This window comes from Williamsia sp. D3 (genome assembly GCF_000506245.1).
GTDB classification, from domain to species: domain Bacteria; phylum Actinomycetota; class Actinomycetes; order Mycobacteriales; family Mycobacteriaceae; genus Williamsia; species Williamsia muralis.
In genome coordinates this window covers 1-57,671 of the sequence record NZ_AYTE01000013.1, presented here as the reverse complement: position 1 = coordinate 57,671, position 57,671 = coordinate 1, and the positions used below count along the sequence as shown (strand labels likewise).

The 57,671-nt window shown below is 65.7% G+C and carries 47 protein-coding genes, 2 pseudogenes and 2 riboswitches (1 of these 51 running past the window's edge); of the genes and pseudogenes, 27 read left to right on the top strand and 22 right to left on the bottom strand.

From position 1 onward, the window contains the following. Positions 1-1,269, bottom strand: the 5' portion of a protein-coding gene (locus tag W823_RS38320) for an ABC transporter substrate-binding protein (protein ID WP_023956355.1). It extends 300 nt beyond the left edge of the window; the window shows 1,269 of its 1,569 coding nt (coding positions 1-1,269); its start codon is at positions 1,267-1,269; the stop codon falls past the left edge of the window. Between the two features lie 122 nt (positions 1,270-1,391). Here W823_RS38320 and W823_RS38315 point away from each other — a divergent pair, with 122 nt between their 5' ends. After that, the gene (locus W823_RS38315) at positions 1,392-1,688 is read left to right on the top strand and encodes a helix-turn-helix transcriptional regulator (protein WP_023956353.1); all 297 of its coding nucleotides are present in this window, start codon (positions 1,392-1,394) and stop codon (positions 1,686-1,688) included. Here W823_RS38315 and W823_RS38310 read toward each other — a convergent pair. Together W823_RS38310 and W823_RS38305 are read right to left on the bottom strand one after the other, a co-directional pair. Beyond that, complete coding sequence (locus W823_RS38310; protein ID WP_023956351.1) at positions 1,685-2,050, bottom strand: DUF2304 domain-containing protein; 366 nt, start codon at positions 2,048-2,050, stop codon at positions 1,685-1,687. The two genes, W823_RS38315 and W823_RS38310, sit on opposite strands and share 4 nt — an antisense overlap. A gap of 2 nt (positions 2,051-2,052) precedes the next feature. Continuing rightward, on the bottom strand, positions 2,053-2,742 hold the full coding sequence (locus W823_RS38305) for a glycosyltransferase family 2 protein (RefSeq protein WP_023956349.1): 690 nt from the start codon (positions 2,740-2,742) through the stop codon (positions 2,053-2,055). A 100-nt stretch (positions 2,743-2,842) separates the two neighbouring features. Between W823_RS38305 and W823_RS38300 the strand changes: the two genes are divergently transcribed. Further along, positions 2,843-3,718, top strand: a complete 876-nt coding sequence (locus W823_RS38300) for a glycosyltransferase (RefSeq protein WP_051406432.1) — start codon at positions 2,843-2,845, stop codon at positions 3,716-3,718. On the opposite strand, the gene W823_RS38295 is transcribed toward W823_RS38300, so the two are convergent. Continuing rightward, positions 3,662-4,948, bottom strand: a complete 1,287-nt coding sequence (locus W823_RS38295; protein ID WP_023956345.1) for a polysaccharide biosynthesis protein — start codon at positions 4,946-4,948, stop codon at positions 3,662-3,664. The genes W823_RS38300 and W823_RS38295 overlap by 57 nt on opposite strands. Then, positions 4,948-6,312, bottom strand: a complete 1,365-nt coding sequence (locus W823_RS38290) for a M1 family metallopeptidase (protein ID WP_023956343.1) — start codon at positions 6,310-6,312, stop codon at positions 4,948-4,950. The genes W823_RS38295 and W823_RS38290 overlap by 1 nt, the downstream gene beginning before the upstream one ends. 134 nt (positions 6,313-6,446) lie before the next feature. Here W823_RS38290 and W823_RS38285 point away from each other — a divergent pair, with 134 nt between their 5' ends. Further along, complete coding sequence (locus tag W823_RS38285) at positions 6,447-6,893, top strand: DoxX family protein (protein ID WP_031331780.1); 447 nt, start codon at positions 6,447-6,449, stop codon at positions 6,891-6,893. 38 nt (positions 6,894-6,931) lie between these two features. Here the strand turns inward: W823_RS38285 and W823_RS38280 are convergent, their stop codons facing one another. Beyond that, the gene (locus W823_RS38280) at positions 6,932-10,810 is read right to left on the bottom strand and encodes a Pls/PosA family non-ribosomal peptide synthetase (protein WP_023956339.1); all 3,879 of its coding nucleotides are present in this window, start codon (positions 10,808-10,810) and stop codon (positions 6,932-6,934) included. Between the two features lie 225 nt (positions 10,811-11,035). On the opposite strand from W823_RS38280, the gene W823_RS38275 reads away from it, so the two are divergent. The 5 genes from W823_RS38275 to W823_RS58375 all read left to right on the top strand — a co-directional run bounded on the left by W823_RS38275 (position 11,036) and on the right by W823_RS58375 (position 15,662). Then, positions 11,036-12,013 carry an alpha/beta hydrolase fold domain-containing protein gene (locus W823_RS38275; protein ID WP_023956337.1) on the top strand — a complete coding sequence of 326 codons (978 nt, stop codon included), beginning with the start codon at positions 11,036-11,038 and terminating at the stop codon, positions 12,011-12,013. Positions 12,014-12,017: 4 nt separating this feature from the next. Then, entirely contained in the window at positions 12,018-13,205 is a 1,188-nt protein-coding gene (locus tag W823_RS38270; RefSeq protein ID WP_023956335.1) for an acyl-CoA dehydrogenase family protein, read from the top strand. Between the two features lie 136 nt (positions 13,206-13,341). Continuing rightward, positions 13,342-14,271 carry a TauD/TfdA family dioxygenase gene (locus W823_RS38265; RefSeq protein WP_023956333.1) on the top strand — a complete coding sequence of 310 codons (930 nt, stop codon included), beginning with the start codon at positions 13,342-13,344 and terminating at the stop codon, positions 14,269-14,271. A gap of 95 nt (positions 14,272-14,366) precedes the next feature. Continuing rightward, positions 14,367-15,278 (top strand): oxygenase MpaB family protein, encoded by a 912-nt coding sequence (locus tag W823_RS38260; protein WP_023956331.1) that lies wholly within the window; start codon positions 14,367-14,369, stop codon positions 15,276-15,278. 24 nt (positions 15,279-15,302) lie between these two features. Further along, entirely contained in the window at positions 15,303-15,662 is a 360-nt protein-coding gene (locus W823_RS58375; protein WP_023956329.1) for a hypothetical protein, read from the top strand. Here W823_RS58375 and W823_RS38250 read toward each other — a convergent pair. Next, positions 15,617-17,560, bottom strand: a complete 1,944-nt coding sequence (locus tag W823_RS38250; RefSeq protein ID WP_051406421.1) for an ABC transporter ATP-binding protein — start codon at positions 17,558-17,560, stop codon at positions 15,617-15,619. The two genes, W823_RS58375 and W823_RS38250, sit on opposite strands and share 46 nt — an antisense overlap. A gap of 142 nt (positions 17,561-17,702) precedes the next feature. On the opposite strand from W823_RS38250, the gene fgd reads away from it, so the two are divergent. Then, positions 17,703-18,710: a glucose-6-phosphate dehydrogenase (coenzyme-F420) gene (gene fgd / locus W823_RS38245; protein WP_369792595.1), complete on the top strand. Its 1,008-nt coding sequence runs from the start codon at positions 17,703-17,705 to the stop codon at positions 18,708-18,710. An 81-nt stretch (positions 18,711-18,791) separates the two neighbouring features. Here the strand turns inward: fgd and W823_RS38240 are convergent, their stop codons facing one another. Together W823_RS38240 and W823_RS38230 are read right to left on the bottom strand one after the other, a co-directional pair. Continuing rightward, positions 18,792-19,625: a DUF1206 domain-containing protein gene (locus W823_RS38240; protein ID WP_023956323.1), complete on the bottom strand. Its 834-nt coding sequence runs from the start codon at positions 19,623-19,625 to the stop codon at positions 18,792-18,794. Between the two features lie 357 nt (positions 19,626-19,982). Then, positions 19,983-20,879, bottom strand: coding sequence for a LysR family transcriptional regulator (locus tag W823_RS38230; protein WP_031331775.1), 897 nt, complete (start codon positions 20,877-20,879; stop codon positions 19,983-19,985). Positions 20,880-20,952: 73 nt separating this feature from the next. Here W823_RS38230 and W823_RS38225 point away from each other — a divergent pair, with 73 nt between their 5' ends. From W823_RS38225 to W823_RS38210, 4 genes are all read left to right on the top strand, one after another. Continuing rightward, on the top strand, positions 20,953-21,870 hold the full coding sequence (locus tag W823_RS38225) for a DMT family transporter (protein ID WP_023956315.1): 918 nt from the start codon (positions 20,953-20,955) through the stop codon (positions 21,868-21,870). Positions 21,871-21,879: 9 nt separating this feature from the next. Beyond that, on the top strand, positions 21,880-22,440 hold the full coding sequence (locus tag W823_RS38220) for a TetR/AcrR family transcriptional regulator (protein WP_023956313.1): 561 nt from the start codon (positions 21,880-21,882) through the stop codon (positions 22,438-22,440). A gap of 172 nt (positions 22,441-22,612) precedes the next feature. Further along, positions 22,613-24,709: a phosphate acetyltransferase gene (pta, locus tag W823_RS38215; protein WP_031331773.1), complete on the top strand. Its 2,097-nt coding sequence runs from the start codon at positions 22,613-22,615 to the stop codon at positions 24,707-24,709. A 1-nt stretch (position 24,710) separates the two neighbouring features. Then, a complete protein-coding gene (locus tag W823_RS38210) occupies positions 24,711-25,922 on the top strand; it encodes an acetate kinase (RefSeq protein WP_023956309.1) in 1,212 nt (403 codons plus the stop codon). A 4-nt stretch (positions 25,923-25,926) separates the two neighbouring features. On the opposite strand, the gene W823_RS58710 is transcribed toward W823_RS38210, so the two are convergent. The 6 genes and pseudogenes from W823_RS58710 to W823_RS57690 form a co-directional block, all read right to left on the bottom strand. Further along, entirely contained in the window at positions 25,927-27,069 is a 1,143-nt protein-coding gene (locus W823_RS58710; RefSeq protein ID WP_023956307.1) for a DUF222 domain-containing protein, read from the bottom strand. After that, positions 27,069-27,596, bottom strand: a pseudogene (locus W823_RS58705) (DUF222 domain-containing protein); the annotation flags it as partial. The pseudogene W823_RS58705 and the gene W823_RS58710, both read right to left, overlap by 1 nt. Before the next feature lie 240 nt (positions 27,597-27,836). After that, a complete protein-coding gene (locus W823_RS38195) occupies positions 27,837-30,107 on the bottom strand; it encodes a serine/threonine-protein kinase (protein ID WP_051406429.1) in 2,271 nt (756 codons plus the stop codon). 66 nt (positions 30,108-30,173) lie between these two features. Beyond that, a complete protein-coding gene (locus W823_RS38190; protein ID WP_023956301.1) occupies positions 30,174-31,166 on the bottom strand; it encodes a glutamate ABC transporter substrate-binding protein in 993 nt (330 codons plus the stop codon). Then, complete coding sequence (locus tag W823_RS38185; protein ID WP_152538013.1) at positions 31,163-32,104, bottom strand: hypothetical protein; 942 nt, start codon at positions 32,102-32,104, stop codon at positions 31,163-31,165. Before W823_RS38185 ends, W823_RS38190 begins: the two co-directional genes overlap by 4 nt. Further along, positions 32,035-32,583 carry a hypothetical protein gene (locus W823_RS57690; protein ID WP_152538012.1) on the bottom strand — a complete coding sequence of 183 codons (549 nt, stop codon included), beginning with the start codon at positions 32,581-32,583 and terminating at the stop codon, positions 32,035-32,037. The genes W823_RS38185 and W823_RS57690 overlap by 70 nt, the downstream gene beginning before the upstream one ends. Before the next feature lie 178 nt (positions 32,584-32,761). Between W823_RS57690 and W823_RS38180 the strand changes: the two genes are divergently transcribed. Then, positions 32,762-33,247 carry an NUDIX hydrolase gene (locus W823_RS38180; protein WP_023956299.1) on the top strand — a complete coding sequence of 162 codons (486 nt, stop codon included), beginning with the start codon at positions 32,762-32,764 and terminating at the stop codon, positions 33,245-33,247. Between the two features lie 27 nt (positions 33,248-33,274). Here the strand turns inward: W823_RS38180 and W823_RS38175 are convergent, their stop codons facing one another. Next, a complete protein-coding gene (locus W823_RS38175; RefSeq protein WP_023956297.1) occupies positions 33,275-34,276 on the bottom strand; it encodes a YafY family protein in 1,002 nt (333 codons plus the stop codon). A gap of 103 nt (positions 34,277-34,379) precedes the next feature. Between W823_RS38175 and W823_RS38170 the strand changes: the two genes are divergently transcribed. Next, positions 34,380-34,844, top strand: a complete 465-nt coding sequence (locus tag W823_RS38170) for a VOC family protein (RefSeq protein WP_023956295.1) — start codon at positions 34,380-34,382, stop codon at positions 34,842-34,844. Between the two features lie 39 nt (positions 34,845-34,883). Here the strand turns inward: W823_RS38170 and W823_RS0128480 are convergent, their stop codons facing one another. Together W823_RS0128480 and thiE are read right to left on the bottom strand one after the other, a co-directional pair. Then, positions 34,884-35,372, bottom strand: a complete 489-nt coding sequence (locus W823_RS0128480; RefSeq protein ID WP_023956293.1) for a 2-isopropylmalate synthase — start codon at positions 35,370-35,372, stop codon at positions 34,884-34,886. Between the two features lie 129 nt (positions 35,373-35,501). Continuing rightward, entirely contained in the window at positions 35,502-36,182 is a 681-nt protein-coding gene (gene thiE / locus W823_RS38165) for a thiamine phosphate synthase (RefSeq protein ID WP_031331770.1), read from the bottom strand. 94 nt (positions 36,183-36,276) lie between these two features. Further along, positions 36,277-36,396, top strand: a riboswitch (TPP riboswitch). Here thiE and thiO point away from each other — a divergent pair. The 5 genes from thiO to W823_RS38140 all read left to right on the top strand — a co-directional run bounded on the left by thiO (position 36,387) and on the right by W823_RS38140 (position 40,388). Then, complete coding sequence (gene thiO, locus W823_RS38160) at positions 36,387-37,469, top strand: glycine oxidase ThiO (protein ID WP_051406428.1); 1,083 nt, start codon at positions 36,387-36,389, stop codon at positions 37,467-37,469. (Overlaps the previous riboswitch by 10 nt.) Next, entirely contained in the window at positions 37,454-37,657 is a 204-nt protein-coding gene (gene thiS / locus W823_RS38155; protein WP_023956287.1) for a sulfur carrier protein ThiS, read from the top strand. Before thiO ends, thiS begins: the two co-directional genes overlap by 16 nt. Further along, the gene (locus W823_RS38150) at positions 37,650-38,462 is read left to right on the top strand and encodes a thiazole synthase (RefSeq protein WP_023956285.1); all 813 of its coding nucleotides are present in this window, start codon (positions 37,650-37,652) and stop codon (positions 38,460-38,462) included. The genes thiS and W823_RS38150 overlap by 8 nt, the downstream gene beginning before the upstream one ends. Positions 38,463-38,529: 67 nt before the next feature. Then, on the top strand, positions 38,530-39,639 hold the full coding sequence (locus W823_RS38145; RefSeq protein WP_023956283.1) for an ABC transporter ATP-binding protein: 1,110 nt from the start codon (positions 38,530-38,532) through the stop codon (positions 39,637-39,639). After that, positions 39,639-40,388 (top strand): ABC transporter permease, encoded by a 750-nt coding sequence (locus W823_RS38140; RefSeq protein WP_023956282.1) that lies wholly within the window; start codon positions 39,639-39,641, stop codon positions 40,386-40,388. The genes W823_RS38145 and W823_RS38140 overlap by 1 nt, the downstream gene beginning before the upstream one ends. A 21-nt stretch (positions 40,389-40,409) precedes the next feature. Here W823_RS38140 and thiD read toward each other — a convergent pair whose 3' ends face one another. The 3 genes from thiD to W823_RS38125 form a co-directional block, all read right to left on the bottom strand. Next, positions 40,410-41,264: a bifunctional hydroxymethylpyrimidine kinase/phosphomethylpyrimidine kinase gene (gene thiD / locus W823_RS38135; protein WP_023956280.1), complete on the bottom strand. Its 855-nt coding sequence runs from the start codon at positions 41,262-41,264 to the stop codon at positions 40,410-40,412. After that, positions 41,261-42,949, bottom strand: a complete 1,689-nt coding sequence (gene thiC, locus W823_RS38130) for a phosphomethylpyrimidine synthase ThiC (RefSeq protein WP_051406420.1) — start codon at positions 42,947-42,949, stop codon at positions 41,261-41,263. The genes thiD and thiC overlap by 4 nt, the downstream gene beginning before the upstream one ends. Then, positions 42,942-43,046, bottom strand: a riboswitch (TPP riboswitch). (Overlaps the previous gene by 8 nt.) A gap of 30 nt (positions 43,047-43,076) precedes the next feature. Then, on the bottom strand, positions 43,077-44,690 hold the full coding sequence (locus W823_RS38125) for a (2,3-dihydroxybenzoyl)adenylate synthase (protein ID WP_023956276.1): 1,614 nt from the start codon (positions 44,688-44,690) through the stop codon (positions 43,077-43,079). A 324-nt stretch (positions 44,691-45,014) separates the two neighbouring features. Between W823_RS38125 and W823_RS38120 the strand changes: the two genes are divergently transcribed. Genes W823_RS38120 through W823_RS38110 form a run of 3 tightly spaced genes read left to right on the top strand, consistent with a single transcriptional unit; the run spans position 45,015 to position 51,153 of the window. Beyond that, positions 45,015-46,289: a salicylate synthase gene (locus W823_RS38120; protein ID WP_235189466.1), complete on the top strand. Its 1,275-nt coding sequence runs from the start codon at positions 45,015-45,017 to the stop codon at positions 46,287-46,289. 8 nt (positions 46,290-46,297) lie between these two features. Next, positions 46,298-49,834, top strand: a complete 3,537-nt coding sequence (locus W823_RS38115; protein ID WP_023956271.1) for a non-ribosomal peptide synthetase — start codon at positions 46,298-46,300, stop codon at positions 49,832-49,834. After that, positions 49,831-51,153, top strand: coding sequence for a SidA/IucD/PvdA family monooxygenase (locus tag W823_RS38110; RefSeq protein WP_023956269.1), 1,323 nt, complete (start codon positions 49,831-49,833; stop codon positions 51,151-51,153). The genes W823_RS38115 and W823_RS38110 overlap by 4 nt, the downstream gene beginning before the upstream one ends. A 27-nt stretch (positions 51,154-51,180) precedes the next feature. Here the strand turns inward: W823_RS38110 and W823_RS38105 are convergent, their stop codons facing one another. Beyond that, on the bottom strand, positions 51,181-51,807 hold the full coding sequence (locus W823_RS38105) for a GNAT family N-acetyltransferase (RefSeq protein WP_023956267.1): 627 nt from the start codon (positions 51,805-51,807) through the stop codon (positions 51,181-51,183). Positions 51,808-51,975: 168 nt separating this feature from the next. Between W823_RS38105 and W823_RS38100 the strand changes: the two genes are divergently transcribed. The 4 genes and pseudogenes from W823_RS38100 to W823_RS0128475 form a co-directional block, all read left to right on the top strand. Continuing rightward, the gene (locus W823_RS38100; protein WP_023956265.1) at positions 51,976-52,746 is read left to right on the top strand and encodes a thioesterase II family protein; all 771 of its coding nucleotides are present in this window, start codon (positions 51,976-51,978) and stop codon (positions 52,744-52,746) included. 12 nt (positions 52,747-52,758) lie between these two features. Continuing rightward, positions 52,759-54,093 carry a polyketide synthase gene (locus tag W823_RS38095; RefSeq protein WP_023956263.1) on the top strand — a complete coding sequence of 445 codons (1,335 nt, stop codon included), beginning with the start codon at positions 52,759-52,761 and terminating at the stop codon, positions 54,091-54,093. Then, positions 54,086-57,283, top strand: a complete 3,198-nt coding sequence (gene nbtC, locus W823_RS38090; protein ID WP_023956261.1) for a nocobactin polyketide synthase NbtC — start codon at positions 54,086-54,088, stop codon at positions 57,281-57,283. Before W823_RS38095 ends, nbtC begins: the two co-directional genes overlap by 8 nt. A gap of 113 nt (positions 57,284-57,396) precedes the next feature. Continuing rightward, positions 57,397-57,671 (top strand): annotated as a pseudogene (locus W823_RS0128475) (hypothetical protein); the annotation flags it as partial.

Here is a 57,671-nt window from a genome sequence, read left to right as displayed (position 1 = left end):
CGTGTCGTACACCTGAGAGTCGATGCTGTAGGGGGTCTCGCCTCCGCCCAGGAGTACCGCCGCGGTGTCCAATCTGGTGTCGATCTCGTCCCAGCTCGTGCCTCGTGTCCGCACCTCGACGCCGAGCGGTGCCATTGCCGCGGCGAAAGCTGTCGAGAGATCACGGCGCAGGCTGTCCTGTGCGTTGTAGAGGAGATCGAAACGGGCTGTGCTGCCGTCTTTCTGCCGCACGCCGTCGGTGCCCATCCGCCAGCCCGCGCGGTCGAGCATGGCTGCGGCGCTGTCGACATCGTGGGGGAACTGAGCTCTGGGATCGTAGGCGTCGCCGTACACTTCGGCGACAGGTGTGCTCGCAGGCCGACCGTGGCCTGCCAGTACGTCGTCGATCATGGTTTGCCGGTCGACGCCGACATTCATCGCCGTCCGCGCAACCGGGTCGGCGGTGAAAGAGTTGTTGCGCGGCAGCGACACTCCGCGCCAGTCCGCCGATGCGACCCCGATGGTCGTGATTCCTTCGCGACCGGCGACCGCGCCGAGCAGCCCGGGCGGCAGGCTTGCGCCGTCGACCTCGCCGGCGACGATGCGCTGGGCGCGGGTGTTGTCGTCGGGAGTATGGGTGAACACCAGCGAACGCACGTGTGGCCGAGGGCCCCAGTAGTCGTCGCGGGCGGTGAACACGGCTTGGTCCGGACGCAGGCTCGTCAGTTCGTAGGGGCCGGTACCGACGGGTTCGGTGTTCAGCGCCCAGTCGGCAACGGGTGCTTGCTCGATCCGTTCCGACGGCGCGATCCCCAGGAGCAGGTGAGGTGACGGGTCGGCGTCGTTGGCCATCGTGACGACCACGGCGTCGGCACCGTCGGCGCGGATGTCGGTGATCGGGCGGAAGTGGGTCGCGACCTCGGAGGCGACCAGTGGGTTGACCACCGCTTTGTACGTCGCGACGACATCGGAGGAGTCCAGCGACGATCCGTCGGAGAACGTGACGCCTGTCCGCAGCTGCACTCGCCATTGCTGCTCGCCGAGGGGTACCGGCTCCGCGACCGCCAGTGCCGGAAGCAGATCGGGCAGCGTGGTGTCGGTGTCGGACGCTGGGCGCAGCAGGCCGTCGTACAGCGGGGACACACCGAGTTCGCCGTAGCCTGCAACCGGGTTGTATCCACCGAGCTCCTGGCTCTCGGCCAGCACGATGCGGTCTGAGCGATCTTCGCTCGGCGACGCACATCCGGCCGCAACCGATGCCACGCAGACGAGAGCCAGGAACAGAGGCATTCGACGAATGCGTGGCACCGATCGACTCCCTCGCCCACGACATGTGTCTGCACAGACACATTTACGTGCCGTAGCCTAACACCGACGAGACGGGGCAGCAGCACGAGAGCGTGGGGGCGGACATGGGCGACCACGAGCACACCGATATCGACGATTGGGCTAAACGCTTTGCGCTGCTGTCCGATTCCACGCGACTACGACTGATCACGCACATGCATGAACATCCGGACGCAACGGTCAGTGAACTCGCCGCAGCCGCCCGGATCACCGAGAACGCGGCCTCGCAGTCATTGCGCGCCCTACGTGCACAGGGCTGGGTGACCACCACCAAGGCAGGTCGGACGGTGCATTACCGTGTGGTCGCCGACGCCATCGTCCACCGGATCCTGCACGACGTGATGGGCGCACACCATCACTAGAACGGATCGTCGCCGGGTTCGGCTTTCCGGTTCTCCAGGGCGGCATTCTGCAGAGCGATGGCCCGGGCGAGGCGCGCGTACTTCACTTCCAGTTCGCGAAACCGCAGATAGGTTCCGATGGTGGTGAACGCGAAAGCCACCACCAGGCAATAGAGCACCAGGTCGGTGCCACGGCCGACACCCACCCATCCGGCGATGACGGTGAGGTCGTCGGGCCGCAGCAAGGCGTACACACCGAAGGCCAGGAAGCCGACAAACGCGATCTTCACCCAGGCCGAGGCCTTGGCGTTGCCGCGCTGGGTGATGAAGTATCCGACCAACGCGATGACAAACAGGATCAGGATGATCTGAATGGCCAGCATGATTACCGCCTCATCCGGCCGTGAAGCAGGCCATCGGTCAAGATGTTCACACCGTTGAGCAGCGACTGACCTTTGGCCATGGAGTATTCGGTGTACAGGATGGTGACCGGTTGTTCGGCAACCCGCCACTGATGATGGTCGATGAGTGCGACGAACTCCGACGCGTGGCTCATCCCGTTCATGATCAGGTCGAGTTGTGCGGCCACCGTGGCGTTGAAGACCCGAAGACCGTTGTGAGCATCGGTCAGACCCAACCTTCGGGTACGCGGGCTGAGAAACACTATGGTGCGCAGCGCCATCCGTTTGACCACCGGGACGCTCTTGCTCCGGTCGTCGGCGAATCGGGTGCCTATGACCATGTCCAGGGGCTCGGATCGCAGGCGGTCCAGCATGGCCACCACGTCGTCCACCTGGTGTTGGCCATCGGCATCGAAGGTCACAAAATACTTGGCGCCCGGCTGGGCACGCGCGTACTCCACGCCGGTCTGAATGGCCGCGCCCTGACCGAGATTGACCGGATGTCGCACCAGATGTACTCCGGCAGCGAGTATTTCGTCGGCAGAGCCGTCTTTGCTGCCGTCATCGACACAGACGATGTTCGGGAAGGTCCGTTTTGCCGCGCCGGCCACCGATCGGATGACCGGAGCTTCATTGAAGACGGGAACGATCAGCCACACATCTGAATTGCCCACGGCAGTACCTGGCTCAGTGATCGTTCCACCTCCACGCCCACCTCGACTGCAAACCGGCCGCCTGGGAGTCTATCGGTTCGCCGCAGCGTATTCTTCCACCGTGCTGGTCGATGTCATGTTGCCGTTCTACGGGGACGTCGCCCTCTTCAAGACCGCCGTGCGCAGCGTCCTCGCCCAGACCCACGGCGACTTCCGCCTGGTGATGGTCGACGACCAATACCCTGACCCCGAACCCGCACGCTGGCTGCAGGAATTGACGGACCCCCGGGTGCATTACCTGCGCAACAAGGAGAATCTCGGGGTCAACGGCAACTTCCGTCGGTGTGTGGACCTGGTGCAGGCGCCCGCGTTCACCATCATGGGATGCGATGACGTGATGGCCCCCGACCACCTGGCGCGAGCGGTTGAGGCACTGGGGAGTCACCACGAGGCAGCGGTGGTGCAGCCAGGGGTCGACGTCATCGATTCCGCAGGTGAGGTCGTCCGCCCTCTGGGCGATCGGGTCAAGGCATCGATGGCCCCCACGTCGCCCACCACTCTGAGCGGCGAGTCGATGGCGCGGAGCCTCTACCGCGGGAACTGGACGTATTTCCCGTCACTGGTCTGGCGCACCGAGATCGCGGCGCCCATCGGTTTCCGGTCCGGTCTCGAGGTGGCCCTCGACCTGGGGCTGCTCACCGACATCGCCCGTGCGGGTGGATCGATGGTGTTCGACCCCCACGTCACCTTTCACTACCGGCGCCATCAGCAGTCCGTCAGCTCGGTGCGCGCGGTCGACGGCCGCAGGTTCGAGGAGGAACGCGCCTTCTTCGAGACCGAGGCCGCGCGCTGCCGGGAGCGGGGATGGTCCAGAGCCGAACGGGCCGCCCGACGGCACGTCACCTCGAGGCTCAACGCGGCGACGCTCTTGCCAAGCGCATTAGTCGGCCGACAATGGAGCGTCGCCCGGGCCCTGGGCCGGCACGTCGTGCGCTGACCCGCCGCGCGCTGCCAGCAGATGTACGGCGATGCCCACCAGCGGTCCGACCATCAGGGCGATCGGGACGCGCAACGTCAGGTCGGCGGGGATGAACAGCAGTCCCACGCTCACCGCCGTCGCCAGCCACCATCCGGCGGCATAGAGCTGATGTCGGCCGGCGGCCAGCGCCATCGCCCCGGTCAGGGTCAGCATCGCCATCGCCACGGCCCCGGCGGTCAGTGCGGCGACGGCGACGCCCGACAGCTGGTAGTCCGCGCCGAAGACGGTCTCGAGGAGCCACGGTCCGGTCAGCCACGCAGCCAGGATCCCGACGATGCCGACCGCAAGAACGGCAGCGGCCGGTGACGCCACCGACCGCAGGAGGTGATCACGGTTGTCGACGAAGCGGCTGATCAGGACACCCTGAAAGCTGTTCAGCGGGACCAGGAGTGGCGCGCGGGTGAGCGTGACCGCAAGGATCACCGCGCCGGCAGACGCGTCGAGGCCGTCGCTGGAAATCGAGATGAGCACGGGGAACCCCATCACGAGAACAGCGCTCGCCATCGCGGCGGTCATCGCCGTGAGCATGTTGCGCGCCAGATCACCGGACGGGATATCGCCGCGTGCGCCGAGCGCCCCCCGGGCGCCGGCAAAGATGGCCAGGACGACCGCAGTGGATACCGTGCCCGCGACCGTGATGACCAAAAAGGCCTGTAGGCCCCATCCGGCAGCCACCGCGACCACGGTCAGCAGCAGTCGGATCAACGCATCGACGACGAGAAGGGCCGAGAAAACGCCCCATCGACCCAGCCCGGACAGCACGCCGCCCAGCCCCGCGTAGAGACCGAACGCCGCGACACCTGCCGTCAGCAGCAGCACCGATTCGACACGGTGCGACTCGAACACCACCCCAGCCCAGGCAAGGGAGGTGACGGCGACGAGGGCAGCCAGGGCGAGGCCGAGAATCGCGTTCATCGGCATCGGCCGGGCACCGGTGCTGCGCCCTTGTTCACGAGCGCGCCGAACCGCGCGGGTGGTCTCCTGTAATTGACCGTTCTGGGTGCCGGTCACCAACCCGTACGCGGCCCAGAAGACAGCGAATGCCGCGTACCCGTCGGCGCCCAGGGCGCGTGCCGCCAGCAACAGCACGAGGTAACCCGATGCCGCAGCCACCACGGTGGCCACTGCCACCCGGCCCAGGGAATCACGAGTACTCGGAGCCACATTGCTCGCCGGGCCTTCACTCATCAGGGACCCGGGTAGGGCGGCAGCGCCTTCTGCTCGAGCCACTGGTGCCACAGATCGTGCAGCGGCTGTGGGCTGTACCGGGCGGCGAGTCCGGAGAAGTCCTCGGTGCTGATCGAGCTGTAGCGGTATTCGCGGGTCCATTCGCGCAACAGGGCGAAGAAGTTGTTGTCGCCGAGGGTCTTTCGCAGCGCGTGAAGGGTGAGTGCGCCCCGCTTGTACACGACGTCGTCGAACATGCGCGCGGGTCCGGGATCACCGATCGCAAGATCCTGCGACGACGAGGCGAGACGGTCATAGTATTTGCGCGACTGCGCTTCGGCCGTGAGCCCGCCCGAGCGTTCCGACCACAGCCATTCGCTGTAGCAGGCGAAGCCCTCGTGAAGCCAGATGTCCTTCCACCGCGACAGCGTGAGGGAATTGCCGAACCACTGATGAGCGAGCTCGTGCGCGATGAGACGCTCGGAAGATCCCGAGCCGTCGCAGTGGTTGGCCCCGAAGATCGACAGACCCTGTGCCTCGATGGGGATCTCTAGTTCGTCGTCGGTGACCACCACGGAGTATTCGGGAAACGGGTAGGGCCCGAACCACTCGATGAACGCCTCCATGATGCGTGCCTGGTTGACGAACTCGGCATCGAAGTCCCTGCGGAGTCTCGGCGGGATCACCGCGTGGATCGGCACCGGCTTGGTCGTCAGGGTCTGCCGCGTGTACTGACCGATCTGGATGGTGGCGAGGTACGACGCCATCGGCTCCACCTGCTCGTAGACCCAGGTGGTCTGGGCGGCCTTGGTCCGCTTGCGCTGCAGCGACCCGTTGGCCACCGCCATGAACGGGCTGTCGGTGGTGATCGAGATACCGTATGCCGCTTTGGAGATCGGGTGGTCATCACACGGAAACCACGACGCCGCTCCGTTGGGCTGACTCGCCACGAGCGAGCCCTCGGTGAGCTCCTCCCAGCCGACCTCACCCCACCGGCCGCGTATCGGACGCGGATTGCCCGAGTACTTCACCACCACGGTCATCACGCCGCCCGGTGGCAGCTCGTCTTCCATCGTGACCGTCAACTTGTTACTGCGGTGACTGAATCGCCGCGCGCGGGTGCCGTTGACCGTCACCCGGTCGACCTTGAGGGCGCCTGAGAGATCCAGGGCGAATCGGTTCAGGGTGATGATCGTGGTGGCCGTGATGGTCGCGGTCCCGGCAAGCCGGTTGGTCGCCACTCGGTATTCGAGGTCGAGGTCGTAGCGGGACACGCGATAACCAAGGTTGCCGTTGGCGGGCAGATACGGATCGATGCCGTCCGAAGGATCGCCGAGAAGCGGTTGACCTGTCCCAGGGGAACGTCGGCCCGCTTTACCTGGCACTAATCCTCCTATTCGGCCCCACGTTTGGTCTTTCATGACGTTACATGGCTCCTAGGGCGATGGCGCTCTGAGACCCGTGGGGCCGCTCGCCCGGAATCACACCTATGTGCCAAACGACCTGAAGGATGGAAGTCATGGGTATCACGAGGAATCTCGCATCGTTTGTCGCCCGAGTGATTCTCGGCATCATCTTCATCTTCCACGGCTGGCAGAAGCTGAACAAAGACGGAATCGACGCCACCGAGGCGTACTTCAAGTCGTTGGACATCCCTCTCCCGGCGGCCGCTGCGTGGTACTCGGCGCTGGTCGAGTTCGGTGGCGGAATCCTGCTCATCCTCGGAGTTCTCACTCCGCTGGTGTCCTTGCTGCTGATCGCCGACATGATCGGGGCGATCTTCTACGCGCACATCGACAACGGATTCTGGAACGCCGATCAGGGCTACGAACTGCCGTTGGCGCTGATCGCAGGCCTCGTGGCCGTCGGTTTCGCCGACACCGGCCGGATCGGCGGCGACGGATACCTGATGAATCGACGGCGCCGCCGCCGCGACCTCAATCGCGACCGTGACGTCGCGTACTGACAACCGGCTCGTCACCCGCCCGCACTGAGCGTGGGCCCTCAATTCCAGGGCGCGATCGGATTGCCTTGCCAGCGGGTCGAATCGGGCACCACGTCGCCGCGCATCACCAGCGATGCCGGGCCGACGGTCGCCCCGTCGCCGAGCCCTGAGGCGGGCAGCGCGACGCAGTGCGGTCCCAGGGTGGCGCCGGCGCCCAGGACGACTTCGTCCATGGCCATCACCCGATCGTGGAACAGATGGGTCTGCACCACGCAGCCCCGGGCGACGGTGGCGCCGTCACCGAGGCGAACCAGGTCGGCCTCGGGCAGCCAGTACGTTTCGCACCAGACGCCCTTACCGATGTGGGCCCCGAGCATTCTCAGCCACAGGTTGAGGATGGGTGTTCCGGTGGCGGCGTTGGCGAACCACGGGGCCGCGACCGTCTCGACGAACGCGTCCGACAACTCGTTGCGCCAGACGAATGAGCTCCACAGCGGGTACTCGGTGGCCCGGATACGTCCCACCACAGCCCATTTGGCGGCGGCCGCGATGCAGCAGGCGGCGGCTCCGGCCACCAACAGCACCAGCCCGCTGACGGCTGCCGCCACGTAGATGTTCGATTCCTGCGAGATGTACTGCAGGCCGATCAGCACGAACAACCCCAGGCCGAAGGTGATCATCACCGGGATCAGACGCAACGTCTCCACCGATGCGCGGGCCACCTTCAACTTCATCGGCGGATCGAAGGTCCTCGAGGTGTCCGATTGCGCGGCCGCCCGGCGCAGTCGTACCGGTGGGCTGCCGAGCCAGCTCGACCCCGACTTGGCCTTGCTCGGGGTGGCCGAAAGCACCGCAACCAGAGAGTTCTTCGGAACTTTGCGCCCCGGCCCGGTCATCCCGGAGTTGCCGAGGAAAGCTCGTTTGCCCACCTTCGCCTCGTCGATGTGCATCCATCCGCCACCCAGTTCGTACGAGGCGACCATGGTGTCGTCGGCGAGGAATGCCCCGTCACCGACCGTGGTGAACTTCGGGATCACCAGTGCGGTCGAGATCTCGGTGCCCTTGCCGATGTCGGCGCCGAGCAACCGGAACCACCACGGTGTCAGCAGTGAGGCGTACAGCGGGAACAGGAATGTGCGGGCAGAATCCATCAGGCGTTCGGTGGCCCACACCTGCCAGCCGGTCCGCGACCGCACCGGGTGATAGCCCTCGCGCATCCCGAGGGACAGCAGGCGCACCAGCACCACCGTGATGAATGCGAAGACAAGCAGGCTCACCATGGTCGCGGCAGGCAGGAGCGCGAGCGCGCGCAATGCCACCGATCGCAGCCGGTCCGCACTGCCGGCCCAGGCGCCGATCACGGCAAGCCCGGCACACAGGGAGATGAGCGGAACGCCGGCCAGCGCGATGGACGACAAACCGAAGATCGGCACCCAATAGCTGCGCCGTGGCGGTCGGTGGTGGGGCCAGGGGCGCTGGGCCTTACCGGTTTTCACCGCGGGTGACCCGGCCCAGTGCTGGCCGCCCTTGACCCGGCCCATCACCGCCGAACCGGGTGCGATCTCGGCGTTGGCTCCAATGGTGGTGCCGGGCAACAAGGTGGAGCGCGATCCCACGCTTGCGCCGGCACCGATCTCGATGTCGCCGATGTGGACCACGTCGCCGTCGATCCACCAGCCGGCCAGGTCCACCTCCGGTTCGACAGAGCAGCCGTCGCCGAGGGTGATCAGGCCGGTGACCGGTGGGAGCGTGTGCATGTCCACGCCGTGGCCGATCTGAGCGCCCAGCGATCGGGCGAAGTAGATCATCCAGGGGGCACCGGCGAGGTTGGCTGCGCCGCTGGCCTCGGTGAGCCGCTCGGCGATCCACAATCGCAGGTGCACCGACCCGCCGCGCGGATAATCGCCCGGCTCCACCCCGGCGAGCAGCATGCGGATCCCGCCCGCGGCGATGGCCATCCGGCCCAGCGGGGTGATGAAGACGATGAACGCCGCCAACACCACCCACCAGTTCACCGGATGGATCCACGGTGCGTCGGTGAACCAGGCGAGCACGTTGTTGATCACCGCGAGCCAGGTGACCCACTGCAGTCCCGTGAGAGTTGTCAGCGGCACCGACAACGCCACCTGCGCAAGACCGGTCCGGCGGGGGGTGGGCCGAACGATGCGCTTTTCGGTCACCGCGCCGGGGTTGATGTCGTCGAGCATCTGCGCCAGCGAGCCGAGCCGAGGATGGTCGTAGAGATCCGCGACCGTCACCGTGGGGAAGCGCTCACGCAAGGCGGTGACCAACTGTGCCGCCGCCAGCGAACCGCCTCCCTCGGAGAAGAAGTCGGTCTCGGCGTCGGTGATCGACACCCCGAGCACCGCGGTCCAGCGCTCGGCCACCCACGCCTCGGTGGAGTTCAGGTCGCCGGGCGTCTGGTCGTCGCCGGACGACGGCAGCGGCCAGGGCAGCGCGTTGCGGTCGACCTTGCCCGACGTGCGGGTCGGCAGTTCGTCCACCAGGACGAGCCGGGGGATCAGCGCGGCGGGCAATTGGTCGGAGAGCCGGTCGCGGGCGAGTGCGATGTCGAAGTCGGGGTTGGTTGACACGAGATAACCCACGAGGACCGAGTTGCCCGCGGCGGACTTGCGCACCGCCGCGGCGGCGCCACCGACACCCGGCAGATGCTGCAGCGCGTTGTCGACCTCGCCGAGCTCGATCCGTCGGCCACCGACCTTCACCTGGTCGTCGGCGCGACCCATGAAGACCAGGCCTTCGGGTTCGAAACGCACCAGGTCGCCACTGCGGTACGCGCGGTCCCAGCCGAGTGTGGCCATGGGGGAGTACTTCTCGGCATCCTTGGCCGCGTCGAGATACCGGGCCAGACCCACTCCACCGATCACCAGCTCGCCGATCTCGCCGGGCGCAACGGGCTGCCCGTCGCCATCGACCACTGCGAGGTCCCAGCCGGCCAGCGGCAAACCGATGCGGACCGGCATGGTGCCGTCGAGCTGCGCGGCGCACGCCACCACGGTCGCCTCGGTGGGGCCGTAGGTGTTCCACACCTCGCGGCCGTCGACGGCAAGACGGGCACCGAGCTCGGGCGGGCAGGCCTCGCCGCCGAAGATCAGCAGTCGCACCGCTTCGAGGGCCTCCGGTGGCCACAGCGACGCCAGGGTCGGCACCGTCGAGACAACAGTGATGTCACGTTGCACCAGCCACGGCCCGAGGTCCATACCCGACCTCACGAGGGCACGTGGCGCAGGCACCAGGCATGCGCCGTAGCGCCAGGCGAGCCACATCTCTTCGCAGGATGCGTCGAACGCCACTGACAGGCCGGCCAGGACCCGATCACCCGGACCCAGCGGCTCGTCCTGCAGGAACATCTCGGCCTCGGCGTCGACGAATGCGGCGGCATTGCGGTGGGTCACCGCGACACCCTTCGGCGTCCCCGTGGAACCGGAGGTGAAGATGATCCATGCGTCGTCCTCGACGGTCGGTCGCTCGGCATCGGCCGGCCGGTCGACGTCGCTGTCACCCGAACGAGAAAGACCCAGGTCGGATGGCCACCGCAGGCCGTCGGCTCCGAGGACCGCCGCCACCTGGGCCTCGCCGAAGACGAGTGTCGCCCGCTCGGGTGGATCGTCGGCGTCCACCGGAACGTAGGCGGCACCGGCCGCCAGCGTCGAGAGGATGGCCAGGTACAGCTCGCGTGAGCCCGAGGGCATGCGGATCCCGATGCGGTCGCCGCGGCCGATGCCGCGGCTGCCGAGCCACGCCGCGCCCTCGTCGATCAGGTCGATGACCTCGGAGTAGGTGAGAACCAACTCCCCGTCGTCTATGGCGGGAGCATCCGGATGAGCTGACGCGGTTTCGGTCAGGATGTCGATCAGGGTGCGTGCGGTCGGCGCCTGCGCTGATCTGCTGAACTGCGCGAGGGTCGGAGCTGTCACCGAGGTCCTTTCTCAAGTCAAAGAATGCTCATTGTCGCAGCAGGTACCGGCCCCGCGAAGCCAACCAGATCACAAATCACCGTGTCTATTCGTGCGCGCGCAGGTCGCGAGGGCGCATGATGGGGTGAACTTCACCAACGGTTCGCCTTGGGTTCACCCATCCGGGGTAGCCGCCGTGGTCGCCGAAACCGCCGCGCCGCACGACTGGACGCCTGGAGGTTCATCATGACCGTCACCACACACAGACACCCGAGTCTGCGCTCGTACCCGATCTGGCTGGGCTCTCGGCTGTTCGTCAAACCGGCCCTCGCCCTGTGGCCGATCAGCGTGTTCGGGCTCCGGCCGCTGTTCATGATCGATGAACTGTTCGCACTGGCCCCAGGCCCTCGCGGCGTCGTCCGCGAGCAGATGACCCTCGCCGGTCGGCCGGTCGAACTGATGGTGCCCGCCGGACCCAGCAAACGTGATGACGCGACCGCCGTGCTGTACCTGCACGGCGGGGCCCTGGTGGTGTGTGGGCTGGCCACGCACCGTGCGGTCGCGGCCCGCCTGTGCCTCGACATCGACCTGCCGCTCTACTCGGTGGCCTACCGGCAGCTCCCGGAGGCAGGGGTGGGCAGCTCGGTCACCGACGCCTATCAGGCCTATCGCGAACTGGTGCTCGAGCGTGGTTTCAACCGCGTCATCGTGGCGGGGGACTCGGCAGGCGGATTCCTCGCCGCCAAGGTGATCGAGTTCGCCCACCGCGACGGCTTGCCGCGCCCGGTGGCGTACGTCGCCTATTCGCCGCTCCTCGATCTCGACATGGCGAGCAATCCTGATCGCACCAGCAGATCGGATGCGTACCTGCCGATGAACAAGTTCGCCAAGCTCGCCCCGAAGTTCGACAAAGGCCCGATCGCCCTGACCGGTGCTCGTTCGGTGGTGGACATCGACAGCGAGGCCTTCCCGCCGACGATCGTGGTGACCGCCGAGGATGAGATGCTCGAACCCGATGCGGTGGCACTGGTGGAGAAGTTGATGGCCGACGGCGTGCAGGCCGACCTGCACAGCCATTCATGGCAGGTACACGCCTTCCCGGTTCTCGCCGGTCGTCTGCCCGATGCCATGAAAGCAATCGCGAGGACCGCCGCATTTGCCATAGCAGCCGCGACCGGATCCGGCCGAAAAGGCCGCGGACGATCACTACAAGGAGTGGGATAGCCCGGTGAACAATTCTCAGCAACTACCGGAACTCTTCGCGACCGACTCGCTGATCAGCGACGACGAGCGCGAGATCCGGGACACCGTTCGGGCATTCGGATCGTCCCGATTGCGTCCACACATGGCCGAATGGTTCGAGGCCGGGCAATTGCCGGTACGAGAGCTTGCCACCGAACTGGGCGAGCTCGGTGTTCTCGGCATGCACTTGGACGGCTACGGCTGTGCCGGCATGTCGGCAACCACGTACGGCCTGGTCTGTACCGAACTCGAGGCCGTCGACAGCGGCCTGCGCAGCTTCGTCTCGGTGCAGGGTTCGCTGTCGATGTTCGCGATCCACGCCTTCGGTTCAGACGAACAGAAGCAGCGGTGGCTGCCGGAGATGTCGGCCGGACGTGCGCTGGGGTGTTTTGGCCTGACCGAGCCCGACTTCGGGTCCAATCCGGCGGGTATGCGCACCAACGCCAAGCGTGACGGCGACGACTGGGTGCTCAACGGCACCAAGATGTGGATCACCAACGGATCCGTCGCCGATGTCGCGGTGGTCTGGGCCCGCACCGATCTCGCGACGGGTTCGAAGGGGATCCGTGGGTTTGTCGTTCCCACCGACACACCCGGGTTCAGCGCACCGGAGATCAAACACAAGATGTCGCTGCGGGCGTCGGTCACCTCCGAACTCGTCCTGGAGGACGTGCGACTGCCCGAGTCGGCGATGTTGCCGGGGGTCGAAGGTCTCAAGGGGCCACTCAGTTGTCTGAACGAGGCGCGATTCGGCATCGTGTTCGGTGCGCTCGGAGCGGCCCGGGACTGCCTGGAGACCGCAATTGCCTACGCCGGGGACCGCGAGGTGTTCGACAAGGCGCTGTCGGGATATCAGCTGACGCAGGCGAAGATCGCCGACATGTCGCTCGAATGGGGCAAGGGCATGCTGCTGGCCCTGCACCTCGGCCGACTCAAGGATGCGGGGACATTGCGACCGGAACAGATCAGTCTCGGCAAACTCAACAACGTCCGCGAATCCATCGAGATCGCCCGAACCTGCCGGACGATATTGGGGGCCAACGGGATCACGCTGGAATATCCGATCATCCGGCACGCCAACAACCTCGAGTCCGTACTCACCTATGAGGGCACGTCCGAGATGCATCAACTCGTGATCGGCAAGGCACTCACCGGCCACGACGCCTTCCGGTAATCCGTTGTGATCAAAGCTGTTTCATTCGGGGTCGGCCTTTCGTTCAGGGCGCGCTGAACGGTTACCGAATCGCCTCGCCGCGCATAACTTCACTGCGAAGACACTCACAGCGAAGTTCCCGGAAGGCGGTTACCCAATGTCTGCACAGCTCGACGTTGTCAAGCTCGGATCGAATGTCGGCGCGCGTATCGATGGGGTGAACCTGTCGGGAGACCTTGCACCCGAATCGGTCTCGGCGATCAACGCCGCCCTGCTCGAGCACAAGGTGATCTTCTTCCGGGGCCAGGACCACCTCGACGACGACGGTCAGCTGGCTTTCGCCCGAGCCCTCGGTATCCCGACCACCGCCCATCCGACGGTGACGTCGCGGGGTGACACGATTTTGCCGATCGACTCCGACTATGGCCGGGCCAACAGCTGGCACACTGACGTCACCTTCGTCGACCGCATTCCCAAGGCGTCCATCCTGCGTGCGGTCGAGCTACCGAGCTACGGAGGTTCCACGGTGTGGGCGAACACGGTTGCCGCCTACGAACAGCTCCCGGCATCGCTTCGGGCGCTCACCGAAAACCTGTGGGCGGTGCACAGCAACGTGTACGACTACGCGGCGAGCTCGGCTCAGTCGGTGGTGTCCCGGCATACCGAGGAGTACCGGGCCGAGTTCCAGTCCACCTACTACGAGACCGAACATCCGGTGGTGCGGGTACATCCGGAGACGGGTGAGCGGGCGCTGCTGCTCGGCCACTTCGTCAAACGATTTGTCGACCTGGGCAGCGCGGAGTCGGCCGAGCTGTACAGCGTGCTGCAGGCACGGATCATCAAGCTGGAGAACACTGTTCGCTGGAACTGGCAGCCCGGCGATCTGGCCATCTGGGACAACCGGGCCACCCAGCACTACGCCGTGGCCGACTACGACGACCAGTACCGCCGGCTGAACCGCATCACCCTCGCGGGTGACGTGCCGGTGAGCGTGGGCGGCGAACGCAGCAGGGTGGTGGCCGGCGACGCATCGCACTATTCCGACATCGTCGATCCCCGCGAGTCGGACCGTGCGCTGGCGGTCTGAACGTCTGGGACGATTCCGTAAAGGGGTGCGCTGCCGCGAACGCAATCAATGGAACGGTCTGTGAAATGTGTTCCATTGGTGCTACCGTCACCCACATGACCGAGGCAATCGACACATCGACCTCTGACGCCGCCGAGGGTAAGCCCGCACCCGATGAGCACTACGCACGTCCGGAGGTGGTCGGCGCGCCGCTCGGACCCGACTCGCTGACCTGGAAATATTTCGGCGACCACCGTGTTTCTCTGCTGGGTCCGCGACCCGGGGTGCTCGAGAACATGCTTCCCGAACTCGGCCAGGCCGTACTGGAACACTCGGTTTTCTTCGATGACCCGTTCGCGCGCGTCAAACGCTCGCTGCCGGGCATCTACGGAACGGTGTACGCCCCTGAAGGCGACAGCGCGGGCCCCACGGTTCGCGACTTCCACACCGACATCAAGGGCACGATGCCTGGCGGCGACCGCTACCACGCGCTGAACCCCGAGACCTATTACTGGGCCCACGCCACCTTCCTCGACATCGTGCTCACCGCGACCGATCGGTTCATCAAGAAGCTGACGGACGCGGAGAAAGAGCAGATCTACGCGGAGTCGGTCACCTGGTACCGGCGCTATGGCGTGAGCGATCGGCCGATGCCGGCCAACTACGCCGAGTTCGTGAAGTACTGGGATCACATGGTCGACGAGGTGCTGATCCCGCACAAGACCGCGCGGTACGGCGTCGGATACGTGACCAAGGGCTATCCGTTGCCTCCGGGGATGAAGCCGATCGTCTGGAAACTGATCTCGCCGATCGTCAACCCGGTGGCGGCGTTCATCACCACCGGCGGCTTGCCTGCTCGCTCCCGCGAGCAACTCGGCCTGCCCTGGAGTGACCGTAAACAGCGCAACTACGAACGGTTCTGTGCCGCGGTACGCGCACTCGATCCGGTCTACCGACGGTTGCCTGCCACGACCCGCTACAACAAGTACGCCCTGAAGGGGTTTGCAAAGGCCGGGGTGCGGCTCTGAGGGGTGGCCGTGTTCACTTGACCCATGCATGCTCTGAAGAAATTCGGCACCAGTCTGACGGTGATCGGTTCGCTGGTCCTGATGGTCTGTGTCGCGCTGCTGTCCGTGAGCTGGGCAAATGACGGCAGATGGGGCTGGTTCGCACTCGGGATGGTGATCATTGCCGTCAACATCGGCCTGATCGTCACCGAATTGCGGCCCAAGCCCAAGCCGCTGCCGTGGACGTTGTCCGAGGTCCGCGAGGTCACCGACGGCATCGACAACGAGGTCAACGCGATCCGCAAACTCCGCCGGGCCGACCGCGGCCTGAGTCTGGAGAAGGCTGCGAAGCTGGTCCGTCAGGCCCGGTCCGAGCCCAGCGGTGGCAGAGACGGCGTGGCCTGAGCCGGCGGGTCGGCAGGTTGATCGGTCTGGTCGGCGAATTGCGTTCGATACAGCTCTGAGTACCGGCCGCCACGCGACAGTAGGTCGAGGTGGGTGCCGCGTTCGATGACGTGACCGTCTTCGAGCACGAGGATCTGGTCCGCCGCTCGGATGGTCGACAGGCGGTGGGCGATCACCACCGATGTGCGGCCGGCGAGCGCTTCGGCCAGCGCCTCCTGCACTGCTGCTTCCGACGTGGAGTCGAGGTGGGCGGTGGCCTCGTCGAGGATCACGACGGCAGGATGGGCGAGCAGTAGGCGGGCGATGGTCAGCCTCTGGCGCTCACCACCGGACAGGCGGTAGCCGCGTTCGCCGACCACGGTGTCGAGGCCGTCGGCCAGACTCGCGACCAGACCGTCGAGGCGTGCCCGCCGCAGCGCGTCCCAGATGTCCTGTTCGTCGGCAGCGGGATTGGCCAGCAACAGGTTCGATCGCACGGTGTCATGGAACAGGTGGCCGTCCTGGGTGACCAATCCGATGGCTCGATGCAGTTCTCCACTCTCGAGATCGCGGACGTCGTTGCCGCCGAGGCGAACCGCGCCCGAGTCCACGTCGTAGAGCCTGGTGGCCAGCTGGGCGATGGTTGATTTGCCGGCTCCGGAACTGCCCACCAGCGCAACCATCTGGCCGGGTGGCACGGTGAACGACACGTCGTGGATGACCTCTTCGCCGCCCCGCTTGTCCAGCACCGCAACCTCTTCGAGCGACGCCAGCGACACCTTGTCCGCGGACGGGTAGCTGAAGCTGACGTGATCAAAGCTCAGCGACAGTGGTCCCTCGGGCACGGGGGTGGGATCGGGTTTGTCGGCGATGAGCGGCTTGAGATCGAGCACCTCGAAGACGCGCTCGAAACTCACCAGGGCGCTCATGATCTCGACACGCGCGTTGGCCAGCGCCGTCAGCGGTGCGTACATGCGGGTGAGGAGCAGGGCCAGCGACACCACGGCGCCGGCGTTGAGATGCCCGTTCACCGCGAGGTAGCCGCCCAAGCCGTAGACAAGGGCCAGTGCCAGCGCGGAGACGAGTGTGAGGGAGGTGACGAAGATGCTCTGCGCCACCGATCGCCGCACTCCGATGTCGCGCACTTTGTCGGCGCGCCAAGCGAATTCGTTCGACTCCTGATGTGGTCGTCCGAACAGCTTGATCAGGGTGGCACCCGGGGCGGAGAACCGTTCGGTCATCTGGGTCGACATCAGTGAGTTGTATTCGGCCGCTTCCCGCGACAGTGCGGCCATACGCTTGCCCATCCGCCTGGCCGGGACCACGAACAGTGGTAGCAGGACAAGCGCGAGAAGGGTGACCTGCCAGCTGATCGAGATCATCACGGCCAGCGTCAAAGACAGGGTGACGATGTTCGACACCACTCCCGAGAGCGTGTCGGAGAACGCGCGCTGTGCGCCGATGACGTCGTTGTTGAGTCTGCTGACCAGTGCGCCGGTGCGGGTGCGGGTGAAGAAGGCGATGGGCATCTTCTGCACGTGGTCGAACACCGAGCGGCGCAGGTCGTAGATCAGACCCTCGCCGATCGTGGACGAGAGCCAGCTGACCACCAGGCCGGTGCCGGCTTCGGCGACCGCGATGATGGCGATGAGGATCGACAGCCAGACCACGGTGGACGCGGCGCCGCCGTCAACGATGTTGTTGACCACCTGGCCGGCCAGGACGGGGGTGAGGACGGTGAGCACGGCCACCACCACGCTGAGCACCATGAACACCGCCAGCTTGCCGCGGTGCGGCCGCGCGAACTCGACGATCCGGCGCATCGATTCCCGGCGGTTCTCGCGTCTGCGTTCCTTGCTGAGGTCGGGTGCGTTCATCGACCGGTACAGCGTGTTCCTGGCAACCGACTCCATACTCATGCAACCACTGTAGGAGTTCAAGTTAACTTGAAGTCAATTGAATATGCGCACAGCTGAATCCGCCCGGCCTCCGGGGCGGTGCGGGTTTGTGGTGAACTGGAAAGACCTGTGCTGGACAGAGCTGGACGATGAGGAGATCACTGTGGCATTGCGACTCGGATACAAGGCTTCGGCAGAGCAGTTCAATCCGCGTGAGCTCGTCGAGATCGCGGTGGCGGCTGAGGCCCACGGTATGGATTCGGTTGCGGTGTCCGATCATTTTCAGCCGTGGCGTCACAACGGTGGGCATGCCCCGTTCTCGCTGGCGTGGATGGCGGCGGTGGGTGAGCGTACCGAGCGGGTGCAGATCGGCACCTCGGTGATGACACCGACCTTCCGCTACAACCCGGCGGTCATCGCGCAGGCCTTCGCTTCGATGGCGTGCATGTACCCCGGACGCATCATGCTCGGCGTGGGTACGGGTGAGGCACTCAACGAGTACGCAACCGGTTTTCAGGGGGAGTGGCCCGAGTTCAAGGAACGCTTCGCCCGTCTGCGCGAATCAGTCCGTTTGATGCGGGAGTTGTGGACCGGTGAAGAGGTGACGTTCGAGGGCGAGTACTACCACACCCAGGGCGCCTACATGTATGACATTCCCGAGCAGCCGGTGCCGGTGTACATCGCTGCCGGTGGCCCGGTGGTCGCCCGCTACGCGGGCCGCGCTGGTGATGGTTTCATCTGTACCTCGGGCAAGGGGATGGACCTCTACACCGAGAAGCTGATCCCGTCGGTGAAGGAAGGGGCGGACAAGGCCGAACGCAACTTCGAGGACATCGACCGGATGATCGAGATCAAGATCTCTTACGATCCCGATCCTGAGCTGGCGTTGGAGAACTGTCGTTTCTGGGCGCCGTTGTCGTTGACCGCCGAGCAGAAGCACAGCGTCAACTCCTCCACCGAGATGGAACGCCTGGCCGACGAACTCCCGATCGAGCAGGTCGCCAAACGCTGGATCGTCGCCTCCGACCCCGACGAGGCCGTGGAGAAGGTCAAGCAGTACACCGACGCCGGCCTCAACCACCTGGTCTTCCACGCCCCCGGACACGACCAGCAACGGTTCCTCGAGAACTTCCAGAAAGACCTCGAACCCCGCCTGCGCAAGCTGGGCTGACCGCCCGCCCTTCCCGAAAGTGTGCCCTTTTGGCGAGCAAACTCCCAGGTGGGAGTCGCCAAAAGGGCACATCATCGGGAGCTACATGCGCGAGTAGCGGGCCATCGCGAAGCTGTAGACGCCATAGGCCGCGATGCCGATGGCGGCGAGTACCAGTAAGAACTGGCCGAACGGTGCGTCGCCGAGCGTCTTGACCGCACCGTCGATCCCGGTGGCCTTGGACGGATCCGACTTCACCGATGCCACGATCACCAGGATTCCGGCACCGGCCAGCACCAAACCTTTCGCGGTGTACCCGACCACGCCCAATGGGGTGACGACCTTGCCGTCGGAGACCTTGAGGTCGTCGAGGAAGTTCTTCGTCACTCCCTTGTAGACGTGGTACGCGCCGACGGCGATGATGATCAGCCCGATGACAACGAGCAGCGTCTTGCCCGCCCCGTTCTCCATCAGGCGCGCCGACAGGCCGGCGTTCTGCTTGCCGCTCGATTGTCCTGTGCCACGGGCGAATTGGACCGCCGAGAATGCGAACGCAAAGTAGACAACCGCCAGGCTCAGAGCCTTCAGCCGGTCGAAGAGCGCGGACGCGTCCTTCTTTCCTTCGGAGTCGCTCCCGTCGCCCGGCTCGGTGGCGTGTGGTCCGACGATGGTCTCGGCCAGACGCCACAGCGCCATGGCCACGAAGGCCACCGCGGCGAGCCACAACACGAACTTGCCGCCCGAGTTCTTTGCGAGGGTTCCGAGTGCGCCGGACTGATCGGCGCTGCCGCCGGAACCGAATGCCAGCCGGAAGATGATGTAGGCGATCAGCAGGTGCAGCAGTCCGCTCACGACGTGCCCGGCTCGCGCCAGGCGTTCGAAGGCGGAGCTGTCCGTGGCCCTATCGACGGCGCCGGACACTGATTTGTCGGTCATGGTGAACCCTTCAGCTGCAGAACACGCAGGCACGATGTTCGACCTGCGATCCACTCAACCTTAGTGCGGATGGTTGCGTCGATCACAAAGCGGCCGATTTGGTCGACAGCCCTGAGCTGTTTGTCTACTTTGGTGGACTTGTTCGGTTCGGGTGTGCAGGAAGCGCCCGCCGACACTTGAAGGCATCCAAGAAGTGAGTCACCGCCGACTCAGATGTGCCGGCCCGTCACCCGCTTACTTGAGGAGTTCCACCGTGCAGTTCTTTCCCCTGATCGTGATCACACAATCGATCGTCACCTCAGCGTGGGCCATCTACGGCATGGCCAGCATCATCGTGCGCCACGCGGATGCCGAGCCTCAGGCCGCCTGAGGAAACGCCACCCGCTCGCGCAGCAGTTCCATGATGCGGTGCACGGCGGGGTTGTCGCGGACGGCGTCGCGGGTACGCACCGAGATCGTGCGCGTCGGTGTCGGGTTCTGCAGCGGCCGCGCCACCACCGTGGGCGGCAGGTTCCCGGTGCCCAGCTCGGGCAGCACGGTGACGCCCACACCTGCCGCGACGAAGCTGATCGCCGTCGGGTAGTCGTGCGTCTCGATGTGGAACCCCGGGCTGAAACCCGCCACCGAGCAGGCATCCAGAATTGCCTGTCGGCATGGGCCGCGTGACACGTCGTTGTCCACCCAGCGCTCGTTGCGCAACGCCGACAACTCGACCTCGTCACGTGCGGCCAGTGGGTGGTTTTCCGGGAGCACCACCACGTACGGCTCGGTGAGCAGGGGCTCGATGTCGTATCCGCGCAGCGACGTGGACGCGGCGCCCTCCACGAAGATCTCCACATCGGGCTCGCCGGAGCTGTCGTGGACCAGTTCGATGAGACGTAAGTCGATGCGAAGGCGGGGGAACTCGTTGGTGATCGCCGCGATGACCGGGGGTATCCAGGCAGCCCCGGCGGAGGCGAAATAGCTCACCGACAGACTTCCCACCCGCCCCGACCGCAGGTCCGCGACAAGCGATTCCAGATCTGCCAGACGTTCGAGCACGTGGCCGGCCTCCGCGGCGATCGTGCGGCCCACCATGGTCGGCTCTATTCCGCGGCCACGTTTTTCGACCAGGACCAGCCCGGTCTCTTTCTGGAGGGCGGCCAGGTGCTGGCTGACGGCAGATGGTGTGTAGCCCAATGCGGCAGCTGCGCCGTTGATGGATCCGGCGGCGACCACAGCGCGGAACAGGCGGAGGCGGTGGGCGTCGAGCATGGTCGAACTGTACAGCTGCACTGAAGTGTTCTCAAGGAGAAATCGCTTGTGCTTATGTGTCGGATGAATCAGAGTGGTCGCTGTGAAGGTCTTGTCGAACAATCTCGCGGTGGTGGCCGCGATCGTGACGGTGCTGCTGTGGGCGTCGTCGTTTGTGGTCATCCGATTTGTCGGTGAGACGCTGTCGCCTGGTGCGATGGCGTTCACCCGCCTCGCTGTCGGCGCCGTGGTACTGGTTGTCATCGCACTGCGTTATCGCCGTCCGATCCCTCGCGGCCGGGCGCTGGGACTGGTGATCGGTTACGGCCTGCTCTGGTTTGCCGCGTACACCGTGCTGCTGAACTGGGCCGAACAACACCTCGATGCCGGAACGGCCGCGCTGCTGGTCAATTTCGCGCCCATCCTGGTGGCGGTGTTCGCAGGCCTGTTCATGGGAGAAGGCTTCCCGAAGCCACTGGTGATCGGGATCCTCATCGCCTTCGCGGGGGTGCTGCTCATCGCCCTCGGCGGTTCGGGCGGCAGCCACAACGACAAGCTCGGCATCATCCTGGGACTGATCACCGCCGTGCTGTATGCGGCCGGCGTCTTGATGCAGAAGGTGGCGCTGCGCACCGTCGACGCCGTCACGGCGACATGGGTTGGCTGCCTCGCCGGTCTGCTGGCCACGGTGCCGTTCGCGCCGCAGGCGATCGACGAACTCGCCGATGCCTCCGCAGGGGCGATCACGGGGGTCATCTTCCTGGGCGTGGGACCCACCGCGATCGCATTCTTGACGTGGGCATATGCGCTGACCCGTACCGACGCGGGCAAGATGGCGGCCACGACTCTGGCCGTACCGGCGATTGCCATCGGCCTGTCCTGGCTCTTCCTCGGTGAGGTGCCCACCCCACTGGGCCTGGTCGGTGGCGCGATGGCCCTCGCGGGTGTCGCGATCAGTCGGCGCCGGTCCCGAGCGACGGCCGATGTACCAGAACCGGTTGCCACCTCTTAACCTTCTTGCATGGATCGAGAGCGGATGGTCGACGCTGCCATCGCTGTGGTGGAACGATTCGGTGCTCGTGCACTGAGCCTGACGTCGGTGGCGCGGCATGCTGGGGTGGGCCGGGCGACCGCTTACCGGATGTTCGGTGGCCGCGACCAATTGGTGCAGGCGATCGTCGAACGCGAGGTGAAGAGGCTCGGTACCCTGATCGCCGAGTGGACCGCGTCCGAACCCGAGCCGGCGGACAAGGTTCGTGTCCTCGTCCTCAACGTGCTCGACTACATTCGCAATCACGAAGCGCTGCAATACATCCTGAAGAACGAGCCGGAAGAGATCATCACCACGATCGTGGCGCGTGGTCCCGACCGCACCTCCGACGTCACCATCGTGGACCTCATCGTGGCGAACAGCGTCGGCAACTTCGCGAACGAGCCGGAACTCGAGGCTGCGCTGGTGCCCGATGCCGGCCGAGCCACCGAGATGATGATTCGAATCATCTACTCCTACATGCTCATTCCACGCAGTGCGCTGTCCGACGACGACATCGCGGACATGGTGGTGCGTTCGACGATCCGGTGAGCTCGGCGTCCGGCAACCTCGCAGCCCGTGCGCAGGCCCGGCCAACGATGGCCCGCACAGGGCGGACATGGCAGCTCTGCTGAAGGCAGCCGCGTACCGGATCCGGCTGGTGATCCGCCTGATGAGGCCCGTCGCACGGCCGGCCCTTTGCGCCCACATTAGGGTGGGCGGTATGGGCGCTTCGTCATCGAGCAGCATCTACCTGGCCTCACCTGAAGGCGACACCGGCAAGTCGACAGTGGCGTTGGGGGTGCTGCACCTGCTGGCCGCCTCGGGCGGCCGGGTCGGGGTGTTCCGGCCGATCTCCAGAACCAAGTCCGACCGGCGCGACTACATCCTGGAGTTGCTGATCGAACACGATTCGACGGACCTGAGTTACGAGGATTGCATCGGCGTCACCTACGAGCAGGTCCATGCCGACCCGGAGGCAGCGCTCGGGGAGATCGTCACCCGATTCCATGCGGTGGAGGAGCGATGCGATTCCGTACTGGTGATCGGGTCGGACTACACCGATATCGCCAGTCCGTCCGAACTCAGCTTCAACGCCCGGATCGCCGCGAACCTGCAGACGCCGATGCTGTTGGCGCTCAAGGCGGCGGACCGCAGCGACGCCGAAGTGGTCGGTTTGGCCGAGTTGTGTCTGCACGAGCTGGAGCAGAACCACGCTCAGGCGGTCGCGCTGATCGCCAACCGCTGTGACCCGGATCGGCTGGACTCGGTGAAGGACGCGCTGCAGGAGGCCACCCTACTGCCGACGTGGACGTTGCCGGAAGACCCGGTGCTGATCGCGCCGACGGTCGGGGAACTGATGGAAGAACTCGGCGGCGAGTTGTACAGCGGCGATCCCGAGCTGCTCAGCCGGGAGGCCATGCATGTGATGGTCGGCGGGATGACCATCGAGCACATCCTGGAACGACTCACCGAAGGCGTTGCCGTGATCGCGCCGGCCGACCGCTCCGATGTGCTGGTCTCGCTGGTGGCGGCCAATGCCGCCGAGGGGTTCCCCAAGCTCTCCGGCATCATCCTCAACGGTGGCATCAAACCTCACCCGAAGATCGCTGCGTTGATGGAGGGGTTGCAGTCGCCTCTGCCGCTCATCTGCTGTGAACAGGGAACCTACGAAACGGCAAGGGCCGCAGCCCATGCCCGCGCGAGGATGAACATCAACTCGGTACGCAAAATCGACGTGGCTCTCAATCTGATGGAGGAGCACGTCGATTCCGTGGCGATGCTCGAGAAGCTGAAGTTGCGTATCCCCGAGGTCGTCACCCCCCAGATGTTCGAGTACCAGTTGATCGAGCGGGCACGCAAGATCCGTAAACGCATCGTGCTGCCCGAGGGCGGCGACGACCGCATCCTGCGTGCCGCCGGACGACTGCTCCGACGACAGGTGGCCGACCTCACCATTCTCGGAGACGAACGGGCAGTGCGGGATCGGGCCGCCGAACTCGATGTCGACCTGACCGGCGTGGACGTGATCGACCCGACGTCGTCGGAACTACTCGACGAGTTCGCCGAGGTCTACACCGAGCTGCGCAAGCACAAGGGGATGGACCTGCAGCGCGCCCGCAGCACAGTGCAGGACGTCTCGTATTTCGGAACCCTGATGGTGCAACTGGGTTACGCCGACGGCATGGTGTCGGGCGCCGTGCACACCACTGCGCACACGATCCGGCCTGCGTTCGAGATCATCAAGACGGCGCCGGGTGTGTCGACGGTGTCGAGCGTGTTCTTCATGTGCCTCGCCGACCACGTTCTGGCGTACGGCGATTGCGCCATCGTCCCCGACCCCACCGCCGAGCAGCTGGCCGACATCGCCATCTCCTCCGCCGCCACATCTGCTCAGTTCGGCATCGAGCCGCGGGTGGCCATGTTGTCGTACTCCACCGGCGAATCGGGCAGCGGCGCAGACGTGGACAAGGTGCGCACAGCTGCCGGACTCGTCCGGGAACGAGCGCCGGAGTTGCTGGTGGAGGGACCTATTCAGTACGACGCCGCAGTCGATCCCTCGGTGGCCAAGTCGAAGATGCCCGATTCGCCGGTCGCCGGACAGGCGACGGTGCTGATCTTCCCTGATCTGAACACCGGCAACAACACCTATAAAGCCGTGCAGCGCAGCGCCGATGCGGTGGCCGTCGGTCCCGTCTTGCAAGGCTTGCGCAAACCGATCAACGACCTATCGCGCGGTGCGCTGGTCTCGGACATCGTCAACACCGTGGCGATCACCGCGATCCAGGCCCAGGGTCAACCAGACGACGCGGAGCAATGACATGACATCCCAGAGCAATCCCGACAACACCGTCCTGGTGCTCAACGCAGGCTCGTCGTCGCTGAAATATCAGCTCGTGCAACCCGACTCGGGTACGGTTGTGGCTCACGGCCTGGTGGAGCGGATCGGGGAGGCCCAGGCGCGGGTCGAGCACGTCCAGGGTGATGAGGAAAACGAGTTCGTCGGCGAGATCGCCGACCACCAGGCCGGACTCGCCAAGGTCTTCGAATTGTTCTCGGAGGCCGGGCACGATCTGGGATCGGCAGGCATCGTCGCGGTGGGTCATCGGGTGGTCCACGGCGGACCGAAGTTCTATCGCCCCACCGTCGTCGACGATGACGTCGTTGCTGCGATCAAGGAACTGGAGGACCTTGCGCCGCTGCACAACCCGGTCAACCTCGTCGGCATCGAAGCGGTACGGGAGTTGTTGCCTGATGTGCCGTCTGTGGCGGTGTTCGACACCGCCTTCTTCCACGGCTTACCCGACCATGTCGCCACGTATGCGATCGACCGCGAGTTGGCGAAGAAGCACGACATCCGGAGATATGGCTTCCACGGCACCTCGCACGAGTACGTGTCGGGCGTGACCGCCGAGTTCCTCGGTGCCGATCGCGAGAGCCTGAATCAGATTGTGCTGCATCTCGGTAACGGCGCGTCGGCGTCGGCGATCGAGGGTGGCCGCCCGGTGGAGACGTCGATGGGCCTGACCCCCCTCGAGGGCTTGGTGATGGGCACACGTAGCGGTGATGTGGACCCAGGTGTGGTGATGTATCTTCGGCGCGCGGCGGACATGGACGTCGACCAGATTGACACCATGCTGAACCGGAAGGCCGGGCTCAAAGGTCTCAGTGGGGAGAACGACTTCCGTACGCTCACCGAGAAGGTCGAGGCAGGCGACGCCGACGCGACGCTGGCCTACAAGGTGTATGTTCACCGGCTGCGCAAATACATCGGCGCCTACATGGTGACCCTGGGCCGTACCGACGCGATCGTCTTCACCGCGGGGGTCGGCGAGAATGCTCCGAAGTTGAGGGCCGACAGCCTCGCGGGTCTGGACTGTTTCGGCATCCAGATCGACCCAGAACGCAACGCGGCCAGAAGCCGTGAGGCGCGAATCATCTCGACCGACGATTCGGCCGTCACCGTTCTTGTGGTGCCGACCAACGAGGAACTCGCGATCGCGAGGCAGTCGGTGGCGGCGCTGCAGGGTTAGCCAGCTATCCGGGCTCGCGGGTCCGGCGGTTGCGTATTCTTTCTTGGTGACGCCGTAGGTGTTTCGCTCGCGTGCGGGACATAGTTCTGACCGGGTTGTCGGCTCTGACCCGTCGGCGATTCGGTGGACTCTGGTCCCAGACGATCAAGCGAAGGCCGGTGAACAGGTCGTCACCCGTCCAGCTGGGTCCGTGGTAGGTCCGGCCTTCCGGGGTGGTGATGGTCGTCCGCGTGCGGCCGTGCGCGTCTACGTACTGGTCGTCGAGCCACGCGGTATGGGTTTTGAGTAGATGGTGGAAACGGCAGAGGGCTTTCATTCCCTCGGGATGGGTGTGTCCACCGCTGGCGGGGTCGTCGTGGTTGTACTCCTGGGTGTGGTCCAGGTCGGCCGACCATGCGGGTCTGTCACAGCCAGGCCAGGTGCAGTAAAGATCCCGGATTCGGAGATACGTGTCGAGGACCGCCGACGGGCGGTAGTGGTCGCCCGGTTGCACGGTGGGTAGCGGTGGCCATTGGAAGACGGGTTCATGGTCGCCGGCTTTGGTTTCGGCCTCGATGAGTAGGTCGAGTTGCGGTTGATCGGGCGGAATCGCATGGTGTTGCTTGGTGCCCTTCATGGCTCTTCGCACGGCTCGGGAGGGTTGTGGTGCTGCGCAATTGGCGCGGGTGATCGGTCCGGGCTGTTCGTTCTGCTCGGAAACCCGACCGCCGGCCGCGTTGGCGTTGGTCTCGGTATCGCCGCGGTTGTCGGTGTTTGATTGTGCTGAGGAAGAGTGCGTTGGTTCAGGGTTCGCTGAGGGTTCGGGTCGAGGTGCTGCGACGTATCCGGTCTCGGTGTTGCCGAGGGGGCGGGTGGTGGTGTTGGCGTGGGCTGCGAGGTCACGGACGTGCGCGGCTGAGATGACGCCATGACCTTGGAGGTACCCGGGCTTGTCGTCGCCGTCGAGGGTCGACTGGTTGGCGATGGCGTGCAGGACAATCTTGGCGTCAATGCCCGAGAAGACTCCGTCGGCGGGAACGGTGATGATGTCGGCGGTGCAGGGATGATTGAGATCGCTGTCGCATTCACAAGTGAACTCGCGCGCATGGTGATGGCGAAGAGGGCGTCGGACATGCGTTGTGGCTTGGTCCGCGTATCGCGTTTGCATACCGATGCTGCCAACTTCTCGAGGCGATGCATGATCATGGCCGAGTTCTCGGCTGCGACGACGGCGGTGAGTTCGGACATCCCGTTCTGATGACCTTCAGCCCACACTCCTCGTTTGTCCTTTGCCGCGCTGCGATCTTCACGCACCAGGTCGGGGTCGCGGCGGAATATCGTCGCGTCGACCATGTCTCGCAGGCGATTCCTCGACCAGGATCCGCGGCGACGGAGCTGATCAGCGATGTCGCGGTCGATGGCTTCGGTGTGCTCGGATCCCTCGATGAGATCTGTGCGCGCGACGATGGTCGAAATATGGTGCGGCGCAAGATATCCGTCTTTCAGCATCTCGGCAACCTGCGGGAGTCGATCGCGCAACGCCAAGGCGCAGGTGAGATGGTTCTCTGCGGCGACCTGCGACAAGTGCTGGGCTGCGGCGAGGCGGGCCGCGCAGCTCGCATAGGCATCCAGGTACAAGTCGGAAGCATCGATCGCGGGGTCGACGACTTGGCGATGCAGTTCGGCGGCGGCCATGTAGCGTGCCCATTCCAAGTAGCCCTGCCCAGCCATTGCCCGCTCCGCCGTGCGGAGCAGTTCATTGGGGCGCGCCAGCGCGGCGGGCACCATACCGATGTTCCGCTCACCCAGCTCTGACCAATGCTCGAACATGCTTTCGATTGTAGTTACACGGTCTGACATATCTGCGCTTACCGAATCTTCGCCAAACTTACGAAATGGGGCTGGTTGCAGAAGAATTCGGCTTCGGGTTGCTTCTCAGAACAACGTATGCGGCCGGATGAAGTTGGCAAGATCGACCAGCAAGAAGCGCTGGGTTCGGTTCATCGTGCCCCGCGCCAGTCGCCGCAGTGATTGCTCGCAGCCCACACGCAGGCCGTGGTCGTTGAACGGGTAGCCCAGGATGTCGCCGCGCGCAGACGCGTCGGTGGGTGACTGGTCGGGTCGGCGATGGATCCAGCCGATGGCGATGCCGAGGACCAGGATCACCAGACGTTGTTTGCGAGGTTCGGTGTCGGACATGGCGTCCAGTCGCCTGGCGGCCTCGCGCAGCTGTTCCTCGGTGACCTCGGCGGGATCTCGGCCGTGGACAAGGGTGAGGATTGCCGTGCAACTCGCTGCGTTGTAGTGACGACTCGTGGGCGGAACGTCGTCGAGTGCTTTGACCGCGCCGTCGATGTCGCCGCCGGCGAACCGCATGCGAGCGAGCCCGAAAGCCGCGGTGACGATCGCGCGATCGGTCTGCCACAGCGTCCGATAGTGCTGCAACGCAACGTCATGGTTGTTCATCAGCTCTGCGGTCGCCGCCACCGCGAGCTTGGGTGCCACTTCGCCGGGCATGGCGGCCAGCACGTCGTTGAACCGTGCGTGCGCCACCTCCACATCGTTCATCAGCAACGCGCACAACCCCAGGAACCATTCTGTGCGCCACGACTTTCCGTGATGCTCCGTGGCCTGGTTGAGCAGGTCGAGAGCGGTCTGTGCGTCCCCGAGTTCGAGATAGGCGCGTGCCTCGATCAGGTCGATCTCTCGGGACGGGTGGTGGTCGGAGGGGTCGGTACCGATCACCGACGACAGTCCACCCTCGCGGGCGCTACGGATCGAGTCGAGTGTCTGGCTGGGTTCGGACAGCGCAGTCGAGTTGAGCAGTCCGGCAGCCGGATCCGACTGATCGACCAGCGGCACGGGAAGGGCGGCGACAACATCGGTGGTGTCGAGCTTGATCTGCGCGCGCACGGGTTCGAGGATTCCGTCCACGGGCGCGAGCATCATCTCGGTGCCGAACGTGGTGCGCTGTGGACTGAAGACCGTGGACAGGCCGGGTCGTGGCACGCCGGAATGCGCCGCGACCAACTCGCGGAGCACGTTGAGCAGCTGACCTGCCATCTCGTCGGCACTGGCGAAACGCTTGGTGGGATCGGGATGGGTTGCGCGCTGCAGCAACCGATAGAACGAGGGGTTGTCGGCGAACACCTTCGCCTCCGAGGGATCCGGCAGACCGTCGAGGTAGCGGCCCTTCTCCATCGGCATGTCTACAGTCAGGACGGCCAGGGTGCGGCCCAGGCTGTAGATGTCGGTGGCGATCTGTGGGCCGGTCTTGACGATCTCCGGGGCCTGGAAACCAGGTGTTCCGTAGAGATGGCCGTAACCGTTGATGGGGGAGACGGCCCCGAGGTCGATCAGCTTCACGTCCTCGCTGCCGACCATGATGTTCTCGGGCTTGATGTCGTTGTACACCAGCCCTACCGAGTGGAGGTAGTTCACCGCCGGCAGCACCTCGAGAAGATACGCGATCGCCTGCTCGGGAGTGAGAAGCTTTCGGCCGGGCCCACATTCGCCGTCCACGGCCGTGATGTCCTTGAGCGTGCTGCCGCCCACGTACTCCATCACGATGTACCCGAAGGTGTTGCCCACGGGGTCAACGTGCTCGACGAAGTTGTAGATCTTGACGATGCCGGGGTGTGACACCGACGCGAGGAACTGTCGCTCGGCCAGTGCAACTGCTTGTGCCTGTGCGTCTTTCGAGTTCAGAAGGCCCTTGAGCACAACGGGACGGTCGGACACATTGCGGTCGATGGCGAGGTAGATCCAGCCCAGCCCGCCGTAGGCGATGGCGCCCGAGATCTCGTACTGGTCGGCGACCATCGTCCCCTTGGCCAGGCCCGGTACAAACGAATAGCGTGCGCCGCAATGGCCGCAGACCCCGGTGAGCGGCCCGGCTCCCGGCCCGGACTGACGGCCGACCGGCCGCCCGCACTTCCAGCAGTTGCGCTTGCCCTCGGCCACCACCGCGTGGTCCATGACCGCATCGGCGGGCTCGATGTCGAAGACGCGCGGGACATCGACCAGGCCGCCGCCCATCCGGCGGCGACTGCGTGAGCTGCGGCTGGTGGGGACCATGGGCGTCTGAGCCGACAGCACCGGGTTGGTTGGCCGGTCTGGGCGTTCGTCTTGCTGTGTTCGTTGGGTCTGCTCGGTGAAGGCCATCTCCATCGGAACGGCTTGCGTTCCGATGTCGAGGTCCTCCATCGACACCGCCTGCGTCCCGACCTCGGTGTCGCCTTCGGCGGGATCATCGTTGTTCACGAATCACCTCTAGTCCCGGTACGACGGTTGTGGCGGATAGTATTTCGGCCCAAGGATAGACAGCCAGCGGTCGTAGATGTCGAACCAGGTGCCGTCTTCACGCATCTTCTGCAGCACGCCATTGGTGAAACGGACGAGGTCTTCGTCGTTCTTGTTGATGCCGATACCGTAGGGCTCCTCGCCGAGGCTCTGCCCGACGACGTGTACGTACGGATCCTGCGCTGCCATGCCCGCCAGGATCGCGTCGTCGGTGGAGACCGCATCAACCTGGCCCTGCTGCACCATCACCAGACAGTCGGCCCATGTGGAGACGGTGTCGACGATGGCGTCGGGCACCCGTTGCTGGATACGTGCGATGGACGTGGTGCCGCGGGCCGCGCACACGCGTTTGCCCGCCAAGTCGGCAACACCGTTGATGTCGGAGCTGCGCATAGTCAGGATGCGTTGCGACGCTTCGTAATACACGGTGGAGAACGCGATGTCCCGCAGTCGCTGGCAGGTGATGCTCATCGTCTTGACCACAACATCGACCGTACTGTCTTTCAGTGCGTTCATCCGGTCGTCGGAGTTTAGGATGCGGAACTCGATCCGCTCGGGGTCACCGAAGATCGCCCGGGCCAGCTCTTTGGCGACGTCGACGTCGAAGCCTTCAATGGTGCCGCTGATCGGATCACGGAACGAGAGCAGGTTCGACCCGATGTCCAGGCCCACCTTGAGCCAGCCCCGTTTGTAGATCGTCTCCATGGTGGTGCCCGGTGGCATCTTGCCGGGTTCGGGTAGCGGTCCGGGCGTCAGACTCGCCGTCGCATCACACGACTCGGTGGCGGGGGGAGGCTCGATCGGCACGTCGAGGCTCACCCCTGCCGGCTGTGGCCATGCGGCCGACGCCGAAGGCGGAAGACTCTCGGGCGCCTCGGCATTGACGCAGCCGGCCACCATGGTTGTGGCGAGCACCAGCGCGCCGGCCGCCACCAGGCCACGGAGTCCCGATCGCGTGATCATCGGTACTCCCGGATCCTGGGGAAGATCCCGACGAAGGCGGCGATGCCGGCCGCGATGCCCAAGAGCATGATCCCGAGTCCGGCGTACCCGATGACCACCCGTGCGGTGTTGATGTCGTCGCGGAACGTGTTGCGGGTGTCGGTGATGCCATCGACAAGGGCGGTGTCGAGGCGACTGTATGCCGCGGCCGACCCGTCGGGGTTGTCGCCCACCGCGATGGCGGTGGCGCCGTTGAAGTCGCCGGCGTTGGTGCGTTCGAGGATGGCGGCATGGGCATCGCGCCACAGGGCGAGAGCGTCGATCGCGTCGGCCACCGAGTCCTCGGCGACGTCCTTGCGATCGTCCTCGCGGTAGTCGGTCAGCACGGTGTCGATCTGTGCCACCGCTTTGGCGTACCCCGACTCGAGCTCCTGCTGATCGCCTCGCCGGACGAGCGAGAGGGTTTCATCGGACCGAGCCTGCTGGGTGAGGATGCGGGCCTGGGTCAGCTCGCGGAGCGGAACCGCGCCGCGGTTCTCGGCGTTGGCGGTGGAGTTGACCGACAGCAGGCCGCCGACGAGCAACCACAGCAAGCCGATCAGAACGCACCCGATGCCCACCAGCAATCCGAGGTTGAAGCGTCGTCGACTGCGCCTGGCGACGTAGAGGTGCGCGGCAATCATCGCTGCCAGCAGCAACATCAGAGCCGTGTAGACGCCCCACGGCGCATTGGTGAAGTTGGTTCTCGAATCGCCGATGGCGTCGGCGCGCTCGGCGTACAGCCGTTCGGCTGCGGGCAGGATCATCTCCTGCATCATGTTCGATGCCTCGCCGAGATACGCCGAGCCCACCGGATTGCCGAGTCGGTTGTTGATCCGGGCCGACTCGATCAGACCGGTGTACACGGGGATCTGGGCCGAGAGGGTGGTGAGGTCCTGCCGGGTCTCGGTGTTGTCCATCGCGGCGCCGCTGACCGACTGGATGAGGCGTGCGCCGCGGTGGCGACCGCATCGTTGTAACGCTCGCGGAGTTCGGGCGGTTCGAGGCCGCCGGAGATGAACGCCGAATTGGCGGCGGCGTCCGCGATGGACAGCGAGCTGTAGAGAACCTGCGAGGCCTCGGCGAGCGGCTCGGTCTGCACGATCATGTTCTCGAGCGTGGTGGTGCGGTCGTCCAGCGTGTCGGACGAATACCACCCGACGACCACCGACGAGATCAGCAGCACCAGCGAGATGATCATCAGTTTGCCGGGGCTGGTCCAGGCCAGCTCGCGCATGTTGGTGAGCGGGTTCTGGGTGCGCTCACGGGTCAGACTCAGTACTTCACGCCGGGTCAGGGGAGCGGGCCGATCGAACAGCGGCCGTCGGAAGCGGCCGCTGTACGGCTTCTCCGCATGCATGAGCCGGGTACGCAAAGAACTTGCGTTGCCGCCGGTCACGCGATCCCTTCTTCCTCCAGGCCCGCCTCGCGGGGCCAGGTCCTGATCGCAGATGAGTGGATGTGAAACCGACATTACTGCGAATCACCGAGCCCGTTGCGACAGTGCGGCCCTGTGTCACCCCGCCGGGGCAAGTAGCGTTGCACCGAGGTAGGTCGGCTGGGCGAGGAGGTGTCGCGTGCGGGGCGACGGCGACGGTTGGGTTTTCGACGCGGACGGATCGCGATATTGGGGACGGCATGGCGCTGCGGGCTTGTTGCTGTACACCCCGAGCGATACCAGTTCGGTCCTCGTTCTGCTGCAACATCGCGCTGTGTGGAGCCACCAGGGTGGCACGTGGGCACTGCCTGGCGGAGCCCGCGATTCACACGAGAGCGCGGTGGACACGGCCGTCCGTGAGGCCGACGAAGAAGCGGGGATCGCGGACGCCGAGCTCACCGTGCGTGACGAACTGGTGACGCACCGGGCGCCGAGCGGCTGGACGTACACCACGGTGATCGCCGAGGTGGCCGCCCCACTGGCCACCACCGCCAATCGCGAGTCGGTGGAACTGCGGTGGGTCAGCGCCGACGAGGTCGACGACCTGGCACTCCATCCCGCATTCGCTGTGAGCTGGCCCGAGCTGCGCAACAAGCTCAGCGCGTTCTCCCAATCCGACACCTGACCGTCCGACAACCGACCGCGGGGCGGGTCACTGCGCTGCGAGCGTTGCGCGTCGCGCCAAGTCAGCGAAGGCGGCGCGGAGTTCGGGCGGGCCCACCACCTCGATGTCGACGTCGAATCTGCACAGTCCGGCCGCCAGCGCCGCCCATGACCACGACCCCGACCGCAGTCGGCACCGCGAGGGTCCGAGTGACTCGACGACCCCATTGTGGGCGAATGGATGTACGTCCGTGGCGTCGGCGTGAAGGACCACATCACCGGTGCACGGCCAGCGGTCGGTGTTGTCGGTCGAACCCTTGAACCGGCCTTCCAAGAACGTGCCCACGTCACCCCCGGGGATGTCGCGACGGACGAACCGGGGTCCTGTCGGTGTCCTCGGAGACATGCGGTCCGCTCGGAAGACCCGCCAATCATCGGCGTCGGGATCCCACCCCACCACGTACCACCGGCCCAGCCGTGACACGAGGTGGTGTGGCTGCACCCTGCGGGGCGGACGCGCCAGGCCGGCGTCGTCACGATCGGTGTCCGTGTCGTCGGTACGGCCGTAATCGAAACGGAGTTCTTCGCCGCGTCGGATCGCGTCGCCGATGGCGAGCAGCACGTCGGTTACGGCTGTCGGTGGGTTGTTTCCCGCGAGGGGCGTGAGTTCGACCCCGTCGACTCGTGGCCGCAATCGGCTCGGCAGTACCTGCCGCACGGTGGTCAGTGCCCGAGCCGCAGATTCCCCGATGTCTGCGCCGGTGTTGGGTGCGGCCTGCAACGCGATCGCAATCGCGACGACCTGTTCGTCGTCGAACAGCATCGGGGGGACAACCGCGCCGGCGTCGAGCCGATAGCCGCCGTCGCGTCCCTTGGTGGCGCGGATCTCGTAGCCGAGTTCACGCAGCCGGTCCACATCGCGACGCAGGGTGCGCTCGCTGACATCGAGGCGGTCGGCCAGGAGCCACCCCGGCCAGTCGCGTGGTGCCTGGAGTAGCGACAGCAGCGACAGCAGTCGGCGCGAGGTACTCGTGGCGGGTGTCAGCGGCATGCCGTCAATTCTGCCGGGATAAGCGGACAAACTCTGACCTATGAGGTGCGCACAGTGGGCACCGGACCGGAAAAGCCGGTGTCCGAGCCTCAAAGGAGCAGATATGACCTACAGCGCAGTCACCCACCTCAACTTCGACGGTGAGGCCCGGGCGGCTCTCGAGTTCTACCGATCGATATTCGGCGGCGAGATGACCGTCCTGACCTATGGCGACTTCGGTATGCCAAAAGATGCCCCTGGCGCCGATCGGGTTGTGTTCGGCCAGATCGTGGGGCAGGCCGGATTCGGTCTGATGGCCTACGACGCGCCCGCACCTGCCGAGCCCTCACGCGCAGCCGCGCCCACGCCGGTCACCAGGCGCGAGAACGAGATGACCCTCACGAACTCGCCGTTCTTCGTGTCGGTCCGGGGTGAGAGCGTCGATGAGGTCCGTGCCCTGTGGGACGGGCTCGCCGACGGCGCCGACATCGTCGAAGAGTTCGGCCCCGCCCCCTGGGCGCCGGCCTTCGGCATGCTCACCGATCGTTTCGGTGTCACATGGATCATCGACGTGGCAGCGCAGTATTGATCTGGCACAGGCCGTCGCCGATCTACCGGTGACCGACTCTCAGTAGAGCCGGTTGGCCCCCGCGATCAGAGCACTCAGTGCCGACTCCTGACCGGTGCAGCCGTTCCCCATCGCCCAGGTGCGCCGGTCGTCGCGCTCGCACAGCAGGAAAGTGGCCACGCCGCCGGCGAAGTCGTATTGGTGGAGGCTGACGATCTCGACGCCGGCACCCAAGCGGTACAGCATGTCGGTGAGCGCGCTGATCGGTCCGGTCGCGGTCGCCGAGAGCGATCGGATGACGTCGCCGGTGGCGATGGTCGCCCTACAGTGCAAGAGGTCTTGTGGGGCGGCCGACGCGGTCCAGTTGCCGAGACGAATCGGTCCGGTCGTCGGCGCGTAGGTGTCGGCGAAAGCTGTCCACGTCATACCGGCGGCCTCGGCCCGCAGCGGCGATGGCAGTGATCTGCCATAGCGGGAGGCAAAAGGATCGGGCGCGGTGGCCTGGGAATGTGGGGAGATCGGTGTATCTGGTGTGGTGAGAGTGTTCATCGACAAGGTCTTCCGGAGAAAAGGATGACCAGCAGGTAGCGCTCACGGCCCGCAACGGGGGGCCGGTCGGATCAGACCCCGCTGCGGTGAACTACGAGAATGCGCTTCATGATTCGCCAACCATAGTCCTCAGGATTTTGTCCTTGCAACCAGTTTGTCCTTCAAACGGCGGGCAGCGTTACAGGGATCGTCCGAGGCGGTGATCGCGCGCACCACCACGATGCGGTCGGCGCCGGCGTCGAGTACCTCCGCGAGTCGCTGTTCGTCGATGCCGCCGATGGCGAACCAGGGCCGCCGCGATGCCAGGTCGGCGGTGGCACGCACGAGGTCGAGACCCGGTGCGAAGCGGCCCGGTTTGGTCGGGGTGGGCCAGCAGGGTCCGGTGCAGAAGTAGTCGACCCCCGGCTGCTCGGCAGCGGACGTCGCCTGCTGGACATCGTGGGTCGAACGGCCGATCACCACGTCCTCGCCCACGATGCGGCGGGCCAGATCCACCGGCAGGTCGTCCTGCCCCAGGTGCAGTACATCGGCGCCGCTCAACGCTGCGATATCCGCTCGATCGTTCACGGCCAGCAGCGCGCCGTGGCGTGCGGTCACCTCGGCGAGCGCACCGAGGAGATCGAGTTCTTGCGCGGCTTCGAGGGGCCCGAACTCGCGTTCGCCAGCCGACCCCTTGTCACGCAACTGGATGACGTCCACGCCGCCGGCCAGCGCGGCGTCCGCGAACTCGACGAGATCGCCGCGTTCACGCCGGGCGTCGGTGCAGAGGTAGAGCTGGGCGGTGGTCAGGCGATCGCGGGCATTCACGATCGCCGAATCTACCTTCTGCCAAGACCATGGCCCGGCCTCCTGGCCGAACCAGCGGGCTGGCCTGCGGTCCGAACCGACGGAGTAGTCTGTCGGTCAGTACACACACGGGTGCCCGAGGGATGCGTCGGGCTGAGATCTGGGTCGCGAACCTGCCCATGACCGTTACACCTGATCCGGGTAATGCCGGCGAAGGAAGAAGGTGGGATGAAGTCTCTCGCAATCGTCGGTGGCGCCGTCATCGGTCTGGCATGTGCGGTTCGTGCCGCCGAATCCGGCTGGCAGGTAACCGTTTACGATTCAGGTCACCTCGAGCCGCAGCGCGGCGACGGGCTCGTTTCCACCGCGGCATCTCGGGTGGCGGCCGGGATGCTGGGCATTGCGGGGGAGAGTCGCACCGGTGACGACGTCTACCTCGCGTTTGCCGAGCAGGCGATGTCGCGCTGGCCCGAGTTCATCGACAGGCTGGGCGACGATCAGGTGGTCGCTGCCTCCTCGAGCCTGATGGTGGGTGTCGACAGCGCGGACGTCGGCGAGTTGGCCATGGTCGCCGAATGGCTGGCCCGACGCGGCCATCCGATAGAACCGTTGACCGGCAGGGAGATCCGCGCACTCGAGCCCGCGGTGTCGGGACGGGTTCGCAGTGGTTACCTGGCCCGGCGAGAGATGGCAGTGGACAATCGCCGCCTGCTGGCCGTGCTGGCCGACCGCGCGGCGACGTCGGGAGTACGGATCGAGACCACAACAGTGCACGACCTGGCGGAGATCTCCGCCGACCAGGTGCTGCTCGCCGCAGGTGTCGGGTCGGCCGCACTCTGGACCGGGCTCCCGGTCTATCCGTCCAAGGGCGAAGTTCTGCGACTCGGATCCACGCCCGGCGCACTGCGTCCGCCGAAACACGTTGTGCGCGGCCGGGTCAACGGGCGAGCGGTGTACGTGGTGCCTCGGCCCGACGGCGTTGTCGTCGGGGCCACCCAGTACGACAGCGGGTTCGACCGGCGACCCGTGGCCGGTGGGGTGGCGGACCTGCTCACCGACGCCATCGAGCTCATGCCGTCATTGCGCGAGTACCACCTGCTCAGCGCCGAGGCGGGACTGCGTCCCGCAACACCCGACGGAATGCCACTCATCGGCAGGCTCGACGACCGGACGATCGTGGCGACGGGTCACGGTCGCAACGGGATCCTGATGTGCCCGGTCACCGCAGATCTGGTGGCAGACATCCTCTCCGGCAAGGAGATCGACCAACCAGCTACAGAACCAGGGAGATTCGCATGGCAACCGATGTAAACGTCAACGGCGACGACGTTCGGCTACCCGATGGGGCGACCGTGCTGACATTGCTCGACCAACTCGACCTCCCCCGTACCGGGGTCGCCGTTGCCGTCGACGGCGTGGTTCATCCGCAGTCCCGTTGGGCGCAAGAGCTGGGGCCTTGTGAGCGGATCGAGATCCTCACGGCGGTGCAGGGTGGCTGAACAGCTCACGGCACCTGACGAATTGACTCAGGCGGGTACAGCTGCCGACGACTCCCTGGTGATCGCGGGCCGCGAGTTCACGTCCCGGCTCATCACGGGCACCGGCGGCGCCGCCAACTTGGCGATTCTCGAAGACGCGCTGGTCGCCTCCGGCACCGAGATGACGACGGTGGCCATGCGCAGGGTCGATGCCGGCGGACGCACCGGAGTGCTGGACCTGTTGCGCCGCTTGCAGATCGAGGTGTTGCCCAACACCGCTGGCTGCCGGACCGCCGCCGAGGCCGTGCTCACGGCCCAACTGGCCCGGGAGGCACTCGACACCAACTGGGTCAAGGTCGAGGTGGTCGGCGACGAACGGACCCTTCTCCCGGACGGACCCGAGTTGATCGAAGCGGTCGATCGTCTGGTCCAGGACGGGTTCGTGGTGTTGCCGTACACCAACGACGACCCGATCCTCGCGCGACGACTCGAAGACGCCGGAGCCGCCGCCGTGATGCCTCTCGGCTCACCGATCGGCACAGGGCTGGGCATCAGCAACCCACACAACATCGAGATGATCGTCGCGACTGCAGGCGTGCCGGTGATCCTGGATGCGGGCATCGGCACCGCGAGCGACGCGGCCCTGGCCATGGAGCTCGGTTGTGACGCGGTCTTGCTCGCTTCTGCGGTGACCAGGGCTGCCGATCCGGCCCGGATGGCTGCCGCGATGCGTTCGGCAGTGACCGCGGGCAGGCTGGCCCACGGTGCCGGCCGGATCCCCAAGCGGTTCTGGGCACAGGCGTCGTCGCCGCAGCTCGACAGCTGAGACCGCCGGTGAAGATCAGTCACAAGGATGAGGTGGGCGGCGGTGCTGCTCTGGCACACTGAGGGCCATGATCAGAGTTCAGGGCCTGACGAAGGTCTATGGCAAGAACCAGGTGGTCAGCAACCTCACGTTTGACGTGAAACCAGGTGTGGTGACCGGTTTTCTGGGTCCCAACGGTGCAGGCAAATCCACCACCATGCGGATGATCCTGGGACTGGACCGTCCCACGTCGGGTACCGCGACCATCAATGGGTTGCCGTACCGCGACCTCAAGAGGCCGCTGACCCAGGTGGGCGCACTGCTCGACGCCAAGTGGGTGCATCCGAACCGCACCGCCCGTAGCCACCTGCGCTGGATGGCGGCGTCCAACGGGATCCCGAACCACCGTGTCGACCAGGTGCTGGCCGATGTCGGACTCACCGAGGTGGCGGGCAAGAAGGCCGGGGGCTTCTCGCTCGGCATGTCCCAGCGCCTCGGGTTGGCGGGTGCACTGCTCGGCGACCCAGGCGTCCTGCTCTTCGACGAGCCGGTCAACGGCCTCGATCCCGAGGGCATCGTCTGGATCCGAAAGTTCATGCGGGCTCTGGCCGACCAGGGTCGCACCGTGTTGGTGTCGAGTCATCTGCTCACCGAGATGTCGCTCACCGCAGAACATCTCGTGGTGATCGGCCGCGGGCAGCTGATCGCGGATGCGTCTGTCAAGGACTTCACCAGCAGCGCGCAGGTCACCGTCCGCGTGCGTAGTCCCAAACTCGGCGAACTGCAGGCTGCGCTCGCCGCGGCCGGGCTGCGTTCGGTGCCGGTGGCCGACGACGGGGCAGGCCCGTCGTTGCGCCTGGAAAACGTCACCACCGACCAGGTCGGCGACATTGCTGCGGCCAACGGCATCGGTCTCCACGAGCTCTCGGGCAAGACCGCTTCGCTCGAGGAAGTCTTCATGTCGATGACCGCGGGCGCTGTCGAATACCACGGCAACGACGCGATGGCCTTTCCCGGACAACAACAGTCGGTAGCGTCCTATCCTGCTCAGCAAGGTCAATTCGCTCCACCGCCACCGGGGTGGGGTCCGCAACCAGGTGTGCAACCGCCTGCGGGCCAACCGGGTTACGCGCAACCGGGTCATCCGCAATCAGGTTGGGACGAAGCGGGTCAGAATCAATCTGGGGGTAAAGCCTGATGCTCACCAACGCCGTAGCGGCAGAGCGCATCAAACTCGTGACCACCAAGTCGCCGTACTGGTGTGTCGGCATCGTCATCGTTCTCGGACTGGGACTGGCATTCCTCCTGGGGTGGGCCACAAATGCCGACAACACCTCGGACGGCGAAGTCAACGTCTCCGACTTCGTGGTCGGTACCACCGGATTCGGTGTCACGGTTCTCATGATCATGGCCGTGCTGGCGGTCACCAGTGAGTTCCGTTTCGGCACCATCCGGACGTCGTTCCAGGCGGTTCCGCAGCGTTACAACGTCCTGTTGGCAAAGGCGGCCGTATACGGCGGGCTGGCTGCGGCAGTCACGTTTGTGCTCACCCTCATCTCGGTTCCGATCGGCAAGGCGATGTCGGGTTCCGACGTCGACCTGCTCGGTTCCCACGCCATCCGGCTGTATTGGGGCGTTCCGCTCTACGCATTCCTGGCTGTGCTGATCGGGTTGGGTATCGGGGCACTGATCCGCCAGACGGCCGGTGCGATCGTCGTCCTGCTGGTCTGGAGCCTGGTGCTCGAGAACGTGCTGTCGGCGATCCCGAAGGTCCAGGATGTTGCCGGACCCCTCATGCCGTTCCTGAACGCCAACCACTTCATCGATGGCCGAGAACTCGGATTCGATTGGTACTGGAACGAATACGGTTCGCTGTTCTACTTCATGGTGATCACCGCGTTGGTCTTCGGTGCGGCGATCTACGTGACCGACCGCCGCGACGCCTGACCAGACGACGCCGGGATCTCGCTAGATCTCGAGCCGCCAGAGCGGGTTGACCGGTCCGTGGCCTGCCCCCAAGGGGTAGGCCACGGACAGCGACTTGGTAACCCATGACTTCGCGAAACGGACGGCATCGGGTACCGAATAGCCGTGCGCCAGCGCGCAGGTGATGGCCGCCGCCAACGTATCTCCGGCCCCGTGGTCGTGGCCGGTGTCGATTCTCGGAGCGGTGAGCTCGATGAAGTCCGTGCCGTCGAAGAGCAGATCCGGACTGTTCGGGTCCGACCGCAGATGACCGCCTTTGACCATGGCCCACTGAGTACCCAGCGCATGTAGCGCGCGTGCGGCCTTCTCCTGGGAGACCCGGTCGGTGACGTCGATTTCGGTGATGAGCCGCACCTCGTCCAGATTGGGCGTGATCAGCGTGGCGATCGGGATCAGTTTGCCGCGAAGCGAATCCATCGCCTCGTCGGCCAGGAGCTGGTCACCGTGCATGGACGCACAGACAGGGTCGACCACCAGGGGGATGGTCCGTCCGTGGCCGAGATCGAGCTCATCGGCCGCGCCCACCACCGCATCGATGATCTCGCCTGAAGCGAGCATGCCGGTCTTGGCCGCCCCTATCCCGATGTCGGTGATCACCGACCGCATCTGGTCGGCCACGACAGTCGGCGGAATCGGATGGAAACCGCTGACGCCCAGCGAATTCTGAACCGTCACCGCGGCGACCGCCACCGTGGCATGCACTCCGCACAAGGCCATCGTCCGCAGGTCGGCGTTGATGCCTGCGCCACCGCCGGAGTCGGTGCCGGCGATGGTCATCACTCGAACGGGTGTCTGCCCCAGCGGTACCCGGGGTAGGAGCTGCACGGCGTCGGTCATGGTGTCGAAAGTACGGGACCCACACCGGTCGCGGGTGCCGAGCCGGCTTCGGTGAGCGGCAGGTATACGGCCGCACCCTTTTCCATGAACTCGGCCGATTTGGCGGCCATGTCCGCGGCCAGTTTGCGGTCGATGTCGTCCTGGGTCACCAGGTTGTGCTCTTCGGCGTATGCGCGGACATCCGCGGAAATCCGCATCGAGCAGAACTTCGGGCCGCACATCGAACAGAAGTGGGCCGTCTTGGCAGGCTCGGCGGGCATCGTCTCATCGTGGTACTCGACGGCGGTGTCGGGGTCGAGGGCGAGGTTGAACTGGTCGTTCCAGCGGAACTCGAAACGTGCCCGCGAGAGGGCATCGTCGCGTTCCTGCGCGCGCGGATGAGCCTTGGCCAGATCGGCTGCGTGCGCGGCGATCTTGTAGGTGATCACCCCGACCTTCACATCGTCGCGATTGGGAAGTCCCAGATGCTCTTTCGGGGTCACGTAACAGAGCATCGCAGTACCGGCCTGTGCGATCATCGCCGCGCCGATCGCCGAGGTGATGTGGTCGTATGCGGGGGCTATGTCGGTGGCGAGTGGGCCCAGCGTGTAGAACGGCGCCTCCTCGCACAACTCTTCCTCGAGGCGGACGTTCTCGACGATCTTGTGCATGGGGATGTGCCCGGGACCCTCGATCATCACCTGTACGCCATGTGATTTCGCGATCTTGGTGAGTTCGCCCAGCGTGCGTAGCTCGGCGAACTGGGCGGCGTCGTTGGCGTCGGCGATCGAGCCCGGTCGCAGACCGTCTCCGAGGGAGAACGTGATGTCGTAGCGGGCGAAGATCTCGCACAACTCTTCGAAGTGGGTGTAGAGGAAGGACTCCTCGTGGTGGGCCAGACACCAGGCAGCCATGATGGACCCCCCTCGCGACACGATGCCGGTGACCCGGTTCGCGGCGAGCGGCACGTAACGCAGCAACACGCCGGCGTGGACCGTCATGTAGTCCACACCCTGTTCGGCCTGCTCGATCACGGTGTCGCGGTAGGCTTCCCACGTCAGCTTGACCGGATCGCCGTTCACCTTCTCGAGGGCTTGGTAGATCGGCACCGTGCCCACCGGCACCGGTGAGTTGCGCATGATCCACTCGCGGGTGGCGTGGATGTCCTTGCCTGTGGAGAGGTCCATGATGGTGTCAGCACCCCACCGGGTGGCCCAGACCATCTTCTCCACCTCTTCGGCGATCGACGAGCTGACCGCCGAGTTGCCGATGTTCGCGTTGACCTTGACGGTGAACGCCTTGCCGATGATCATCGGCTCGCACTCCGGGTGGCGATGGTTGGCCGGGATGACTGCTCGGCCGATCGCGACCTCGGACCGCACGAACTCCGGATCCATCTGCTCACGGGCGGCGATGAAGCGCATCTCGTCTGTGATCAAACCTGCTCTTGCCCAGGCGAGTTGGGTGCTGGCGCCGTCCACCGGCGCGGGCCGGTTCCAGCTGTCGCGGATCTTCGGCAGACCGACTTCGAGGTCGAACTCGGGATTGTGCTCGGTGTACGGGCCGGAGGTGTCGTACAGGTCGAGGTGTTCACCGTTCGACAGGTGCACCCGCCGTCCGGGTACCCGCAGATGATCGATCTGCTGGTAGGTCTTGGAGCTTCCGCGGATCGGGCCCGTGGTCACAGAATTTACGGCGTCAACCATTTTTCTCCCTACGCCGGCATTACCCGGTCAGGTTCATCCGGTCGACGGCCGCCTGCCGTCATCTCAGCCCTCGGATCGCGAGAGCCCCCGTGCTTTTCTATTGTCCAAGGGCAGCTTACGCCGCTCGTCAAGTCAGCTGCAGCAGCAATGCGCGTTTGTCGATCTTCCCGACCGCGGTAACCGGCAGACCGGCGACCACCTCGAGCTGGTCGGGTTGCTTGAACGTCGCCAGCCCGCGGTCGGCGAGGAACTGCCGGATGGTCGGGAGGTCAGGCGCCGGACCGTCGGCGACGATGACGGCGCAGATGCGTTCGCCGAGAGAGTCGTCGGGAACCCCGACGACCGCTGCCTGCCGAATGTTGTTGTGGGCGACGAGGTTCTCTTCCACGTCGTCGGCCGCCACGTTCTCGCCGCCGCGCACGATGGTGTCCTTGATGCGGCCGGTGACGATGAGATGGCCCGAGGCCAGTCTCCGCACACGATCACCGCTGCAGTAGAAGCCGTCGTCGGTGAACGACCGCCGGCCCTGCTCGCCGGCGCGGTAGTAGCCGCGGATGGTGTACGGACCGCGCACCAGCAATTCACCTTCCGTGCCGTCGGGCACGTCATCACCGTTCTCGTCGACCACCCGCACCTCGTCGTGGTCGCTCATCGGGCGACCCTGGGTGCGGGTGACCGTTTGTTCGTCGTCGGTGGACCGGGTGTAACAGATCAGCCCCTCGGCCATCCCGAACACCTGCTGCACCGCGCCGCCGAACGCCGCGTTCGCCGCAATCGCGTCGGATTCGGCGAGCTTGGCCCCGCCCACCTGCAGCAGCCGCAGTGACGAGACGTCGGCGGGTTCCCATTCGGTCGCGGCGGTCCAGACCTGGGCCAGGGCCGGCACGAGTGCCACCGCGGTGACCCGGTATTTCTCGATCAGGTCGAAGGTGTGGTCGGGAGAGGGGTTGTCGGTGAACACCGCGTGGCCACCGACGGAGATGATGCCGAGCAACCCTGGGCAGGCCAGCGGGAAATTGTGCGCGGCGGGAAGCGCCACGAGATAGGTGTCGGAGGAGGTCCACCCGGCCACCTCGGCGCTGAGTTCGGCGTTGTATCGGTAGTCGTTGTGGGTGCGTGGGATCAGTTTGGGCAGACCCGTGGTGCCACCGGATACCAGGAAGAGTGCGGGGCTGTCGGGATCGGGGGTGGGAACAACGTCGAGGCGGCTCGGGTCGCCCTGTGGCGGCGCGGCCTCGGAACCCCGGCCACCGTCGACGAAGTCCGCGCGGATGGTGTCGACGCGCCCGCGCAGCTGGTGGGCCAGGTCGCGGTAGTCGTACCCGCCGGCGTGGCCGTGGCAGACATAGGCAACCGCCCCGGCGGTCTGAGCCAGATGGGCGATCTCGTTGATGCGGTGGGCGGGGAGAGTCATCACGGGCGCGATTCCCGCTCGCAGCATGCCGAAGAAGTTGACCGCAAAATCCACCGAGTTCTGGTTCTGCAGCACCACGCGTTCGCCAGGGCGCAGCCCGGCCTCGACGAACCCGGCCGCACGCCGGGCCGACAACTCGGCGAGGTCGCGATAGCTCAGCGTGCGGGTGATGTCGGAGACGGCGGGCGCATCCGGTGTCGCATCGGCCTGGTCCCACAACATCCGCCAGAGAGGTGTCTCTCGCCACAGGCCCAGTTCCCGGTACCGCGCCGCGGCCGCCGGGGGGTGGGGTGTGAAACCGCTCGTGAGGTCGCTGTCGTCGTGCATCACAGACATGGTGGTGATCGTAGACTTGGCCCAGATCAGTTGGTTAGGCTAGCCTCAAGCGCGAGAGTTAGCCCATCCTAAGTCCGCGGTTGCTGGGATCATTGGGGCACGGACGAACTTTCGATCGACAAGACGCCTGACAAGTCCGTGGGCCACTGGGGTCCACACGTGGTGCGGGTGAGTAGAGGATGCCATGAGCAGCAGAGCATTTGCCGGGGCGATCGCGTGACCGCGACCATCGACACCAACAGCGACAACAAGGGCGGCGACAACAAGGGCGGCGACGAGTCCGGGGCGCTCCACGGGGACCTCGGTGCCGCACAGATCTGTGCGGCCTGGGCGCAGGCGGATGTCGCCGACGACTACGTCGTGTACGAACGCGAGAATCGCTGGGTTTTCGCCGGGGGACAGCGGGCCAGCGTGGTGCTCACCACCGATGAGGTGGTCACGACGATCGGGACCGAGTCGACGTCACAAGCCTGGTCGGGCCTACCTGCCGGCGCGATCTCCGCAGCGCTCGCCGGGCTGCCCTTCCCGCATTGGCGTGTCTACGGATGGATCGCGTTCGACTTCTGCGCGCCGGGTCTCGGTGCCGGCGATCACCTCACCGCAGGAAGCGTGCTCGCCCACCTCGTCGTGCCCGAGTTCGAGGCGTGGGTGGAACCCGACGGCATCCGGGTGGAGGGTGCCGGCGACGAACTGGCCGAGAGACTACGCGAGATGGCGGGCCGTGCGCCGCATTCTCACCCGGTGTCGCCCAGTCCCTTGCCGGTCGACGACGATCCGTCGGACTACCGGGGTCGCGTGGCGAAGGCGGTGGCCGAGATCCATCGTGGAGACTACGAGAAGGTGATCATCTCGCGAGGGGTCGATGTCCCGTTCGACGTCGACATCGCCGCCACCTACAGCGAAGGCCGGAAGAAGAACAACCCCGCTCGCTCGTTCCTGCTTCGGCTCGGTGGTCTCGAAGCTGCGGGTTTCAGCCCGGAGCTCGTCGGATCGGTTGATGCCAATCGCCGGATCGTCACCGAACCACTGGCGGGCACACGCGCATTCGGCCGGTCTCCCGAACTCGACGCAGCCGCTCGTGCCGAGCTCGTGTCGGATTCGAAAGAGATTGTGGAACACGCGGTTTCGGTCCGTACCTCATTCACCGAGGTGCAGTCGGTGGCGCTGCCCGGCACCACCGCGGTGACCGAGTTCATGGTGGTCCGCGAACGGGGCAGTGTTCAGCACCTCGCTTCGACCGTGCAGGGAACGCTGGCGCCGGAGTTCGGACCCTGGGACGCGCTCGAGGTGCTCTTTCCTTCGGTCACCGCCTCTGGTATCCCGAAACCTGCTGCGGTGGATGCGATCTACCGCCTGGAGGCCACCAGGCGCGGACTTTACTCGGGAGCGGTTCTGACCGCCTCGTCCGAAGGCGAGTTCGAGGCCGCACTGGCGTTGCGCACGGTCTTCCGGGAAGGTGGCCGGTCCTGGGTGCGCGCCGGTGCCGGCATCGTCGGCCAGTCGTCTCCCGAGCGGGAATTCATCGAGACGTGTGAGAAGTTGGGGAGCATCGCGCCCTATCTCGTCGAACGCACATCCGACGACCGCTGAGCCGTGTGATGAACGACGGTACCGAGCCCACTGACAAGGTCGGCCTCGATGAGATCCGCCGGCAGATCGCCGAGCAACTCGGGTGCTCTCCGGACACCATCGACGACGACGCCGACCTGATCGGACTGGGTCTCGACTCGATCCGGATGATGAAGATCGCGGGTGGCTGGCGCAAACGGGGCCACAACGTGAACTTCGCGCAGCTGGCCGAGGCCCCTTCGGTTGCCGCCTGGGCGAACCTCATCGGTGGGCACCCGGAATCGGCGAGGCCTCAGGTCGACCAGGTGTCGATTCTTCCTGTAGAGCAGCAGGTTTCGGCATCGCCGGACGCCCCGCACGAGACGCTCGCCGAGTCGGGGCCCTTCCCGTTGGCGCCGATGCAGCATGCCTACTGGATCGGCCGCTCCGAAGGTCAGGACCTGGGCGGTGTCGCGGCCCACCTCTACGTCGAGTTCGACGGAGCCGATGTGGACCCGTCACGGCTCCGAGAAGCCGTTGCTCACCTGGTCGCGGCGCATCCGATGCTTCGGGTACAGATCCTGTCCGACGGTACCCAGCGCGTGCTGGCCGAACCCGGCCGCGAGGTGTTCGGCGTCGTGGATCTCAGATCGGCCGGCGATGCGCAGGTCGAGCAGGCCCTGAACGAGTTGCGGCAGAACAAGTCTCACCAGATGCTGCCGATCGAAGAAGGTCAGGTCCTCGACATCACCCTGACCCTGTTGCCAGACGGCAGGACGCGACTTCACGTCGATGTCGACATGATCGCCGGTGACGCGATGAGTTACCGGACGATGCTGGCCGACCTGGCTGCGGCCTATCACGGCCGTTCACTACCTGCCGCCGAGTTCACCTATCGGGACTACCTCGCCTGGCGCGGCGAACACCCGGATGTCAATCGTGATCGCGATCAGCAGTGGTGGGCGAATCGGCTCGATGAATTACCGTCGGCCCCAGCACTTCCGCTGGTTCCGCGGTCGCAGCGAACCGATGAGCACCGAGTGGTGCGTCATCACCACTGGATCGATGCGGCAGCCAAGGAGACCCTCATCGCGGCAGCGCACGAGCGTGGCGTGACGGTGGCCATGGCTCTGGCGTCGGTGTTCGCCGAGTCGATCGCGCGGTGGTCTAGTTCGCCCCGATTCCTGCTGAATCTTCCCCTGTTCCAGCGTGAGGCCGTACATCCCGACGCCGATCGGCTGATCGGCGACTTCACCACCTCTGTCTTGCTCGACGTCGACGCCTCTGCCCACTCGTCCATTCTCGACCGCGCTCGCGCGTTGCAGAAGGTGATGCACGCGAACGGGTCTCATGCCTCGTACAGCGGGCTCGAGGTACTGCGTGACCTCGGTCGCCATCGCGGAGAACAGGTGCTCGCGCCGGTGGTGTATACCAGCGCACTCAATCTCGGTGAGCTGTTCGACGACGATGTGGTGCACACCTTCGGCGACCCCGAGTGGATTGTCTCGCAGGGCCCGCAGGTCCTGCTCGATGCGCAGGTCACCGAGGTGCGGGGCGGACTACTGCTGAACTGGGACGTGCGCGAATCGGCGTTCTCGCCAGGGGTCATCGACGCGATGTTCAACCAGTACCGTGTCGCGGTCGACAGGCTCACCCTCTCGAAGGCGGCCTGGGAGGCCGACACCACCCCGCAGCTTCCCCTCGATCAGCGTGCGGTGCGCGACAGGGTCAACGCGACCGACCACCCGACCAGCGGACAGGTGCTGCACGAGGGCTTCTTCTCATGGGCGGCAAGGACTCCGGAGGCTGCAGCCATCCGGTTCGGCACCGAGGGCCTGTTGACCTATCGTGAGGTCGGCGCAGCAGCTCTCGCTGTCGCGGGGGCGCTACACCAGGCGGGTGTCAAGCCGGGTCAGGCTGTCGCGGTACAGCTTCCGAAAGGCCCCGAACAGATCATCGCCACCCTGGGCATCCTCGCGGCCGGTGCCTCGTACGTACCGGCGGGTCACGACCAACCCGCGGCGCGGCGAGCGCACATTCTTGCCGCCGGACAGGTTGTCGCCTGGGTGGGTGCCACTCCCGATCCCCACCTGCCTACCGGCCTCACAGCGCTCACCTACACCGACGCCGCACAGTGTCCGGCCCCTCTTACAGAGGCAGCGATCCCGGACCGCGAGTCCGTCGCATACGTGTTGTTCACATCCGGATCCACCGGGATCCCCAAAGGGGTCGAGGTGCCACACCGGGCGGTCATGAACACCATCGACGACCTCCATCACCGCTTCGGTGTGACTGCCGCCGACAGCGCCCTGCTGGTCTCCAACCTCGAGTTCGATCTGTCGATCTACGACATCTTCGGACTGTGGGGTGTCGGCGGCACAGTTGTCACGATGACCGACGCCGAGCGCACCGATCCCGACGTCTGGAAGGCACTGATCGAGCGCCATTCGATCACGCTGCTCGCATGCGTACCCAGCCTGCTCGACATGCTGCTCAACGCCACACCCGCCGGCAGCACCGCGCTCGCATCGGTGCGCGCGGTGTTCCTCGGTGGCGACTGGGTCGGCGTCGACCTGCCCCGCCGCATGACGGCGCTGGCACCGGGCGTTCGGGTTGCCGGTCTCGGTGGTACCACCGAGACGGCCATCCACGCCACGATCTGCGAGACGGTGGACCCGCCCGATCATTGGGCCGCAGTGCCGTACGGAACGCCGCTGAACAACGTGCAGTGCCGGGTTGTCGACGCCACGGGCAACGACTGCCCGGACTGGGTGGCCGGCGAACTGTGGATCGGTGGAGCCGGGGTCGCGCACGGATATCGCGGCGACCCCGAACGCACCGCCGACCGGTTTGTGCGCCACCACGGCCAGAACTGGTATCGCACCGGCGATCTGGCGCGCTACTGGCCCGACGGCTGCCTGGAGTTTCTCGGACGTGCGGACCATCAGGTGAAGATCCGCGGCTACCGGGTGGAACTGGGTGAGGTCGAGGGCGCGCTCCGGTTGCTGCCTGGGGTGCACCGTGCGGTGGCGTCGGTGCTCACGGGCGCAGCTCCCACGTTGGTGGCCGCCGTTTCGCCGGAGTTCGGTGCCTCGCTCCAGCGCGAGGCCGTGCTGGACGGTCTTCGGGAGTTGCTGCCCGGGTACATGATCCCCGTACAGTTGCTCATCCTGGAAACGATGCCGATCACCGGCGTCGGGAAACTCGATCGCCGTGCGGTGCACACGATGTTCGACATCGAGGACACCAGCTCGGAGTTCGAACCACCTCGGTCCGCACTCGAGCGCGCGCTCGCCCACATCGTCGGCGAGCTCATCGGGGCCGACCGGGTCGGGCGAGACGACGACTTCTTCGCTCTCGGTGGGGACTCGGTGCTCGCGACCACACTGGTCGCCCGTGTCCGTGAGTGGCTTGATGCTCCGAATGCGGTTGTCGGCGATGTGTTCTCCGGACGGACGGTTGCGTCGATCGCCGCTCGGCTGATGGCCTCGGACCCTGTCGTCGGCCGCCTCGAGCAGGTTGCGGACATGTACCTCGAGGTCATCGCCATGGGTGACGACGAACTTGCGGACCTGGTGACCGAATGAGCGGTGCGGGCGGGTCGGACCGGCTGACGGGACCAGTGCAGACGCTCCTGATCATCGGGGCCGGACCGAAAGCGCTTGCTGTCGCGGCCAAGGCGACGGTGATGCGGGAGCTCGGCCTGCCGGCGCCGCGTGTCCTGGCGGTGGAATCGCATGCCGTCGGCGCCAACTGGCAAGCCGGGGGTGGATGGACCGACGGTCGGCATCGACTGGGCACGAGCCCGGAAAAGGACATCGGATTTCCGTACCGTTCCAACATCGCTCGCGGGCACAACCACGAGATCAACACGCGGATGATGGCCTACAGCTGGACGTCGTATCTCATCGATCGCGGCACCTACTCGGAATGGATCGATCGGGGCAGACCGGCACCTCCGCACAGCACATGGGCGAAGTACTTGCAGTGGGTGGCGAGCAAGGTCGACCTGGAGGTGGTGCTCGGGACGGCGCACAAGATCTCGGCCGATGGCCCCGGCTGGAATGTCGAGGTGTCAGGAGTTGATGGCTCGATACAGGAGATCTCCGCCGACGCGCTGATGATCTCCGGCCCGGGCCGCAGCGATCGGGCCCTGGCCCGGCATCCACGGGTACTGAGCATCGCCGAGTTCTGGAACCTGGCCGGCCGCAGGGAAATTCCCGCATCGTCTCGGGCCGCCGTGATCGGCGGTGGCGAGACCGCGGGGTCTGCACTGGACGAACTGGTTCGGCACGACGCGATGACGATTTCCGTCATCTCGCCGATGGCCACGATCTACACCCGCGGAGAGAGCTTCTTCGAGAACGCGTTGTTCAGCGACCCGTCGAAGTGGGCGGCGCTGAGCACTGCCGAGAGACGCGACGTGATCCGCCGCACCGACCGCGGTGTGTTCTCGGTTCGCGTGCAGGAGAACCTGATCAGCGACGCCCGAGTCCATCACCTGCAGGGAAGAGTGGTGCGGGTGGTGGAGCAAGGGCAGTCGGTGGCGGTGACACTGCACAACGAACTGCGTTCGGACCAGGCGCACACCTTCGACCTCGTGGTGGACGCCACGGGTGGACAGCCCCTGTGGTTCATGGAGCTGTTCGATCCGGCCACCACAGACCTCATCGAACTCGCGATCGGCTGGCCGATCGATCAAGAACGGCTGGAACTGTCCATCGGTTACGACCTCTCGGTCACCGGTCTGCGTCCCAAGCTGTATCTGCCGAATCTGGCCGGATTCGCTCAGGGCCCCGGTTTTCCGAATCTCAGTTGTCTGGGAGAGCTGTCCAATCGTCTGCTGCGCGCGCCCGAGAAGGTGTCACCGGGCCGGCGAGCCCAGGCGGGCTACGGGCGTAGGTGACCGACGGGCCGACGTCGGGGAGCGGGGTCAGGGCCGGCTGAGCGAGTGCAGCGCAATCCGGCGACCGGGACGCACGTCGAACTCGCCGAGATCGCGGTAGCCCTTTTTCGCCAGGGCCCTGCGCATGTGGGCGTTTCGGTGATCGGGGTCCACAAAAATACTGTGGCACAACGGGTCTGCTGCCCAGATCGCCTCCGCGAGCCGTTCCATCCAGGTCGACATCACACCTCGGCCTAGGAGGTCGGTCCGTGCAGTTGCGATGTGAAAGCCCATGTCGCGGGGCGCAGCTGGATACACCTTGGCGTTCTCGTCGCGGGCCGAGCGGTACAGCTCCACGTACGCCACCTCGGTCATCGCCTCACCGGAGACTCCGAATGCGGCGAGATCGGCACTCACGATGCACGGGCGCGAGTAGTCGCCGGCAAGGCGTGCGGCCGAGTCTGCTCGCCACTGCGCAGCCGACCATGGCTGTTCCCAGGTCTCCACCAGGTGCGGCAGCGACATCCACGCGGCGAGCATCTCCGGGTCGGAGCCGTCGGGGTCGACGAGGCGCAACGCGAACGGCGGATCGAAGTCGGGCACCACCGGCGGTGGAGCTGCCCGGACATCGTCACCGACGTCCGTGAGTTCACGTTTGAGGACATGCGAGGTCACGTCGGTCGTGCTCCGTTCAGTTCAGCCGGACGCAAGTAGGGTAGCCTAACCAAGGAGTTCCGGCCTTCGGGTACCGGGAACCGGCCTCTGGCCGCCGGAAGAGCAGCGCTTCTGGCCGCCCGTGGTGTCGGCCCCATGGCCGCCGGAGAATGAAGGAGCAGTACGTAGATGTCACGCGACCTCGGATGGATCCGGCAGTTCCATCAGCCCACGTCCCCGGCAAATCCGCCTCTGTTGATCTTTCCCCACGCGGGTAGCGGGGCATCGACCTACCGGGCGTTCTCCAAAGAACTCAGTTCCTCCTTCGACGTGATCGTCTTCCAATATCCGGGACGGCAGGACCGCGCACGGGAGGCGCCGGCCGAAACCTTGCCCGATCTTGCTGCGGGCGCCCTTGCAGAGTTCGTCGGATCGAGATGGAACCGGCAGGCAGCGATCACCGTGTTCGGCCACAGCATGGGTGCTGTCACCGCGTTCGAGTTCGTCCGTCTGGCCGAAGCCCGCGGCATCGACGTGCGGTTGCTCGGGGTGTCGGCGTCGGTGGCCCCATCACAGGTTGCGGACCTGCCTCCCCACCCGACGGGCGACGAGGAATTGCTCGAGCACCTCTCGGCGCTGAACGGCACCGGTGGTGACGTACTGGCGAGTGCGGATGTGATGCGAATGGCGTTGCCTGTCATGAAGATCGACTACCGCGCCTTCGATGCCTACTCCTGCGGCACCGAGGTGACGGTCGCGGCCCCGATCCGCGCCATGGGGGGCGCGGAGGACCCCTTCATCACCCCCGGCCAACTGCACGGCTGGGGCACACACACCACCGGTTCGGTGGATGTGACCGTCTTCGACGGCGGGCACTTCTATCTCGACGAGAACCGTGACGATGTCGCCGAGTTGCTCGTCGCCGAACCCGCGGCAGCACAACAATCGATCCAGCGGTAGCGGAGCCGGCGAATGTCAGCCAACACGAACGATCCGATCGTCATCTCCGGGATGTCCGTGGAAGCGCCGGGAGGAATCGAGGACACCGGAGCCTTCTGGGAGGCACTCGTTGCCGGGCGCGAGCTGATCTGTCCTTTTCCCAGAGACCGCGACTGGCCGATCGAGGAGCTGTTCGCTCTGCACCGGCTCGACGGTTGGAGTGCCGTCGCCGATGCCGGTGGATTCCTCGACGGTGCATCGCATTTCGACCCGGGCTTCTTCGGGATCAGTCCACGCGAAGCGATCGCGATGGACCCTCAGCAACGGGTCGCCATGCGAGTTGCCTGGCGCGCACTCGAGGACGCCGGGATCAACCCCGGTTCTCTGGAGGATGCGGAGGTCGGTTGCTACATGGGCGTGTCGATCAGTGAGTACGGCCCGCGGGCGGCCGCTGTCAACGAGTTCAGCGGTCACCGCATCACCGGAACCGCGCTCGGCGCGGTTGCCGGCAGGATCTCACACAGCCTCGGACTGGTCGGTCCATCGATCAGCGTGGACACGGCCTGCGCTTCGTCGCTGACGGCACTGCACCTCGCTGCTGGAGCGGTCCGCGACGACGAATGTGATTGGGCGCTTGCCGGCGGCGTTTGCGTGATGGGTTCTCCCGCTGCGTTTTACGAGTTCTCCAAGAACAACGGGCTGGCATCGGACGGACATTGCCGGTCGTATGCGGCCGATGCCAGCGGAACTCTGTGGGGTGAAGGGGCCGGTGTGGTCGTCGTCGAACGCGAATCCAGGGCGCGGGCGCTCGGACACCGGATCTACGGGCGCGTGCTCGCAACACGTATCAACCACAACGGCAAGGGAATGCCGATCGTGGTGCCGAGTGCGGCGGCGCAGGTTCGCCTGATCGAGAAGACATTGGCGGCAGCGGAGGTGGAGGCCGGCGACATCGGCCTGATCGAGGGGCATGGCACCGGCACGCCGCTCGGTGACCCGATGGAGCTGACCGCGTTGCAGAACACCTACGGGCAGGGGAGCGCCGGGACGGTGAAGCTGGGATCGGTGAAGTCGAACGTCGGCCACGCCCAGGCTGCCTCGGGGATGCTCGGGCTGATCAAGATGCTGCTCTGCGGGGGCAACGGGCACATCGCGCCGACACTGCACGCCGATCGGCCCACCACCAAGGTCGACTGGGACAGTTCGGCGCTCCGATTGGCCGACGGCCTCGAATATTGGGAGCCGAAAGATGGACTGCGCTACGGCGCCGTGTCGTCGTTCGGGGTCTCGGGCACCAATGCGCATGCGATCGTCGCGATGCCGGACAGTGCCGTGGCCGTCGAGACCGCGGGAGCCCACCATGCCTGATCATTGCCTGCCCGACGGCCGGACCGCGGTTCTCCTGTCTGCTGATTCGCCGGAGCTCCTGGCGGCCGAGGCCGGCGCGTTGTCGGCGTATGTGCGTGACAACCCGTCGGTGACCCCGAGTGCTGTCGCGGCAATGCTGATGCGCACCCGTGTGGTCCGGAGGCATCGGGCACTCGTGATGGCCTCCGACCGGGATCGCCTCGCTGCCGGCCTGCGGGCGCTCGCGGACGGTGGCGACCATCCGGACGTGGTGCGTGGCCGCGGCCCGGCGACCAGGCGGACAACGGCTTTCGTCTTTCCGGGGCAGGGCAGTCAGTACCCCGGTATGGGGAAGGTGTTCTACGACGCGTCACCGGTTTTCCGGGACGAGGTCGACAGAATGAACAACATCTTCGTCGAGCTGTACGGCATCAGCCCCAGGGACTATCTGCTCGATCAGCAGGAGCGCTTGGTTGACGCGGACGGGCGTGTGCACGAGGACATCCGCGTGGTGCAGCCCGCACTTCTGATGCAGATGATCGCCCTGGCGCAGATGTGGCGGTCGTTCGGCGTGGAACCGATGCTGACGGTGGGGCACAGCCAGGGTGAGATCGCCGCGGCGTACATCTCGGGAGCGATGTCGTTGACGGATGTCATCCACGTGGTGGCCACCCGGGCGAATCTGGTCGTCGAGTTCTCGCCGACCGGCTATTCGATGGCGGTGGTCGCCATCGACCGTGATGAGTGCGAGGCGTTACTGGCCGAACATTCGGGGTGGGCAGAGCTGTCGGTGGTCAATTCTCCGCACATCCTGTGCATCTCGGGTGACCGTTCGACGGTGCATGACTTGGTCGGAACACTGACTGCCGCAGGAAAGTTCGCGAAAGAGATCCGGGTCGACTACCCGGCGCACACCTCCATCGTCAGCAGATTCCGAGCCGAACTCGGCGAGGCGTTGGCCGACAAGCTCGAGAACCCGAGATTCACGGAGACGTCGACCCCATGCTTCGGTGGCACCCTGGGCAAGGCGATGTCGCCGTCACAGCCGCTGTCGGACTACTGGTTCTGGAACCTTCGTAACCGTGTCCGGTTCGATCTCGCGGTCGGCGGCGCCGTGCGCAGCGGGGCGGACACCTTCATCGAGATCGCCGAGCACCCCACCCTGGCGCTTGCCATCCAGGAGAACATCGCGACGGCAGCGCCTGACGCGGCGATGCCCGTGATCGGGACGTCGCGGCGCAGCGCAGAAGACCTGCGCGAGTTCACACACAATCTCGCCACCGTCGCCGTCAACGACTCCGGCTATCGGTGGGAGTCCCTCGCTGTCGCCGACGTGGAACCCATACCCCCGCTGCCCGATTTCCCTCACGTGCAGATGGCGCGGCGGTCGCTGTGGGCCTCGCATCTGGCGCCTGGGCAGGAACTGGAATCGGCAGTGCCCGATGAAGACTCGGCGTTGTTGCCCCGCCGCATCACCGAGACGTGGACGCGGCTGGCGCGCCGCACGCTCGTGCCACCGCGTTCCATTCTGCTGGTCGACCACACCGGGCGGTGTGAGCAATGGGCCGCCGACCTGTGCGCCGCAGCGCCGGCCCATGGCGCCACCGCGAGCATGTACCGACAGCAGGTACCGTCGGGGTCGGCGCAGTTCGATTCGGTGGTGATCCTGTTGCCGAGTGGTTCCGGCGACACCGTGCCCGCCGCGATCGCGGACCTCTCCGACTTCTTCGGCAACCGGGGCTGGCTGCCGGCCGCGGTCACCGACGCCGCCGAATGCTGGCTCGTGACTGCAGCCGGCGAACACGTGGTGCCAGACGACCCGGTCCCACACCTGTTTCATGCCGCTGCCAACGCCGGATTCCGCTGTCTGGCAGCCGAGTACCCGCGCACGACGTTCCGGCACCTCGATCTTCCCGGCGACGGTGCGCCGTCGGCTTCCGCCGTCATCGGCGCTCTGCACATCGCTGCCGAGCCAGAGCTGGCCCTGCGCGGCGCCAAGGTCTACGCAAAACGCCTCGCCTACGTCGACGCTGTGGACGGACGCCCCGCACCCGGGCTCGGTGATGCCGCACCACTCGGGTTCGACGATCCAGCCATCGGTTCGGGTCCCGACGATCACGTGGTGATCATCGGCGGAACCGGCAAGCTGGGTCTGGAGTTCTGTGAGTACTTCGCCACTGGGGGCGCGACCAGGATCACCCTTCTCAGCCGATCAGGTGAAACCGCTTCCACTGCAGACCGATTGCGGCACATCCGGAGTCTGGGTGGCGCGAGGGTTGATGTCGTGGCTTGTGACGTCGGTGACGAGGCATCGGTTCTGCAGTTCGTCTCCGATCACGTGACCGAGCCGGTGGACGTGGTGGTACATGCTGCGGTGAACTACGTGGACTCCGAATCCGGCAACATCACACCCGATCTCGTTGCGGCAGCGACACGGTCGAAGGTCGTCGGCCTGATGCACCTGCTGGCGGCGGCACCGCTGGCGCCGCGATGTCGTGTTGTGCTGTGTTCATCGATCGCGGCAACCCTCGGAGGTCGCGGACAGATCCTGTACGCGGCAGGCAACCGGATGCTCGATGTGCTGGCGCGCACCTTGCGCGAACAGGGCATGCGGGCGGCGGCGGTGCAGTGGGGGTTGTGGAACGTGCAGGGTCCGCTCGACACGGCCGGCGTCGGTCGGGTCGAAGGGGCAGGCGTCATCCCCATGCGGCCCGCGGACGCGTTGTCGGTGGCCTTCACCGGCGCGACGGCGGACACGATCGTCGCCGCGGCCGACTGGGCCGAGTTACACGACATCGTGTCCATGTTCGGGCACGGACCCCTGATCGCCGGGCTGGTCCCCGAACGCCCGCCGGCTCAGTTGGCTTCTTCCGTGTTGCCGACTACGCCTTCGCCGGTGACGGCCGGCTCGCCGACGGCGTCGGAACCGGCCGCACCCGAGAAACTCGCTGCGCCGACGGACAGCGCGGTTTTTGCCGAATTGGTTGTCACCGAGCTTCACCGCGTGATGGGCATCGACGGGGCCGACATCGACCGGACCGTGCCGTTGGTCGCGCTCGGGCTCGATTCGCTGCAGGCGCTCGATTTCCGTCGCCGGGTGAAATCCGAACTCGATCGGGACCTTCCGGTGGAGGCGATCCTGGGCGGCGCATCGTTCGACGAGGTGGTCAGGTTGATGGATGTGGGGTCTGAGACCACCGTCGGTGGGTAACGGCCATCGCACTCCTGAATTCAGGTAAGGACAGGCTTACCATTTAAGCCCGTGTCGTGGTTCAATAGCGCGTACATGCGGGGAAATCATGAAGTGAACAGAAAGCAGATGTGGTGACCGAGAAATCGAACTCGAGTGTCAACGTGCCGACAGTGTTCGTGGCTGCCGGTGTGTCGGCGGTCATCTCAGCGCTCATAGTGTCCATCGGTGTGGTGGGGGTTTTGTTTGCCGTCGACACCGACAATTCGGCGTCGAACTCCGCCGAACCCACCGTGGTGAATCTCGGGGCCGCGGCGAACCCGCAGGGAACCGTGCAGGCTGGAGCGACCGCTCAGCCGACCACCGCTGCGCCCGCCGCTCCTGCGCCGACCACCGCGGCCGCTGCACC

What these genes read in the sequence shown, in the direction of transcription:
- W823_RS38315 (WP_023956353.1), top strand. Translation starts at nt 1,392, where the DNA reads ATGGGCGACCACGAGCACACCGATATCGACGATTGGGCTAAACGCTTT.
- W823_RS38310 (WP_023956351.1), bottom strand. Translation starts at nt 2,050, where the DNA reads ATGCTGGCCATTCAGATCATCCTGATCCTGTTTGTCATCGCGTTGGTC.
- W823_RS38295 (WP_023956345.1), bottom strand. Translation starts at nt 4,948, where the DNA reads ATGAGTGAAGGCCCGGCGAGCAATGTGGCTCCGAGTACTCGTGATTCC.
- W823_RS38285 (WP_031331780.1), top strand. Translation starts at nt 6,447, where the DNA reads ATGGGTATCACGAGGAATCTCGCATCGTTTGTCGCCCGAGTGATTCTC.
- W823_RS38275 (WP_023956337.1), top strand. Translation starts at nt 11,036, where the DNA reads ATGACCGTCACCACACACAGACACCCGAGTCTGCGCTCGTACCCGATC.
- W823_RS38265 (WP_023956333.1), top strand. Translation starts at nt 13,342, where the DNA reads ATGTCTGCACAGCTCGACGTTGTCAAGCTCGGATCGAATGTCGGCGCG.
- W823_RS38260 (WP_023956331.1), top strand. Translation starts at nt 14,367, where the DNA reads ATGACCGAGGCAATCGACACATCGACCTCTGACGCCGCCGAGGGTAAG.
- W823_RS58375 (WP_023956329.1), top strand. Translation starts at nt 15,303, where the DNA reads ATGCATGCTCTGAAGAAATTCGGCACCAGTCTGACGGTGATCGGTTCG.
- W823_RS38250 (WP_051406421.1), bottom strand. Translation starts at nt 17,560, where the DNA reads ATGAGTATGGAGTCGGTTGCCAGGAACACGCTGTACCGGTCGATGAAC.
- W823_RS38240 (WP_023956323.1), bottom strand. Translation starts at nt 19,625, where the DNA reads ATGACCGACAAATCAGTGTCCGGCGCCGTCGATAGGGCCACGGACAGC.
- W823_RS38230 (WP_031331775.1), bottom strand. Translation starts at nt 20,879, where the DNA reads ATGCTCGACGCCCACCGCCTCCGCCTGTTCCGCGCTGTGGTCGCCGCC.
- W823_RS38220 (WP_023956313.1), top strand. Translation starts at nt 21,880, where the DNA reads ATGGATCGAGAGCGGATGGTCGACGCTGCCATCGCTGTGGTGGAACGA.
- pta (WP_031331773.1), top strand. Translation starts at nt 22,613, where the DNA reads ATGGGCGCTTCGTCATCGAGCAGCATCTACCTGGCCTCACCTGAAGGC.
- W823_RS38210 (WP_023956309.1), top strand. Translation starts at nt 24,711, where the DNA reads ATGACATCCCAGAGCAATCCCGACAACACCGTCCTGGTGCTCAACGCA.
- W823_RS58710 (WP_023956307.1), bottom strand. Translation starts at nt 27,069, where the DNA reads ATGCAAACGCGATACGCGGACCAAGCCACAACGCATGTCCGACGCCCT.
- W823_RS38195 (WP_051406429.1), bottom strand. Translation starts at nt 30,107, where the DNA reads ATGGAGGACCTCGACATCGGAACGCAAGCCGTTCCGATGGAGATGGCC.
- W823_RS38190 (WP_023956301.1), bottom strand. Translation starts at nt 31,166, where the DNA reads ATGATCACGCGATCGGGACTCCGTGGCCTGGTGGCGGCCGGCGCGCTG.
- W823_RS38185 (WP_152538013.1), bottom strand. Translation starts at nt 32,104, where the DNA reads ATGGACAACACCGAGACCCGGCAGGACCTCACCACCCTCTCGGCCCAG.
- W823_RS38175 (WP_023956297.1), bottom strand. Translation starts at nt 34,276, where the DNA reads ATGCCGCTGACACCCGCCACGAGTACCTCGCGCCGACTGCTGTCGCTG.
- W823_RS38170 (WP_023956295.1), top strand. Translation starts at nt 34,380, where the DNA reads ATGACCTACAGCGCAGTCACCCACCTCAACTTCGACGGTGAGGCCCGG.
- W823_RS0128480 (WP_023956293.1), bottom strand. Translation starts at nt 35,372, where the DNA reads ATGAACACTCTCACCACACCAGATACACCGATCTCCCCACATTCCCAG.
- thiO (WP_051406428.1), top strand. Translation starts at nt 36,387, where the DNA reads ATGAAGTCTCTCGCAATCGTCGGTGGCGCCGTCATCGGTCTGGCATGT.
- thiS (WP_023956287.1), top strand. Translation starts at nt 37,454, where the DNA reads ATGGCAACCGATGTAAACGTCAACGGCGACGACGTTCGGCTACCCGAT.
- W823_RS38145 (WP_023956283.1), top strand. Translation starts at nt 38,530, where the DNA reads ATGATCAGAGTTCAGGGCCTGACGAAGGTCTATGGCAAGAACCAGGTG.
- W823_RS38140 (WP_023956282.1), top strand. Translation starts at nt 39,639, where the DNA reads ATGCTCACCAACGCCGTAGCGGCAGAGCGCATCAAACTCGTGACCACC.
- thiD (WP_023956280.1), bottom strand. Translation starts at nt 41,264, where the DNA reads ATGACCGACGCCGTGCAGCTCCTACCCCGGGTACCGCTGGGGCAGACA.
- thiC (WP_051406420.1), bottom strand. Translation starts at nt 42,949, where the DNA reads ATGGTTGACGCCGTAAATTCTGTGACCACGGGCCCGATCCGCGGAAGC.
- W823_RS38125 (WP_023956276.1), bottom strand. Translation starts at nt 44,690, where the DNA reads ATGCACGACGACAGCGACCTCACGAGCGGTTTCACACCCCACCCCCCG.
- W823_RS38115 (WP_023956271.1), top strand. Translation starts at nt 46,298, where the DNA reads ATGAACGACGGTACCGAGCCCACTGACAAGGTCGGCCTCGATGAGATC.
- W823_RS38110 (WP_023956269.1), top strand. Translation starts at nt 49,831, where the DNA reads ATGAGCGGTGCGGGCGGGTCGGACCGGCTGACGGGACCAGTGCAGACG.
- W823_RS38100 (WP_023956265.1), top strand. Translation starts at nt 51,976, where the DNA reads ATGTCACGCGACCTCGGATGGATCCGGCAGTTCCATCAGCCCACGTCC.
- W823_RS38095 (WP_023956263.1), top strand. Translation starts at nt 52,759, where the DNA reads ATGTCAGCCAACACGAACGATCCGATCGTCATCTCCGGGATGTCCGTG.
- nbtC (WP_023956261.1), top strand. Translation starts at nt 54,086, where the DNA reads ATGCCTGATCATTGCCTGCCCGACGGCCGGACCGCGGTTCTCCTGTCT.